Genomic DNA, 57,671 nt, shown 5'->3' on the forward strand with positions numbered 1-57,671 from the left:
TCACGCAGAAAGATCATGGCATATTCTGAATCCTCTATTTCGCCACGTATGACCACATTACGGACCCATCGTTCTTCTCCATTCAGAGTAATTCTGCACTCCAAAGATAATTCGGTTTCAAGACCTTTCAGTTTTTCCGCAACATAATCACGATCATAAAAAGTGGATACTGCCTTCTTATCTGTCTCGACAACATAGGAATCCACAAAATGCCGGATCAGTTCATCCCATGTATGACTCTGTTCAAAGACTGTCATCAAGGACGGCTCAACCTTAAAGGTATCAAAAGTGTTCTCTTCCAGATTCACATAATACTCGCACAAATCCGTTTTTGTAAAAGCCCGGTGGAAAGCAGCACATTTTTGTGCCTGCATGATTTCTTTTTTCTCCGCATCAATGTTAATAAAAATCCCGGCAATCCTGCTGGCAGAACCATCCAGCCGGCGTATCACTTCTGCCGATGCCCGAAACCACTGGTACTGATGATCTTTCATTCTCATACGATACTATATTTTGTCTTCATAATTTCCCATTTTATAAAAATCCTCTTTCTGTCTTATGCCTGCTTTATCCTGCTTCTATCTTTATACAGAGAACCTGTCCCTGCCGGTTTTCGTACTCATTTTGGCATATAAAAAGGACACCTGCCAAAATATGCCAGTGTCCCTACTATATTTCTTCAAAATCACACATCTATATAGTATAAAAGTTATCGAAATCTCTTCCGTTTTCACATTTTTTCCATATATGATATGGAAACAGTGGCAACCGGCTGACCTGGTCAAACTTTCTGACTTTAGCCCCTTCTGGCTTTGCGTCCCTGCCTTTCAGCAGGTTTGCCTTTAAAATAATTTCCATTTTTTCAAAAATAAAATAGCATGTAGTTTTCTGCATGTCAATAATGTTCTTGAAAAAATCCACATATATTTTACTTCTGATTTTGAATATCTCTCTATAAAAAATAGTAGAATTTTTCTCTCTCGCACAAGATGAATAGAAGCCCGTTAAGGGATAGGAAAACGCCGAAAACCCGCATGAACACTACGTTTTTGTGAGTTGTCGGCGTTTCTTTTACCCTCTGTTTTCATGGTGCTTTTTCCGTAAATGGTGCCCAAATGGTGCCCAAATTCCACGCGGGCATATAAAAGGTTGTAAAGAGCAGTAAAGAGATACAGCGGTTAAAGGTCTATTTCGCTGTGTTTTTTCTTTGCTGCCCGTTTTCCTTTTTTCGGCTCGGCTTCCTTTGGTTTCTCCGGGGCTGCTTTTTCCACCGCGCTATGGTAAGCGTCCAAAACTTCTTTTTTTCGTTCAAGCCGCACGTCCACATAACGGGCGGTAACAGCTTCAAAGTTCATGGAAAGCCCAAGCGACGCGCCGATACCCGCAAGCGTATGCCCCAAGACTTCGCCAACCGTATAGAAGTCGCCTGTCAGTTGGTGCATATTGGTCGCTGCCGTATGTCGTAAATCGTGAAAACGAATGTGCGGCATATCCAAATCTTCAAGCAGCTTTCCAAATTGAGAGGACACCCACGACGCGGCGATAGGTGCGCCGTCCGGCTTTGCTACAACAAGGTCATTGTCATAGTAAGGCTTTCCGTCTTTTGCTGCCTGTTCTTTCTGTACTTCCTGCATGGCAAGCTGTTTGAGGAAGAACGGGCGGGCAAGCTCCGTAATGGGTAGCTTTCTGCCGTTGGATTTCGGCGGTGCCATTTCTTCAATGACTTTTGTTTTTGGCGGTACCTTGAAAGGTAGCTGCTCGGTAACATCAAAGGTGTTGTTCTCCAAATCCACATTGCGCCAACGCAAGCCTAAGATTTCAGAACGGCGCATACCGTAAAGCCCGCCCAAGATAACAGGCATTTCCCAAACAGTACCCTCGACGCGCTGCATTAAGGCTTTCACCTGTTGTCCGTCTGTACTGTATCGTGCTGCGCGACGTATTGAACATCTTTCCGATTTCCACGTCGGTCATGCCCTCGAAATAGTACAGCAGGATAGCAGTCCTTTTTTCCTCCGGCAAAGTGCGGATTGCTTCAAGCAGCAGTTTCGGGGTTATCTCTTTTCCTGCCATTTGATAACGCGGTTCAGCTTCTTCGTCTTGAAAATACTTGTCAACGGTGTAAAGCTGCCGTTCCTCATGCAAGGCAAGGTCGCAAAACGATACTTCCCGTTTCCTGCGTCGCCGGATTTCGTCGTGGGCGTTGCACGCTTCGTTGTGCAGCACCCGTTTACAGAAACTTTGAAAGGCACATTGCTTTTGAAATTCTCTGCGATTAGGTTCCATGTTCTCACCTCCTTTCTGTCGAAAGGTGGTAGTACCTCCCCTTTTCGCGTGATAATACAGACGACTTTTTCAAACGCCGGACGAAAGCAAAAATTTCTTTGAAAAAAGTTCTGTAAAATGCAAAATGCGCCCATCTGCAAGGCGCAGACAGACGCAAAGGAAACATAAAAAGTATTTAGATGATGTGATTGTTCATCTTTATGCCCGAAATACCCCGTTGCAGGGGATAGACTTTTTTTGATAATTGGGGGAATGTCGATTTGTGTCGATAAGTTGATAAGTGCATGGCGGCTACCTCCTAAAGCCGCCATGCCTTTACATGGTAGAGGGTCGTCGTTGGAATTTAGATGGATAAAAAGAAACGGCGGCTCTGATAATCAAAGCCGCCGAAATAGAGTAGGCGCGTGAAAATGTGTCTGCTCTGCGACGGCTTTTTTTCTTTTGCCGTCGTCCGGCAGATGAAATCATTTAGTTAAATAGTCAGATTCATCTATTGTTTTAAGAATATAATTCACATCATCATATCTTGAAGAATCCGATTGAGAGCCTAAACTACATATTAAAAATTCCTTTCCATGTTGTTGATAAAGAACAACTAAATTATAGTCATTAGATGTCTTGTAGAGAAGAGACAGACGCTACTGGAGCAACTGTTATCTCTTCCAGCATGGAAAAGGTAACAGCCACAAAATGATCAGTATTGTAAATTTCTCGAAAAAAATTCTCCATTTTAATGGTATCTTGAAAATCTGATCCTGTAATTGAAAAAGAATATGTAGGACTCCATCCATACATCTGTGCATTGACAGAAATCAAATATTCTTTACCAAGCGTTCCCACCAAGACAGAACTAATCATTGCAATAATTCCTACAAACATCGATATACCTGTTAAGATATTTCTTAGAGGAGAAATACGAAGGTCTTTAAGAATCATATTTAACACATTGAAGCCTCCCTCCGTCCATTTCAAAAATTGTATTACAAGTCTTTGCAATATCGAGGTCATGAGTTACTATTAAAAGCATAATGCCATTTTTAAGCACAACTTGATGTAAAAGGTCCATAATTTGTTTTCCGGTTTTTTTATCTAAAGCACCAGTAGGTTCATCACATAAAATGGCTTCCGGCGATACTGCAAGTGCGCGGGCAATCGCCACTCTTTGTTGTTCGCCTCCTGATAAATTAGATGGATAATCATTTTCTTTTCCTTCTAATCCAACACTTTGCAAAAGATTTCGTATTGCTTCTTTCCGCTGTCTTGTATTCATTTTCTTTTTGGAATAAAGTAAAGGAAGCTCAATATTTTCCCAAACTCTTAAATGTTTAATTAAAGAATAGTTTTGAAAAACAAAACCGATATTACTTGCTCGAAGCATAGATAGCTGGCTATCTGTTAAAGTGGAAACAGACATACCATTATAAAGAAATTCGCCTTGATATGAGTGGTTGAGTAAACCTATAATTGATATAAGGCTTGTTTTTCCTGAACCCGATTTGCCTACAATAGCATATCAGGTAGTAATGTTCCACATATCTATCCAGTACCCAAGTAAGTCCCATATCTAACGAAACCGTACACACTAAGATAATTCCCGAACAAATTACACTCTGTAAGATATAACTTTTAAACAGGATTGTAAGCAGATAATTTTGTTCATTTTTATTCAATTTCATAACCTACCCCCCAAACTGTTTTGATAAATTTTGGATTTTTGGCGGGTTCATTTAATTTTTCTCTAAGCCGCCCTATATGTGCCATTACGGTGTTGTTATTATCTAAATATTTTTCTTTCCAGATATTTTCAAATAGTTCCTCAGTTGAAACAACTTTGCCTTGATGTTCACATAAATACCAAAGGATTGAAAACTCGATAGGAGTTAAAGATATTTCTTTTCCGAACAAAAAGCATTTATGCGTGTCCTTATTGATAATCAATCCTCTAATGTCATATTCACTTTTTGGAAAAAACTGCTTTTTTGTTGGATTGTTGTACTTCTGATAGCGTCTTAACTGTGTTTTCACTCTTGCAATGACTTCAAGGGGATTAAAAGGTTTTGTTATATAATCATCGGCACCTATTGTTAGCCCCATTATTTTATCGCCATCATCAATTTTAGCTGTAAGCATAATAACAGGGAAATAATAATTTTCTCTAATTTTTTGGCAAATACGGAATCCGTCTATATCAGGAAGCATAACGTCCAATATCGCCAAATCAATTTCCGTTTTCTGAATACATTCCAATGCTTCAATTCCATTGTAATATTTGTGTACTATATAATTATCGTTTTTAAGATAAACTTCAAGTAAATCTGCTATCTCTTTTTCATCATCTACAACTAAAATTTTTTCATTCATTGTCTACACTCCTTTTTATCCTTTTATCAAATGGTTTTACTGCGCTCTTGGGTATCAACCACATATAACCGATTTTTGAAACACCAGGTATTCGATTTTCTTTACAAAGTATCTGCACACGCCGTTCAGAAATACCCCATTTTTCCGCTGCTTCGGGACAAGACATATATTCCATATCGTAACCGTCCTTTCTTCAAACATTATCAATATAATTATACTCGGATAACCGAATAATAGCAAGTACATGATATGCTCTATTTCTATCCATACTATGATGTGTGTAATCATATCTTGAAAGAGAGATGAAATATACAATGTAGTTGGGTGAAATGATTATGAAGCAGAGCAAAGAAAAGTTTGATTTTAAGGCTTTCGGACAGGCTATCAAAGCGGCAAGAAAAGCAAAGGGAATTTCCCGCAACCAGTTAGCGGATAAGCTGAACATTGCGCCGCGATATATCGCGTCCATTGAAAACAGCGGGCAGCACCCAAGTTTGCAGATTTTGTATGAGCTTGTAACCCTGCTTGACGTATCGGTAGACCAGTTCTTTTTCCCGGAACGGGAACAGGAAAAGTCCACACGCCGCCGTCAGCTTGATACCATGCTCAACGGCATGAGCGAAAAGGATTTGAAAATCCTGTCAGCTACCGCAAAAGGGATTGAGGAAGCCAACAACGAAATAACGGGGGAATAAAGTTCCCTCGTTTCTTCATAGAAAAAGCAGTTTGAAACGTCGCAGTTTGCGGCGTTTTTCTTTTGTCCTGCTTTGGCAAAATCAGATTTTCCATGTAGTAGGGATAAAGGGAGAAAGTTTCTTAGCAAGCATAGGAAAGGGGTACCCTTTCCGTATTTTCGCCCTCCTGCGCTGCGGCGCGTCGGTTGAAAATTGCTTGTTGGGAAGTGTCCCAAACCCTCGGAATGGAAAGGAGTGTGAGCCGATGAACGGCAGGAAACGGACAGTACAAATTAAATTCAGAGTAACAGAGGAAGAACGGGCGTTCATTGAACAGAAAATGCAGCTCGTCCCTACCCGGAACATGGAAGCCTACTTGCGGAAAATGGCAATCGACGGGTATATCATTCAGATAGACCATGCCGACATAAAAGCTATGACAGCGGAGATACAGAAAATCGGGGTCAATGTCAATCAGATTGCAAAGCGCGTCAATGCGACGGGCAGCGTCTACCAAGAGGATATAGAAGAAATCAAGGAGGTGCTTGCGGAGATATGGCGGTTACAAAGATTAAGCCTATTAAAAGCACGTTAAAAAAAGCCCTTGACTATATCCAAAACCCGGACAAGACGGACGGGAAAATGCTGGTGTCCTCGTTCGGGTGCAGCTATGAAACGGCAGATATTGAGTTCGGATTTACATTGTCGCAAGCTCTTGACAGAGGAAACAACCTCGCACACCATTTGATACAATCTTTTGAGCCGGGGGAAGTCGATTATGAGAAAGCCCATGAAATCGGAAAACAGCTTGCCGACGCGGTAACAAAGGGGCAATATGAATACGTCCTTACCACTCACATAGATAAAGGGCATATCCATAACCACATCATTTTTTGTGCGGTAAACTTTGTAGACTACCACAAGTATGTTTCCAACAAGCGCACCTATTACGGAATACGCAACATCAGCGACAGGCTGTGCCGGGAAAACGGCTTGTCCGTCCTTGTGCCGGAGAAAGGCGGCAAGGGAAAGAATTATGCGGTGTATAAGAAAGAGAAAACCGCCAAAGCAAAATTGAAACTTGCCGTCGATACCCTTATCCCCCAAGTGTCCGACTTTGAAGAATTGCTCGCGCGGTTACAGGCAGAAGGCTTCACAATCAAACGGGGAAAATATGTGTCCTGTTTGGTTCCGGGACAGGAACGGTTTACCCGTTTGAAAACCCTCGGCGCAGATTATACAGAGGAAGCAATCCGGGAACGGATAGAGGGCAAGCGTACCCGCACCGCCAAAGCTCCCAAGACAGAACGCGGCGTGTCCCTGCTCATTGATATTGAAAACAGTATCAAGGCGGCGCAGAGCCGGGGTTATGAACAATGGGCGAAAATCCACAATCTGAAACAGGCAGCTAAGACCATGAATTTTATTACGGAACACAAGATTGAACAATACACCGACTTGACCGCAAAAATCGCAGAGATACAGACAGAGAGCGAACAGGCGGCAGACGCATTAAAGAGCGCGGAAAAACGGCTTGCAGATATGGCGGTGCTTATCAAGAATGTTTCCACGTTCCAAAAGACAAAACCCGCCTATGACGCATACCGCAAAGCAAGAAATAAGGACAGTTACCGGGCAGCCCATGAGCGCGAAATCATCTTGCATGAAGCAGCGGCAAAGGCATTAAAGGCGGCGGGCGTTTCCAAGCTCCCGAACCTCACCGCGCTGCAATCGGAATATGAAAAGCTCCAGGAACAGAAAGAAGCCCTTTACGCCGACTATGGCAGACTGAAAAAACAGGTCAAAGAGTACGACGTTATCAAACAGAACATAGACAGCATTTTACGGCAGCCAAGAGAACCGGAACGGGAAAAAGGAAAAGAACGTGGGGAGTAGCTTTGTTCATACTTGTATGATATAATAGTTCCTATCAAAAACAGTAGTTACATACCAAAGTGATACATTTTCAGCAAAGGAAGTGTCAGAGAATGGAACAGGAAATGCCGGACTATGAAACGATACGCGCCGCCGTTGTGAGCGAAAAATGGGCGTTGGAAAAAGTGCTTGCTTGTTACGGTGACGAAATCAACCGCCTTGCAATGGTAAAAAAGCGTCAGCCGGACGGAAGCGTAAAAGAGGAAATCGACGACGATTTACGGCAAACGCTCATACTGAAACTGTTAGAAGCTATCCCACAATTCCCAATAGAAAAGGAGTGATACCATGACACGCGGGGAAATTTGGAAAGACTTTTTTAAGAGAACCGTTTTGCCCGCCGTTATCGCATTGTTTTTATTCTTCATGTTTAAGAACGTCTTTACAGAGGACGGGCAGACCAATTACTTTTATGTGTGGCTGTGCTGCGGTATTCCCTTTGGTATTCGCCGTATGTTCGTATGGCTTGTACCGCATGGGTATGACATAGCCGGAACGGTGGGTATCATTGCCCTCAACTTCATTTTGGGCGGCATTATCGGTGGGGTCATTTTGATATGGCGGCTCGTCGTGGCTGCATGGTATATCCCCCTTACGATATACCGTTTACTTACCACAGATAAGGGCGCAACCCCTCAAATCAACATGGAAAAATAGCAAAGGAAAAACCGGGACGCAGACAGTCAGTAAAGACTATCCGCGCCCCGGTTTTCTTATGGGTGCAGTTCTGAAATGTTACGCAGTAGAACGCCGTTTTTAAGGGAAAAGGTATAAAGCCCTTGCCCTATGAGGAAACGGTTGTCAGAAGCCTGTAAAACAAGGCTTTTTCGCCCTTACCGCGTAACAAGAGCGCGCCGTTTTCTCATGCGCTCGGCTGCCTGTCTGCGGGTAATCCGCTTCCGACAGTCCGGGCAGTATTTGACGCTGTTAGAGGTGGACGCAAAGAACGCGCCGCACACGGTACATTTCTTTCTGTCCTCGGTCTGATAGAGTTCCGCATAGAGCAGCTTATCAAGAGGAAGTACGGCAATCCGAAACCACTTACAGAGCAGGGAATAGGAAATGAGCTGCGGGCATACGCAAGTGTCCCCGTCGTCCAGTAAAATACAGTTGCCATTCTCGCAGTTGCAGCACTCCTTTTTCACAAGGGTGTTTACCTTGCGGCTTTGTCGCGGCGACAGCCGCTTAATCCCGGTCATACTTCATCAGCAGGATAAACGGAAAGTTCTTTGTACTCGGCGTCGGTCAGCGCGTTCACTTTGGAAAGGGTGCGCTTTGCAAGCTCCCGTAATCCCGCGTCCATGTAAGGCAGCGCAGCGGTCATGTTCTCTATAAGCTGCGCCTTGCTTCCCTCATGGTAAATGCTCAAAAGGTTTGTTTCCTCAACAGTAAATCTATTCATGCTCATACCTCCAAATCGTGATTTTTTCTTTTTGCCGCTGCCTTTTTCGGGGCGGTTGTTTTCTTGTCTGCGGTAAGCTGCGCCCGGACAGAGGGGCGCGCTTTTCGGATATTCCGGCTTCTGTCCTCGCTTTTGTCTAAAAATGCAAAAGTGCCATGCCTGCCCTCAATCTTACTCTGTGTGGTTCTCATAGCCTCTGACTCCGTTCAGCATTGCACCGTCTGTCAAATATCCGTTTGGAGCTTCACTCTCAACGATACGGAATTTTCCATAAGGTAAAAGGTCAGCGGAAGTAGAAGCGACACCCTCAATATCCGTATGGATTGTTTTTACCACTTCATTTTTCTTGTATAGCTTGCCCTCAACCAATACCTCATTATCATTTAAGGAAATGATGTCAAAGGCAGTATCTTTCAAGGTGGCACTTCCTTGTGGTTTGGTATCGCCCGTTTCTAAATCTCGTTTCTGGATTTTCACACCGCCACGAATGACTTTATCTGATACAGAAAATTGGTTACTTCCAGATAGTACGGCAAGGTCGCCGTCCTCTCTAATCTGTGTTACATATAAGCCCTTAATCTGTTCAGATTTATCGCCAGCCTGCATATATGCACCATCCAGCAAGTAGCCGTTTGGAGCTTTTGTTTCTTCAACAGTGAGTGTCCCAAGTGGAAGAACCGCCTTACCGTCCTGCATATAGAAGCTGTCGCCAGATACCTTGTATGCGTCCGCTAATTTTGTGATATAGTGGGTTGTCCCGTCGCTGTCAGTTTCAGCGATTGTCTTTGTAACCCATGTACGAGTAGCTTCGGCAGGAAGATTTTCTTTATTATAGAAGCCAGCATAATACTTCCATGTAAATTCCGCACCTGCTAAAGAAGCGTTCCCCTGCGGATTGTCTTTCTGTATTTCCATATCAATCTTGAATAGCTCAATCAAAGTGTCTGTTACCTTTGGTGTATCTGATACTTTCAAGGTTGCTGTTTCGCCAGCTTTGATTGTCAATGGATAGACTGTTTTATCCACTTTATATCCTGCTGGTGCAGATAATTCCTTGATATAAACTGTGCCAGCCGTTACCTCTGCAACATCTGTATTTCCGTTTTCATCAGTCTTAAGGGTGGCAAGCTGTTTTGTGCAGTCCTTATCAGCAAAGACACCGTATGTTGCACCAGCGATAGAGTAATTCCCGTTACCGTCTGTAATACTGGCACTACTGGAAGTCTTTTGCAGTTTCGCATTTCCGACATTTAATTTCGCCCAGAATTGCCCTAATTCCTGCCCCTCGCCAGAGTAGATATAACCGCCACATTCATAGCGTCCTTTATTTTCTTTGACAAAGACTTTTGCACCAGAGAAAACTTCGTCCTGCGTCGCCTTTGGTATTTCATCATAAGAAGCTCGCACGTTATCACATTGCCAGCCAAGATGTACGCTCAATCTCTGCCAGACAACGCATTGTTCCAACAGATAAACTTGTTTGTAGTTCAGTCCCTTGTGAGTTTCTCTATACTGTTTGACATACTCTAAGGATAACGCCACATCTGAAATCTGGTCGGCACTCATGCGTGAGCTTGCGTCAGCTCTGGTCTTGTAGCCATTCTTAAAATCTGTATTGATGTCAATACAATAGGCAGTTTCGCCCTCAACTTTCATCATGCCCTCATTGAATGTAGAACTGATAGAACCGTCATTCATCACTTTTTCAATGATACCGACACGCTCTGCACTTTCCGTCCAGTATTGTTTACTTTCTGCCTGGACGGGTGTAGTCGGTAAAACAGTAACGACAGTCGCAAGAGCTAAGAAGCCCATACACAATCGTTTTAACATCTTTTTCATAAATCTAATGCTCCTTTCATTTTGGGTATAAAAATAGACGCTCATTTCTGAACGCCTTACATTGAAAAGGGATACTTTTTTAACAAGTACCCCTAAAGTTTAGTATTTAATTGTTTGTGTTCCCACACTCTATATCAACTACTACCGAAACATTGATATAGTTTTTTATCTCTTTATTTCTGATTTTATCGCCCTCGCTCGTAAAGACGATATGCTTGAAAAAGTGCCTAAAATTAAGGATTTCTACATAGTTCGTCTTTGTAGCAACACACAAGTCTCGACATGTTCTGTCGCCGGGAACATATCAAATGGTACAGCGGTTCTTACACGATAGCCATACCTGGTAAGATATTTGAGATCTCGTGCAAGTGTAGTTGGTTCGCAGGAAACGTACACGATCCGTTTCGGACGTAACGTCACTACAGAGGACAAAAACTTCTCGTCACTTCCGCTGCGTGGCGGATCCATGAATACAACATCCACACTTTCGCCTTCATTTGCCATCTGGCGCATAAACACACTTGCATCATTACGGTAGAATCGCACATTTTTGATTCCGTTTTGTTTTGCATTGACAATTGCGTCTTTGACTGCATCCGGATTCAGTTCCACACTGACGACCTCTTTTGCCTTGTCGCTGGCAATCAGACCGATCGTACCGATTCCACAGTATGCATCGATCACCCGTTCTTTTCCTGTCAGTCCGGCAAGCTCGATTGCTTTTGCATAAAGCTTCTCTGTCTGAACCGGATTGACCTGATAAAAAGATTTTGAAGAAATGCGAAAGGTATGTCCACAAAGCTCATCTTCAATGTACCCTTTACCGTACAGTACAGTTTCTTTTTCGCCAAGAACCATACTTGTCTTCTGATCATTGACATTCAAAATAATCGTCGTAATCTCCGGATGAAGTTTACGAAGTGCTTTTACAAAATTGTTTTTGGATGGCAGAATCGGGGAGCCAAGTACAAGAACCACCATCACCTGTCCACTGTGATAACCAGTGCGTACCAGTACATGGCGAAACAATCCGTATCCGGTGTCCTCATTATAGGTCTTTATCTTAAATGATTTCAGAAGTCCGCGAATATCGCAGATGATCGCATCTGCTCTCTTATCTTCAATCAGACATTCATCAACGGGTACGATAAAATGCGTTCCCTGCTGGTATGTTCCTGAAATCACGGTACCGTCCTTTCGATGACCGAATACAGCATGTACTTTGTTTCTGTAATGGAATGGGTTCTCCATTCCGACAATCTTCTCTGTCTTACAGTATGGCTGAAGAAGCTTGCTCACATGATTCTGTTTCTTTTTCAGTTGTTTCTCATAAGGCATGTCCAGGAGCTGACATCCACCGCATTTTCCATGTACCGGACAGAGTGATTTTTCTGTTTTCTTTGATGTCACTTTTTTCTGCTCAGATTTTTCATCTGTTATCTGCTGTTGCTTTTTCACTGGTTCTTTATAAGTTTTCTTTTTCGTATATGTATTGTCTTTTGTCTTCTTTTTTTCTCTATTAAACTCTCGTTTCTGTCCAAATTTCTTCTCAGCCATTTATACTCCCTCTCCGTCAAATTCCGGTATAAAACTGTCTTTTGCAGTTTCGCCTTCCTGAATAAATCCATTATTCAGCCCCAGCGAAATCGCATAATCAATTAGTCTCTCATATTCTCTGTCTGTTACTTTTCGCGATAACTGCGGATCATCTTTCATCGCCGGCATCGGTGTGTACTGACTCATCATGCTTATATAGATTTTATCTCCGTAAGTTTCATACAGATACTTTAATACATTTTTTGAATTTTTTACATGTCCCGGCAATAACAGATGTCGAACGATCACACCGCGCTTCATCATCCCACGGCTGTCAAATTCCGGCATTCCCACCTGTCGAACCATCTCCTCCAGTGCCAGCTTCGCCACCTGCGGATAATCTTTCGCATGAGAATACTTCCCTGCAAGTTCTGGATCCATATACTTAAAATCCGGCAGATAAATATCCACCAGGCCATCGAGCATGTTAAGCATCTCTGTTTTCTCATAGCCACTGCTGTTATATACGACCGGGATATGCAGTCCCCGTGCCTTTGCTCTTTTCAGCGCTTCCGCCACCTGTGGCAGAAACTGTCCTGCCGTCACCAGATTAATATTATTTGCCTTCTGTTCCTGCAGATTCAAAAAAATATCCACAAGGTGTTCGATCGTAATCTGCTTCCCGCTCTGTCCTCTTGATATGCGTCTGTTCTGGCAAAATCCACATCCCAGCGAACAGCCTGAAAAAAACACAGCCCCCGATCCTTCTCTTCCGGAAATGCAGGGTTCCTCCCACATATGGAGAGCAGCCCTTGCAACCATCACTTTTGCATCTACGCCACAGAATCCCTTCTTTCCTTCCAACCGATTCACGCCACACTCTCTCGGGCAGAGGCAGCATGCTTCCATCAAGTGCCGGATCCTATCAGTTTCGTTCATTTGATTTTTATCTCCAAATATTACTTTATATGTATTCCGTTACTGCTTATTCCATCCACAGTAATCTACGTTCTTTCTATTTTATCAGAAATTGTGAACATTGACAAATATAGTCTCTTATTTTATAATTATCTCCATAGTTGTACCGTGGATTTTTGCTCCTGAGTGTTTTATATGCTTAGGATTTTTTATAGACTTTAAAGCGAATTTGTCCGCTTTATGTCACAGAAGGAGGTAGTCTATTGAGACAGATTTCAGGAAATAAATTACTGGTAAAAGCCTTAAAAGAAGAAGGCGTAACCACCTTATTCGGTTACCCGGGCGCATGCACCATCGATATCAGTGATGAATTATATCGTCAGAGCGGCATTGACATCATTCTGCCGCGTCATGAACAGGCACTTGTCCATGAAGCAGATGCTTACGCAAGAACTACAGGAAAGGTCGGTGTCTGTCTGGTAACCAGCGGTCCGGGCGCAACCAACCTTGTCACCGGACTTGCTACTGCCAATTACGACAGTGTACCGCTTGTCTGTTTTACCGGACAGGTTGCACGTCATCTGATCGGAAATGATGCTTTTCAGGAAGTCGACATTGTCGGCATTACACGTAGCATTACAAAATACGGAGTCACTGTCCGCAACCGTGAAGATCTCGGCCGCATCATTAAAGAAGCTTTTTATATCGCAAGAACCGGCCGCCCCGGCCCTGTCCTGATCGACCTTCCAAAAGATGTCATGGCAGAACTCGGCAGTGCAGAATATCCAAAGAACGTCAATATCCGTGGTTATAAACCAAATACCAGCGTACATATGGGACAGCTAAAGAAAGCTCTGAAGATGCTTCAAAAAGCAAAAAAGCCTCTGTTCCTCGCCGGCGGCGGTGTTAACATTGCCAATGCAAATGATATTTTTACCTCCGTTGTAGAAAAAACTCAGATTCCGGTTGTTACAACCGTTATGGGCCGCGGTGCTATCTCCACGAAACATCCTCTCTTTATCGGAAATCTCGGCATGCATGGTGCTTATGCTGCAAATATGGCTGTTACCAACTGTGATCTTCTTTTTTCCATCGGTACACGTTTTAACGATCGTATCACCGGTAAACTCCACGAGTTTGCCCCGAATGCCCAGATCGTTCATATCGATATCGACACAGCATCTATTTCCAGAAATATCCATGTAGATGTCCCGATCGTTGCCGATGCTAAAGAAGCCATCACAAAAATGGCTGAATATGTTACTGAATGTAATACGAAAAAATGGCGTGCGGAAATTGATGCATGGAAAAACGAACATCCGCTTACTATGAAGAACCGTCCGCTGATGGGACCTCTGGATATTTTCACTGAGATCAATAAACAGTTTGACAAAGCGATCATCGTAACCGATGTCGGACAGCATCAGATGTTGACCTCCCAGTTCGTAGATATCACTGAGAACCGTAAGCTTGTCATGTCCGGCGGACTCGGAACCATGGGATACGGACTTCCGGGAGCAATCGGTGCACAGATTGGTAATCCGGGTACTCCTGTCATCTCCATTTCCGGTGATGGCGGTATGCAGATGAACATTCAGGAACTGGCAACTGCTGTTCTTGAAGAATTGCCGATCATCAACTGCATCTTCAATAATACTTACCTTGGTATGGTACGTCAGTGGCAGAAACTTTTCTACGGAAAACGTTACTCCATGACTAATTTAAGATCCGGTGCACTTTCCCGCAGAACAGACGGACAGGAATATCCCAAATATACTCCGGATTTTATCAAGCTTGCCGAAAGTTATGGTGCAAAGGGAATCCGCGTAACTTCACGTGAAGAAATTACAGCTGCATTTGAAGAAGCGCGTAAGAGCACAAAGGTACCTACCGTGATCGAATTTATCATTGATCCGGAAGAAATGGTTTATCCGATGGTCAAACCAGGCGGAACACTGGCTGATCTGATTATGGATTGTTAGGAGGAATCAAGAATGGATAAAGGAATGAAAACTAGATGGATCTCTCTATACGTTGAAAATCAGGTCGGTGTACTTTCCAAAATCTCCGGACTTTTTTCCGGGAAGTCCTATAACCTGGACAGTCTTACTGTAGGTACTACAGAAGATCCGACCGTCTCCAGAATGACAATTGCGACAGTCAGTGACGATGAAACATTTGAGCAGATCAAAAAGCAGCTCAACCGCATGGTAGAAGTCATTAAAGTCATCGACTTCACCGATGTGTTTGTCCGCATGAAAGAAATTTTATATATAAAAGTACGGAAATGTTCTCCTGCTGATAAAGTAGAACTGTTTCAGATTGCAGAAACCTTCAAAGCCAGAGTCATCGACTATGGCAAAGACAGCCTGCTTCTCGAATTTGTACAGACAGCAACCAAAAATGACGCGGTTGTCAAACTGATCAAAGAAGAATTCAAAAATATAGAAGTGGTACGCGGAGGCAGTGTGGGTATCGAATCCATCAGTATGATGGAACGCTGATACCCCACCGGTCCGCTTTTATCAGTCGATCAGATCGTTCTGAAATCTCGAAAGATGTTCATATGGAAGGATCAGGCGGCCGCGGTACAATCCACAGCCGTCATTGATCAGACTGTTATTTACTGCCGAAAACATATTCACATCCAATTCGGACAGCTCCAGTCCGAGAAGCTTCATCCCCCGCTCATAAGCTTCATCAAAATAAATGCACTCCCCTTTCGGAATGGCATCTCTTCTGACTCTTTCACTCTCCTGCTTTTTCTCATATCCGAGATGATTGGCAGGTCCGATTTCCGCTATGTCATCCATTGTCTTTGTACGAAGCTGCACCTCCATATAAGACCTTGAACTGTTATCATAAAATGTAATATGTAAAGACTGATATTCATCCGGCTCTGTCCCGCAGATATAATCCCTGTAGTATGGTCGTACATCTTCATTTAAAAGTGAAGATGTACTTTCTTTTACACCATTTGCCGGTTCCGCCGTAAATCCTCTTTCCTCAAGAAATCCCGGCAGTACATTGGCAATTTCATATAAATATTTTAATTCTTCCGACTCGCGGTCTTCCTCACATTTCAGATGACACCTCGGCATAGCGATCACAATTCGATAGGCAATAAAATCCCGGAAACAGCTGAGTCTGTTCTTCAGCTCCGTAAGCGACGGATATTCCCCGTGTTCTGTATAATAATTATAAATATACTCTACAACATAACCATTAAACTTTTCTTCCGCACGTATCAGCGATTTAATCCGCCCCCGAAATGTAAACGCAAGAAACGGATATTCTTTTGCCATATATTTATAAAATTCTCTGATCTGCTGAGACTGCGCAGTAAGGAAATCATTATGTTCCAGAAGTTCTCTGATCAGGATCAGAAAATTACAGTGGATCATATCGATTTCATTATGTGTTTTCTTTGCATCTTTTCTGAGATCATGAATATAATTATGCAAAATACGAAGGATCGTATCTCCTGAATAAAGGTAATCATTTAGCGTAATCATGACTGTCGCCTCCTTTCTCCTCATTTTACCAGAAACTGTCACTTTATCAAGCTTTATGTTTCATTTCCCCTTCCTGATTCTATTATTGACATTTTCCTTCCCTAAAAGCTAAAATAGGCAATAACAGACAGGACTGACAGAAAGGAGTTTTGAGACATGGATGGTTTCCAGTTTGAACATCGCTGCGCAGAATTATTACGTTACCGTGGATTTCACAAAGTTACCGTAACCAAGGGAAGCGGTGACCAGGGCGTTGACATTCTTGCGCAGAAAAACGGATTGAAGTATGGAATCCAGTGCAAATATTACTCTCATCCCGTTGGCAACAAAGCCATTCAGGAAGCCTATGCCGGTGCAGATTTCTATGACTGTGATGCCGCCATGGTCATGACAAACAATACCTTTACCAGAGCAGCAAGAGAACTCGCAGAAAAGCTCGAAGTCGAACTCTGGGAATACTGCTCGCCAAATGGCAGTTCACCTTTTGTAACACGCCTGATGCGCATTTTTAATGTTTTTTTTCTGCTGACCGGTGTTGCCATGAGTATTTCCGCAGGTCTGCTTGATTTTCCGCAAAATACTCTTACAAATTATATGGCATTTCTCATGCTGATTCTTGCCGCATTGTCCGGCCTGATCGGCTGGAATCATTTCCTGCCATGTATACTGTCCGGAATGTTGTACTTTTGTTTTTTTCTGGCCTTTGTGCTTCCACTGATACTTCTGTCCGATTCCAACTGGTACGGAATCCTGATGTTGCTTCCGTCTCTGATCACCGTCGTTCACGCAATGTACGCAAGATTTCGGAACCGCGAACCGGTTCAGTAACAAAGTTCCTGCATCAGATCATGCACGGTTGTCATCTCATGAATACGGTCCACATTTTCTCCGCAGAAAATGAGACCGTTCTTTATGTCTCCTCTGACTGCATCGATCAGTGCTTTCGTGATACAATACGGCACTGACCGCGGATCACATTTCTCGAGACAATTATAACATTTTGTGATCGGTTTTCTGGCATTTTCCAGACCTTTGATAAATTCATTTCGAAGAGCTCTTCCTGGCATTCCGACCGGACTCTGAATAATCTGGATATCTTCTTTCTTTGCATTTATATAAGCCTGTTTATATTCTTCAGCAGCGTCACATTCCGCTGTTGTCACAAACCGGCTGGCAATCTGCACCCCATCAGCCCCTAATTCCAGTGCATGATCAATGTCACTTCTGTCAAAAATCCCCCCTGCCACAATCACCGGAATCTTTGTATGAAATTTTTCTTCATATACTTTTTTACATTCAATAATTTCTTTAATCTCCTGATCATAATCAAGTGCTTCCACATCCTTTAACTGCTCTCGTGAAAACCCCAGATGACCTCCGGCCTTCGGTCCTTCAATCACAAGAAAATCGGCTGTACGCTCATAACGGTGCGCCCACATTTTCAAAATCAGCTGCGCAGCTCTTTTGGAAGAAACGATTGGTGCAATTTTTGTTACACTGTCTCCGACCAGTTTGGGCAAATCCATTGGAAGTCCGGCTCCGCTGATGATTACGTCTGCACCAGCCTTCACCGCTTCCTGCACATGCTCTTTGTAATGTTTCAGTGCCACCATGATATTGACACCAACCAGCCCTCTGCCGCCGGCGATCTCTTTTGCCCGACGGATGTGTTTACTTATGGCAAGGCGGTTACATCCTGCCTGATCCCGTTCAAACCCTTCCTCGTCATATCCAATCTGTGCCGTCGAAATAATTCCGATGCCTCCCTCTGCCGCCACTGCGCCTGCAAGAGAGCTCCGGCTGACACCAACTCCCATACCGCCCTGAATGATTGGTTTCTCTGCTGTCAGTTCTCCTATCTGAAGTGGCTTTAATGATGTATTGTCTGTATGCATAGTATCTCCTTTTTCTTTCTGATATTTATTTTGATTATCAAACTATTTGTTAGTATAAATCTTTTCACTATGTATGTCAACGTTTTATTGTTTTATTTTCTTTGTGATATAGTTTTTATTACTACGTTTATGTGTAAAAAAGGAAAGACCTCATCAGTCTTTCCCGTTCGTCCCAAATACTTTTTTCAAATGTACATTCATAATGAAGAAATACATTACGATCAACAGCGCCGCCGCCAGCGACCATGCGGCCGGTCCTGCCAGACAGACTCCTGTATAACTGCGCATTTCTCCGGCGATCACTGCCACAACTCCACGTCCGATCAGCTCTGCCACACCGGCCATCATCGGCAGAAGTCCATAACCAAGTCCCTGAATTCCGTTTCGATAAATGTTTACGATTGCCAGCGGAATGAAGAAAATTCCGATACATTTCAGATAAACATCAACAGAACTCATGATCACATTTACATCTTCTGATACAAACAGATAGGTCATAAATTTTCCCACCGTCATAATGAACGCTGCGGCTGCAACAGAATACACGGCACCGATGATCGTGCATGCTCGGAATCCTTCACGGATACGCTTTACAGAACCGGCGCCCATATTCTGCGCACCATAAGTCGCCATAGTTGTTCCCATAGCTACATATGCCTGTGTAACAACCTGTTCGATTTTTCCTGCTGCAGTATATGCCGCAACCAGTGTAGATCCCAGAATGTTCAATGAGGACTGTACCATCATCGTTCCGATAGCTGTGATCGAATACTGCAGTGCCATCGGAATTCCTATACGGAGCTGATTTTTGTAAATACCACTTTCTACATAGAAATCTTCCCTTTTCAGATGAAGCACCGGTACCTTCGCAATAATATAAAACAGACAAAGCACCCCGGATGTTCCCTGTGCAATCACGGTCGCTACTGCCGCTCCTTTTGCGCCCATGTGGAATCCTACGATAAACACCAGATCCAGCACAATATTCAAAAGTGCACTGATAATCAGAAAATACAGTGGAAGTTTACTGTTTCCCAGTGCACGCAGAATACTGGACAATAAATTATACAGCATCTGAGCAAGGATTCCGCCGCTGACGATCATGATATATGCATACGCATCCGCAAAAATATCAGACGGTGTATTCATCAAAGTCAGAAGAGGTTTCATAAATACCATAAACAATACTGTAAGCAGAGCACCCACAATAAAGGATAACACCCCTGCTCCTACTACTGTCTTGCGCATACTTTTCATATCTCCGGCTCCGAATTTCTGTGCCGTAAGTACGGTAAATCCCGCAGTCATGCCGACAACAAACCCATAGATCAGAAACATGATCGTCCCCGTACTTCCGACTGCCGCCAGTGCTTTATTGCCGACAAATTTACCTACGATTACGGCATCGGCCATATTGTAAAACTGCTGAAATACATTTCCAATAAAAATCGGAAGCGTAAAGCTTAAAATGATCTTCATTGGATTTCCAACAGTCATGTCATTTTGCATTGATTTCATCTTTAATTATTACCTTCCATTTATCTTTTTGTCTGCATACAATCCGTAAATCATAGCACTACAACCTTGTTTTTCTTTGCTATGATACATTACACTGTCAGCATTTTTGTACAGCTGATCAAAAGAAACTTCCTCCGTTCCCTCATAAAAACATGTTCCCATACTTATTTCTATACTTTTTCCCTGCATTTCCTCAATATCGATCCGTCTGATATTCTCAAAAAGTATTTCGAAAAGTTTCTCCGCTGCCTTTTGCTCCACAATGCCCGGCATAAATATTGCAAACTCATCGCCTCCAAGGCGAAAAGCCACATTCTTATCATGGCATAATTTCTGTAAAGTTTCTGCAATGGCTATGATAACCTTGTCCCCTACAGCGTGACCATATGTATCATTTATGGATTTAAATTTATCACAGTCGATCAGGCAGAGCAATCCTGCTTTTCTTTCAATGTTAATTATCCTCTGATGAATATAGCTATAATCATTCAGTTTTTCCGTATTAAATGACCTGTACCTGAATAACGTTCTTCTCATACGTATCCTCTCCCTTTACTCTCGAACAAGCTTTATTATATTACACTAATTATAATAAAGCAGCCGCTTACCCATTCAATAAGCAAGCGGCTTTGTCATTAAATCATCTCAAAATGTTTCAAGGCATCCTTTATTGCTTCCACTTTCTCGGCTGTCGGATATTTTCTAGGATGTTTCAATTCTTCTACTGCATTAGGAGCGTCATACATTGGCAAGCCCAAACTTCTCTTCACCTCTGCTATATACGCAGTATGTACTTTGAAGCCATATTTAGCTTCTATATATTCCTTTATCATCTTGTATATAACTCGCTCTTTCGGCTTGTATGCCTCAACTCTTTTAGCGACATTATCCAACGGTACTTTTCCCTCACCCTCGCCAAACTCAACTTTTACGTTGATATGTCCGTCTGGCTTTTTGTGGGAAAGCAGTACTATAGTCTCCACATGCGTTGCTTTCATCTTACATTCCTTCCTGTCTCGTCCATCTTATCCAACAGTTTTTTATAAATATGTGCTACAAACCAAGGTTCCGAAGATTTTTTTAATGCTTCTTCCGGAGCGAACCAAGCTACTCCACTGTTCTCATCTTCTTTTATTGAAACAGCTTCTTCAGAATCCGCTTCAAGAAGATAGGTTATATTAAGATGCAAATGACTGGAAATATAGCTGCCATTTTTAATATGACCATCTACTGTAAGTGATTCTAGAGAAAAAATATCCTCTGTTACAGGACAGACTTTTTTAATTCCTGTCTCTTCTTTGACTTCGCGCATGGCAACTGCCAGAAGATCTGTTTCTCCATCTGCATGTCCGCCAACCCATGACCATGAATCATAAATATTATGATATACCATAAGGACTTTGCTTCTGTCTTTGTTTACCACCCAACCAGTTGCTGTAATATGAGCAATTTTATTTTCTCTTGAAAATGCATCCTCATTGTCTATGATCCACTCTAAAAGAAGATATTTATCTTTTTCTTCCTGTTCATTAAAAGCTTTATACTTTTTTATCTGACTTATCAATTCGAATCTGTTCATTCTGTCATCTCCCTATGTAGTCTATATTGCTATTTCTCCGGCCATACAAAATGCACATTTCCAGCCTCAAGTCCATCAATCAAGATGTTCTGTCCTGTACAAAAAAGGTTTGTTACAGTCATAAAATATGCCCACTTGCAGAACCCATCATCAGTACTGCCTTTATCCCTGGATGAATTTCATATTTCTCTCCTGCCATCTGAAAGGATGAACCAGAGTAGCTATTTCTTAATCTGGTTGCTGCCCATCGTGTGCCAGCCACTGACATTTCGTCAGCTGCATATTCTTAAATATTGCTTTAAAGGATGACTCTTCCGGTGAGCAGGCATAAACTCCAAACCGAATTTGATTTCCACCTTCATGAAGATGACAGACACGCATCTGGGAAAACTTAATCCCATCTGCTGAACACTCTATACAATAATCATCTTCCCTTCTGCTTAAACGATACCACATTTTCTTTACATCTGCACGAATTTCTGTAGTTGCCCAATCTGAATAACCATGATTGGTTACCACACTTCCAAGATGTTGAAATTTTTTATTTTCATATTCGATAGAACCTTTTAACCAATTCTCACTATCCAGATAAAGTACAATTCCACACTGATCAAATCTCGTATGACTATCCACAAAATCGGTCTCAACTACAAAACTGAAATATTTTTCATTCGTTTCCATCTGCAGAACAGGCGCATTATCATTCCTAAAATGATAATACGTTCTCTGCCATAAATCTGTATGAGGTTCTGTGACAATCTCAATCTCATTTTCCGTAATTTTATATTCTTTCGGTTCACGAATCCATTTGAAATTCTTAATATCAATTTTCATCCATCATATCCCCCATAAACTTTATTGAAAAAAATTTTTGCCTTGCAAAAATAAAAAGCATGATTAATAAAATAACCGGGAACAAAAGTCCAACTCCCATACCTGCACGAATATTGTCTCCTGCACTTTGTGTAACACGTCCAACAATCCCCGGACCTATGCTTCCACCCAGATCCCCCGCCATAGCAAGCAAAGCAAACATAGCCGTTCCACCTGCCGGAAATCTTTCTGATGAAATACTGATTGTGCCGGGCCACATAATCCCAACAGAAAAGCCACAGATAATACATCCAATCAAACCTGATATCGGATTCGACGATACAGAAGCAAGCAGGTAGCATATCACGCATAAAATTCCAGATCCGATCATAAATTTCATCAGATCTATTTTATCACCATACTTTCCGAAAATTATACGACTGATTCCCATTGTAACAGCAAACATGCAGGGACCGGCCAGGTCGCCAACTGTCTTTGACAGCCCCAGAGCAGCCTCCGCATAAGCAGATGCCCATTGTGCCATAGCCAGTTCTGATGCACCGGAGCAGATCATTAAACATATGGAAATCCAGAAAAGAGGTTTTCGAAACAGTTCTTTTATTCCCATTCCTTCCCCCTCATCTACCAAATGCTCGATCGGACAGGTTGCAAAATTATAGATATTTATGGCCGGAACAAGTGCCCATAAGACAGCCAGCCATTTCCAGCTGTCCATGCCAAACACCGCAAAAAACAGTGTGGAAATCACAATCGTTCCCACTGCTCCCCAACAATAAAAAGAGTGAAGCAGACTCATCGTTGCCTCTTTGTTATCAAATGGGCACGCCTCCACTATCGGGCTGCAAAGTACTTCAATAAGACCACTTCCGACTGCATATACTATCACACTCAGGATAATTCCAACAAGCGGTTCCGGCAAAAGATCCGGCAAAAAAGCCAGACCAACCAATCCTGCTGCGGAACACACCTCAGAAATAACAATACAGATACGATACCCTATTTTGTCCACAAACTTAGCACAAAACAGGTCTACCAACAACTGTGTAAGGAAAAAGCAGGTAGAAATCAATGCGATTTTTCCAAGTGCAATCTGATAATCATTATGAAATTTTAAAAATAACAATGGGGCAAAATTAGCTGCAATTGCCTGTGTAATAAATCCCATATAACAGGCTCTTTTTGTTTTCTGATAATTTGACATGGTCATCACTCCTTTTGTTTTCTACAACATATTTTAATCACATTTCCATCCTCACACAGAAAGCATCCTTCATAATTTCCCGATATATAACGAGGCTCATAATTAACGGTAAATCCCGCTTCTATCAGATTGATCATTAATTTATTTACCTTCCTCTTATTGTCAACATACAGAGAAAGACTCTTTCCTGATATGGAATTTTCTATTTTCACCATTATTTTCATAAGATATTAGGAATCACCACTCCTTTTTTTCAGCTCTGATATTTTTTACTGTCCTTCTCTCAATAGACAAATTTTCATATACACGTTCCCCCCATCCCTGTAGGAGCAAATATTTCAATTTTATCCCCCTCCATCATTATTTCACTTTCATTTAACCATTTAAATATCATGTTCTTTCACCTCGTTTTTTATTGAATTATATAACATAATATTTTTGTTTTCATTGATTTATTTCCGAAATTTATTGTATAATATCGTAAAGTATGGTTCAAAGAAGGAAGTTTCTATGAATATAAATACAACCTATACTAAAATCATTACAGATGAAGATTTGATGGAAACAATTCAGCACGGAAGCAATCTCTATCCTTTCCAGTTTTATTATGAAGATCTGTCAGTTTTTGATTTCAACTGTGTCGAATGGCACTGGCATACAGAATTGGAGTTTATTTATATTGAATCCGGAACCGTTACTTTGTGGATTGGAGAAGACCAATTTAATTTAACCGAAGGAAATGGTATATTCATTAATACAAAGGTAATCCATCGCCTTTATTCTTCCTCAAAAGCCCTCATTCCCAATTTTGTATTTATGCCTTCTTTTATTGCCCCTTGCGACAGCCTGATTTATCAGAAATATATTCTGCCGATCATTTCTTACCCATTGCCATTTCTCATATTTCATAAAGAAGTATGCTGGCAAGCAAAGGTTTTATCTATCATGCGGCAAATTATTTCTGCACAGGATTCCGTTTCGTCCAAAGAACTCCTTACCAGTTCTCTCCTTCAGAATCTCTGGCTGGAAATATTTGAAAACACAGACATTTCATACCAGGAAGAGCACAAGGAGCATTCAACCGCTTCTCAAGCCCGGTTACAGCTCATGATGCAATTTATCCATCTAAATTACTCACGGAGTATCTCATTGGATGACATTGCAGAACAGGCAATGGTCAGTAAGAGTACCGCTTTGAATCTGTTTCGGAAATATTTACATATAACGCCGGTTAACTATCTCATTAACTACCGTTTAAAACAGGCCGGTCAGTTGCTTTCAAAAACTGAGAAAAAAGTCAGTCTCATTTCTTCTGAGACAGGATTTCATAACGTCGACTATTTTTGCAGATTATTCAAAAAACGCTACAAATTAACCCCAACGGAGTACCGGAAACAGAAGCACTTTCTGTAAACCTGTTTACCATATTTCCTGAAAAAAAGGCTGTATTTTATTATCCATAACCAGAAAAAGCGGGTGCACTGCACTCCACATTCATCGTGAAACGCAGCACGCCCGCCAAAATATATGTATTGATTTCCTTTTCTGTTTTTAGATATGCTGTAGGAAATTCTGACATCCATCCCTGTCTGTCATACAGGAATGGCTCCGGTGCAAAACCAGATTTCTATGTCGGAAATACAATCTGTGCATTTACACATGTCATAATCGTAACAATTACTGCATTAATGATTCCTCCAAGGTACGGATTTTTTGTTTTCCTGTAGATTGCCCTTGTAATAAACGGCGTGATAAACAACAATAGTAATGGCGGCACCATCCAGTCTGAAATCTGGTTATTTGTTCCATAAAAGCTATTTACTCCTGTAGCAAGAAAATATCCATACCCCAACGCTGCTAAGATGAATGGAGACAAAATATTCAGCAATGATAAAACCACAATATTTTTCTTCTCAGTCTTGCCAAATGATGTATTAAAATTCAGACAATTAATAAATACAGAAGCCGTTACATATGCCACCATGAACAACGGCAGAAGCTTCAATGATTCCAGCAGACGTCTGGCATTAAACGGACGTACTGCCCAGTACAGGATGCGAAAATCCGTATTAAAGAAAAACTTTACAACAAACAATAATGTTAAAGCAAGGCCCGTCACTGTCAGGGCTGTCGCCACTGTTTTTCCCAGATGAGCCGCAGAAATCTTTAAATCAATCGAATCCAGACTGATTCCATTCTTTTTGGCATAACATTGATACCAGACTACTGTCGTTAAAATTACAAACAGGGCATTCACGGTACCCCAAACTCCATAAAACAACGGCATGCCCTGCATAAAGAAACCATTCACCACTTTGTCTACTTTAAAGTGGAACAATATAAGAGCGCTGAGTAAGGGAAATACAGTATTTGCCAGCAGACAGCCTCCAAGCCACAGCTTTCCCTCTTTCTGGTCGCCCGCCTGACGCATGACTGCGTTTTCACCTGCACTGGCACCCGAAAACGGCTCGTACTGCACAAGCAGGAGTGCCATGCAGGCAAGGAACATGAAAAATCCTACAAACCCCATTAAATTTCCTACTGTTTTTAACGGATAAATATGCGCACCTGCCGTCAATAATGTGCTTTCAGTACCAAAAACAGGAAAGAAGCAATAAAGAAAAATGTAATATGATGAGGTAGAATATGGCTTCACATAAAGAGTATTTGAATTTTATATTAGAACAGATATCCGAACTGGAAGAAATAACATATAGAGCAATGATGAGGGAGTACATCATCTATTATCGTGGAAAAATTGTTGGTGGTATATATGATGACAGACTGCTTGTAAAGCCTGTTAAATCTGCCATTTCACTTATGCCAGACGCAAATTATGAATTACCTTATGAAGGTGCAAAAGAAATGCTGTTGGTTAATCTGAGTGGCATGTCATTATCAAAGGCTGCTACGGAAGCTGGGATACCAACCTATCACGAAACAGCAAAACGATTGATGGAAACTGCCCATTATCTTGGTGATAGTTTCTACCATGCCATCCTCGATTAAGTAATCGAGTAGGAGGGAGTGATTAGCTCCCGTCCTCTCACACCACCGTGCGTACCGTTCGGTACACGGCGGTTTCAATAGTTATTATCTTACACTTATAATAAGTTGAAATCCACATAATTTCACTATCACTTATGCTAGTAAATGAATTTTGATGCCAAAAAAGAAACTCAATCTATTTGCCAGTAAATGCAATTATCACCGCCTCATAAGGACGCAATATATTTCCTTCTCTGTCGTCCTCATAATTCCGGATCCAGACTTCCCCGGCTTTCCACTCATCAAGCAATGGGCAGCTAACTTCCTCATCCGTAAAGTTTGTACATACCAGCATCTTTGTATGCTCATCTGTTCTCGTATAGGCGAAAATTCTCTCATCTTCCGGCAGAAGAAGTTCAAATTTTCCATTCACGAATACTGGATTTTCTTTTCTTAAACGAATCAGCTTCTGATAATAGTAAAATACCGAATTTTCATCTTCCAGTGCCTCTTTGGCATTGATTCTGGTATAATTTGGATTCACGGCAAACCATGGTTCTCCTGTTGTGAATCCTCCGTTCTCATCCCCGCTCCACTGCATCGGAGTACGGGCATTATCACGGCTTCTTGCGTAGATAGACTGCATGATTTCTTCTGGCTGATATCCTTTTTCCAGACGCTCTTTGTACATATTCAATGTCTCAATATCTTCATATTCCTCAATGCTGTCAAACTGCACATTCGTCATTCCCAGCTCTTCTCCCTGGTAAATGTAAGGAGTTCCCTGCATTCCATGAAGCATTGTCGCCAGCATTGTTGCCGACTCTTTTCTGTATTTTCCGTCATTTCCCCAACGCGACACGATTCTAGGAAGATCATGGTTATTCATGAACAGACTGTTCCATCCTGTCTGATATAAAGTATTCTGCCACTTTGCAAGGCATTTTTTCAGCTTAACCAGATTCAATGGAATCGTATCCCATTTTTCTTTTCCTTCTTCCTGATCAAGCATAATGTGCTCAAACTGAAAAACCATAGAAAATTCACTGCCATCTGGATTACTATATTTCTTTGCAATTTCCGGTGTTGCTCCCCAGGCTTCTCCAACAGTGATCATATCCCCCTTCTGAAATGTTTCTCTGCTTAGTTCACGCAGAAATTCATGCAGCTTTGGTCCATTATTTGTGATCTTAAGATCTGGCTCTTTTGCAATCTGATCGATTACATCCAGACGAAATCCACCTGCTCCTTTTTCCATCCACCAGAGAATCATATCATAGAGCTCTCTTCTCACTTTCGGATTCTCCCAGTTCAGATCTGGCTGTTTCACTGAAAACTGATGAAAATAATACTGTCCCAGTTCTGGAACCCACTCCCATGCCGGTCCTCCGAACACAGAATTCATATCATTTGGGTAAATACCTTCTTCTCCGTCACGCCACACATAATAATCATGATACGGATTGTCTTTGCTTTTCTTTGCCTCCAAAAACCATCTGTGTTCATCTGAAGTATGATTCAGCACAAGATCCATCATAATTCGGATTCCGCGTTTCTTTGCCTCCGCAAATAACTGTTCCATATCTTCCATTGTTCCGAACATCGGCTCAATATCCTGATAATCTGAAATATCGTATCCATTGTCATCCTGTGGCGAACGATACACCGGTGAGAGCCAGATTGCATCTATTCCAAGTTTTTTCAAATAATCCAATCTGTTGATAATTCCTGGAATATCACCGATTCCATCTCCATCCGAATCTTGAAAGCTTTTCGGATAAATCTGATATACAACTGCATTTTTCCACCATTTATTCTTATTTCCCATACTCATTCTCGATATCTCTCCGGCAGATTTTCTGATTCTACCGGGATATCCTCTCCTTTCTAATCATATACCTGGCTTATTTTTTTCTATATTTTAACGGAGAAACTCCATATGTTTTTCTGAAGCTTCTGATAAAATAGCTTACATTCTGATATCCACTCTGCATTGCAATCTCTGTAACAGGAATATCCGTATCTTGTAACAGCTGTTTTGCATGCTCTAACCTTAAATGTGTTATATATTGCGAAAGGGTAATATGAAAATGTTCCTTAAAATATCGCGATATATATTTTTCCGAAAGATGAAACTGCTCACTAAATTCTTTTAATGATATCTTTTCCATAAAATTCTGCTGTATATATGAAATCATTTCTTTTTCTATCGTATTTCTCCCGCTTTTATCATTTTCGATTACAAAGCCCTTCTCCCACATTTCAAGAATAAACTGTAAAAGAATTATTTTTGTCTTTATCTGAGCAGTTATTTGGGGCTCAGTAATCCACTGTACCAGTCTGTGAACCCATGAAATGCAGATTACCCGGCGACACTACAAAAGCATCCCCGGGGGTTCCAACATAATTTTCTCCTGATATACTTACAGTCAAAAACCACTTTTTACATATATAATTTCCAGTTCATCATGCCAATGAACCGGTATCTGAAATGATCGTCCTTCATTTTTTATATGATATGTACTAAACGGATCATCCTTTGTACCATGTGGTTTATTTTCCTTTAATTCAAAGTACATACTCTCTCCTATACTTCTACAAGACCTTTACTCTTCCATTTTCCACTCTTCCATCTAAGTACCATTCCCACTGCTCTCGCACATTCGTCACCTGCCATAGCAATATATGCTCCTACAGCCAGAAGTCCCATGTGTATTCCAAGAAAATAGGTTCCGCCAACTGCAAACAAATACATAAATATCGCACCTAATATAACCGGAAAAAATGCGTCTCCGCTCGTTTTTAACGCCTGCCCATATACAAGGTTTGTTACCCTTCCAAGTTCAAGAAATATATCTACTATTAACAACTTTACCACAAGATTTATCATCTGTGTATCATCCGTAAATATATGCACGATAAAATGTCCGGCAAATGCAAAGGTCACGGAAAAGCATGTCGCTGTGATGATACCATATATCGCAGCTTTTCTCGTCCCCCTGTTACATTCCTCAAACTCTTTTGCTCCAATTCTCCAGCCGGTCATAATTGCATTTGCCTGAGCAAGGGCAGCTCCCACGCAATACGAGAAATTTGCAATCTGTATCGCATATGAACGCGCTGTAACATTCATTCCATCCACATCCATCTGATTCATAAAACGCACTATAAATGTCATTGCGATGTTGTAAAGTGCTGTTTCAAGCGCAGAAGGAAAACCAATCTTAACAATCTGTGCAAATATCTTTCTTGATGTAATTCGCTCAGGACTCTGCTTTGCTTTTATAAGTACAGCCCCCATGCCGGCTACAATAATAAGATTTACAACTCTCGAAATAACCGTGGCAACAGCAACTCCCATCACACCCCAGTTGAATGCAAATAAAAATACTGAATTAAGTATTATATTGAGAACATTTCCAACAACAGTTCCTATCAAAGAATGTTTTGTATATCCAAACACTCTCAAATAACTGGAGAAAATAGGAATCAGTGCATTTAAAAAACATGCGCCGCCAACAATTCTAAGATATATTTCAGCCGGCTCAAGCAAAGCCGGAGCAATACTTACGATTCTAAATATCCCACCAGAAAAAGTAGCAAGAACGACAGACATTACGATACCTATCAATGCGTTGAATATAAGTCCAAGTTGCCTTGCCTGATATGCTATCCCCGGTCTTCCAGCTCCGATATTTTGTGACATAACGGCTATCATACCCGATGATATTACTCCAAACATAATAATAAAAACACCTATATATGTATTTGCTGTTCCCACTGCTCCTACAGCCTGATCACTTACAGATGATAGCATAAGCGTATCAACCATACCTGAAAGCATATAAAATAAAGTTTCTAAGCATATTGGCACAGATAGCTGTGTTAATGTTTTTCTTTCCGCTGCCATAGTTTTTCTCCTCACATACAATTCAAGAATACCATATCAATAATACGATATATTTCTATGTAATTCTTGTATAATATCATGTGAAAATTGCACTATTTCTACTTTATCTTAAAGAGCACTGGGTGCGAGCTATATGGAATAAAAGAAAAAGACTACATTTTATATTCTGTTCAATCCATTTAGTCGGCGTCATAACAATTGATTACTCATGCTTACAAGGATTTGCAAATCAGGATAACTTTTTCCGTTTTCCCAATTTGAAACAGTTTGCCTGGTAACATGAAATAATTTACCAAACTCCTCTTGTGTTAATTGATTGTCTTTATTCTTTTAACACCAGTTCTTTTTCTTATTTTCTATGCAGTTTTCCAGTCTTCTACACTAAGGATTGCTTCATGTTCGCGTCCACCTGCATGGCAGTAGATACTCTCATATATATGTAATGTTGCAAATGCACTGTAGTACATGGCATTTACCTGATAATACAGATTCTTTTGTCCATGTAAATTTTTGACCATGCCTCCGCGGGATACAATCCGGTCAATTAACGACTGGATCTCCTCTTTTGGAAGCAGTCCCTTTAAATCCAGAAGCGGGATGCCGTCGTGACAGCCGAGCATGTTGACCGTGGAGATCTTCTTTTCCACAATCTCCTTCGCCCATGCCGCAAGGTGCGTTCCCCGCCGGTTCTCAATCGCATCAATGACCAGTCCCGGCAGGAAAAGTCATAGGTTGCATAGCCTTTTTCTGCAAGTGTCTCATATATTTTTTCATCATACGCTGCGTGGATCTCCGGCAAAAGCGTAAGTCCCAAAGGTTCTGCCAGCGCATGGATCTTCTGTAAAAGTTCCCACGTTTCCGGATCATTGAGAAAGTTTTTTCCCCGGTGTCTTCGGCGCATAGGCAAAAGCATCCAGCCGCACAATCGCCGCGCCGTAAGAGGCTATTTTTTCCAGTGTTTCACGATAAAACTCCCACACTTTTGGTGACTGGATGTTTACATCCATCTGTCTGAGATACTGTCTGCCATGCCCTTCCCAGAAATGGTTCCAATCGATGAAACAATCGCGGTATGCAGAAGCCTCCCCTTTTTCCACAAGATCCCGAAACTGTGGGGACTGTGCGGAAGCATGGTTTAAAATAAAATCGAGTTTCAGATTGATTCCCATATTCTTTAACTGGTCAAGGTCTTCCCGGTCGGCAAGCTGCTCATTCAGGTCATAGTCGATCACGGAAAATCCCCGGTCGAGATCGGAATGGTACAGGCTCGGCAGAATGTAAAAAGAAGAAAATACATCCTGCATTTTTGCGCTGCACTTCGAGTTTTTCCTGTTCCAGTTCCACCACACGGCAGATAAACGGACTTGCGGCATTCTCGTCGCGGTTTCTGCGGATGCGCCGCTCCTTTGTCTCCTCCGGGGAACTTTCCAGAAAGACGGATAGATCCACACCATGTAAATCGTCACTGCCTCCGTGCGTCCACTCCAGAAGCAATACAGATATTCCGGAAAAATCGGTTTCTTCCGATGAAATCTCGCCATCTTTCCGTTCCAAATGCCGCAACGTGATCGTATCTTTTCCCTCATGAAATGCCGCAAGCACTTCATTGATCCGGGCGAAATCAATCTCTTTCTTTGTTCCGAGATATCCTCGCAGTCCGTCTTCCCCGGCTTCTTTATACACACGCAGCTGTTCTTCATCGTTGCGTTTTGGGATCCGGTGTGGATAATCATCGTCCGAGAGCAGGTAACAGCCCCTGCCGTCATTAAAAAAATACTGCTGCAATGCCGTGGCAAGTGTTGTTTTTCCGGAACCGGAGCCACCGTAAATGCTGATGACCATGCGATTTTTGGTATTCCTCTCACACCATTTCTATACTTTTTCGTATAATGCTCCAGCCTCTTTCAGCTCTGTAAAAACAAACTGATACGCCTCATATTCTCTGGTAAACGGCGGAAGCGGAATTCCCGCATGCATCAGTGCTGCACCGGAATACTGTCTACCGCTCTGTTCTTCCAGATACACGGCATCCGGTTTTAACCCACGCAGGCGGACATAAACGGCTGCCTGATTTGCCTCTACCCTAAGACGCACTGCGCTGACTAATGCATGATCCTGTTCCTCTGACACCGTCATCCATGCCGCAATTTCATCCATAAACGGATCGGACAGCCGCCAGTAGGTTCCCTCGTTAATGAGCGTTTCATACTTCTTGTATGTTTTAATCTGTTCCCGGATCTGCTGTTTTTCCTCATCGGATAAAAGCGCCGGGTTTAATTCGTAACCGAAGGTTCCAGCCATCGCCGTCACCCCTCGGGTGTGGAAACTTGTCACCCGTCCGGTCTGGTGGTTCGGCACCGCTGAAACGTGCGCCCCCATTACGGAAACCGGATAGAAAAACGACGTTCCGTACTGGATCCTTGTGCGGTTGATTGCATCGGTATTATCACTACACCAGATCTGTGGGGAATAATAAAGCATTCCTGCGTCAAATCTGCCGCCGCCACCGCTGCATCCCTCAAGCAGAAGATCCGGATACCGGCTGCACAGGCGCTCCATAAAATTATAAACACCAAGCACGTAATCATAGGAAAGATTTCCGGCATAGACATCTGCCATACTGCGGTTCATATCCCACTTGACATAATCAATTTTTCCCTGATCCAGCACGGCACAAATCTGATCAAATACACAGTCGCGCACTTCTTTTCTGGAAAAATCAAGCAGTAACTGGTTTCTCGAGCGCACCGGCTTTTTCCCCGGAATCTGAATTGCCCAGTCCGGATGTGCCCGGTAAAGGTCGCTGTCTTCATTGACCATCTCCGGCTCAATCCAAATGCCAAATTTCACCCCCTGATTATGCACACGGGTAATAAGCTCTGCCAGGCTTCCCCCCAGTTTCTTTTCATTGACCTGCCAATCCCCTAGGGAAGAATTATCATCGTTTCTTTTCCCAAACCAGCCGTCATCCATCACTACCATATCAATTCCAAGGGAAGCAGCTTCTTTTGCCAGATCCACGATCGTATCTCCCGTAAAATCGAAATATGCTGCCTCCCAGCTGTTGATCAGCACCGGGCGCTGCATATGGACATATTTGCTGCGGCACACATGGTTGCGGATGCAGTTATGATATTGCTGCGACAGTGCAGACAATCCGTCTGCCGAATAAGACAAAATGACTTCCGGTACCGTAAAGGTTTCTCCTTTCGCAAGCGGATAGGAAAACAGTTCTTCATTTAAACCGAGAAGCAGGCGCGTCTGGTTGAACTGATCTTTTTCTGCCTCACAGGAGAAATTTCCGCTGTATACAAACAGCATTCCATAGCAGATGCCTGCGGTCTCTGTTGTTCCTTTTTCTGCCAAAATCACTGCCGGATTATACTGATGGCTGGACGTTCCCCTGCGGCTGCCAAACGCAATGGTTCCATGCCCCAGCGACGTACGCTCCAGATTGCGCTCCATGGCATGCTTTCCATAAAACCGCAGGACATCAAAATCTCCCTGTACAAAATCCAGACAGGCTGCCGCTGCCTTTTCGATCGTAATCTGCCCAGTTCCCGTATTTTTAATCTGGACGCTCCTTGTAATGACATCGTTTTCTTCCAAAACACCATACAGCAGATGAACTTCAACCTGTGCGTTTTCGTCTGCAAGGACAATTTCCAGTGTCTGTGCTTCCTCTTTGTCTGCCCAGACAGCCGGAAGTCCCTGTAACTGGTACTTGCCGCTTCGGATCTCATAACTTTTAAAAAGCAGATCTGCGCTTTCCACCCCTTTTTCATTTTTGATATTCAGCGCAATATTGCGGTAATCCCCAGTTCCAATGGAAGGATACTCCTGTGGCAGCGCATCCAGCGAATAGGTGCGGTCCATGCCCGCTGCATAAGGATTTCCGGAAAATCCACGGTCTGCATAGGTTAAAACATAATCCATGGGGCTGTTTGTTTTATCTCCATAGTACAGATGCAGCAGATATCCCAGTGGATCGACCTGCATCTGATAAGTTGTATGCGCTGTATGCAGGGTAAAGATTTTTTTATTTGGATGATATATAATTGCCATAGAAGCCACCTCGTTTTATTTTTTATCCTTTGACTGCGCCGTTTGCCACACCATTCAAAATCTGTTTCTGACAGATCATATAAAAGATCATGATCGGGATCAGTGCCAGAATATAGGAGGCAAACGCCAGATTGTAATTGGTTCCAAACTGTGTCTGGAAGTTAAGCTGTGCAAGCGGCAGCGTATTCTGTCCGGTTCCGGACATGATCACAAGCGGTGTCATAACATCGTTCCATGTTCCAAGGGCTGTCAGAATCGCAACCGTCGCATGCATCGGTTTCATCATCGGGAATACCACTCTCCAGTAAGTCGTCCAGGTACTTGCCCCATCAATATCTGCTGCTTCTTCGAGTGCTTCCGGAATATTTTTTAAATATCCACTGTAAAGCAGGACATTCATTGGCATGTAAAATACCAGATACAACACGATGACACCGGCACGGTTTCCAAGTCCCATGTGTGCCGTCTGTTTTACCAGAGGCATCATTAAGATGGAAAATGGAACAAACATACCACTGACAATATACAGATAGATAAAACGGAAACTTTTTCTTCTTGCCATGCCCCGCCCGATCACATAGCCTGCAATCGAGTGGATCAGAATTGCCAGTACGATCGTTACCAGAGTGATCAGTAAACTGTTTCCAAGAGAACGCCAGAAATCGGTCACTTCCATTGCCTGACGGAAGTTTTCAAAACTCCATTGTTTCGGGAAAGAAAGTGCACCCGCCACATCGTTTGTCATCTCACTCGGTTTCTTAAATGCAATAATCACTGCCATATACAGTGGGAAAAATACAGTTAATGTCCCCAGAATCAGAACAATTGTAAGTACTAAGTTTGTTTTCTGCTTTTTTTTCATCATAACTGCTCCTCCTTCTTATTCATAACTGTCATCTGGAAAAGTGAAATCGCCACGATCACAATAAAGAATATAACTGCATTTGCACTCTGGAATCCAAACTGTCCGCCATCCATACCGTTTTTATATATCAGATAAGAAATGGATTCCGTGCTCTGTGCCGGACCTCCCTTGGTCAATGACATAATCTGATCGAATACCATGAGGAAATTCTTTGTGCTCAGCACCAGATTGATCGTTACAAACGGCATAACCAGTGGAAAGGTTACTTTCCAGAACTGTTTCCATTTACTTGCTCCATCAAGCATACTCGCCTCGTAAACTTCCTCCGGGACGGTCTGCAGACCTGAAATATAAATAATGGTATTCATGGCAACTGCCTGCCATACACCAACAATCAGCACACCAATCCATGCGTATTTTTCACTTGCAAGAATACTGTTCTGTAAAAATCCAATATGGAACACATTTCCCACAGTTGGAAGAATATAAGTAAAAATAAAACTAAAAATATAACCGATGACAAGTCCTCCTAAAATATTCGGCACAAAATAAATACCGCGCAGTGCACTTTTAAAACGGATTGCACTGTTTAATCCAACGGCCATGATCAGACTTAGCACATTTACCAGTATCGTTCCTGCCAGTGCATATTTAAACGTAAACAAATAGCTTTTTCCCACGCGGGAATCCGTAAACAGATCTGCATAGTTCCGGAACCCGACATAATCGTAAGTTCCGTATCCTTTATAATTGGTAAAACTATAAATCACACCTTTGATCATTGGAAGTGTATTGAATGCAAAAAATAAGATTACAACCGGTATGATAACCGCCCAGAATGTTTTGTCCCTGTTTGACATTTTCTTTTTCATTGTGCATCCTCCTGTTCTTTCTGATAATCCTGTACTTTCCGAATCAGATCCCGGTTATAGCGCTTCCAGTCGGAATCAAATTTTTTCAAAAACTTTTCCTGTGCATTATCGCTTGTATCCAGCAGGAACGTCTGGATCATGGCATCCACACTCATCTCACTCGGATAATGGTGATCCTGATAATCTGCCATGCGGTTGTTTTCAATGTAAGGACGCATATCCTTGAGTGTTTCCGGAATTGCAAAATCCCCGTCTTTGCAGGCAATTCCGCCCTGATCATCCAGATAAATCTGAATGGTCTCATCGTCATACAGATATTTTAAAACTTCATATGCAGCCTCTTTATTTTTGCATGCTTTCATTACGGAAAACTGCAGATCAATTCCTGAATTTAATACATTGTCTGATTCGTTATCATTTGCAGGAAATGTAAAAGAGCCGATATTCATGTCCGGGTTGACCGATTTAATCTGCGGAATTGCATAGCTTCCGATCGGATACATGGCAGCTTCCCCACGGGCAAATGCTGTACAGGCATCGTTATAACCGTATGCATACGGATTTTTTTCGGCGTAATCCAAAAGCGCACGCATCTTTTCTGCTACCGGTCCATACGTATCGGAAAATGTGGTATTTCCCATATTTACCTGATTGCAGGTGTCCGAATCGGTAAGTCCGACCGCCAGCGCATTCCACGGAGCCAGACAGGTCCAGGTATCTTTAAATCCCAGATACAGCGGAAGTGTTCCGCTCTGTTTTATTTCATCACACAGTGTGGTAAATTCCTGCCAGGTGGTCGAAACTTTCCAGCCATTTTCCTCAAACAGATCTTTGTTATATAAAATTCCTGCCGCGTTTGCCACATATGGAAGTGCATACGTGCCATCCTTTGGAATAAACTCCAGTTCCTTATCCATATCCAGATATGCCTGTTTTACGGTCTGGACTTCATCCAGATCGGAAATATCATCAAACAGATCTGCATCTAAAAAGTTGGAATAGTTGATGTCTCCTCCGATTGCGATGATATCTGGATAATCCTCCCGGATAAAACGTGTTTTTAAAATGGTCATTGCTTCATTTGGAGATGAAATCGTCAAATGAATATCATCATGTGTTTCATTGAACCGCTTTTCAATTTTTTCAAATGCCTTAACTGCTTCTGGTTTGTAGGAAACCACTTCAATCTCCGTTTTTCCATCCGCCCTTTTTTCGCTTCCGCATCCAGCAAGTCCTGTCATACACATACCAAGTGCAAGCACAGCCGCAAGACCACGGAAAATATTCCTTTTTGCCATATTCCTCTCTCCTTTTCTTAAATATATACGCCTGCCTTTTTGATAATCTAATTATAACATACCTTTATGCGTCCTTAAATACCCATATTTTTTTAATTTTATACCTAAATGCAATATTTTGTGCTATAATAGATACTAATATCGCATTTTGGTATATAAGGAGTGTTTTATGAGTAATACATTTTTTAATATTTTTCCAAATGAAAATTTTATTGATCTGTGCATGTATCAGTTTGGATACGAACAGTGTGATCCCGGTCATTCTTTCGGACCTGCAACACGCAACCACTACCTGTTTCACTACATTCTTTCCGGAACCGGAACACTCATGGCAGACAATTCCAAAGGAGAAACACGGACCTATTCTGTAAAAAGCGGACAGGGGTTTATGATTTTCCCGGGGCAGATCAATACTTACATTGCCGATGAACAGCTTCCATGGGAATATATGTGGATCGAATTTGACGGCTTACGTGTAAAAGAGGCTTTAAGTGTCACAGATTTGTGCAAAGACGCGCCCGTTTATCATTCCCATTCCAAAGAATTACGGGAAAAACTTGCCGATGAAATGCTTTATATCGTCAATCATCCGCAGGAATCCTCCTTCCATCTGATCGGGCATCTGTATCTGTTTTTGGATTATCTGCTGCAGTCGGCAAAGTCAGCAACGCTGATCTCCAGTGGGCGCATGAGTGATTATTATATAAAAGAAGCGATCAATTATATGGAACAGAATTTTCAGAATAATATCTCGATCGAAGATATCGCTGCGGTATGTGGCATCAACCGGAGTTATTTCGGAAAAATCTTCCGCAACTCTATTGGCCGCTCTCCGCAGGAATTTCTTATGAACTACCGCATGGTAAAGGCTACCGAATTGTTAAAGCTGACATCCTTATCTATTGCGGACATCGGTTCCGCTGTCGGATACGAAAATCAGCTTCATTTTTCCCGTGCATTTAAAAATATTTATGGTGTCTCCCCACGGGAATGGAGAAATCAGAACAAGTAACAATAGATAAGATAGATATCATTCCTATCAGTCTTAATATCTCTCAGTATCATTACCTTGTCCATTGAACACTTCCATATCAGCAAAAAGGACATCCCCTGACCTGTAAAATCTACAGTTCTGGAATGTCCTTTTTACCCATACTTCACCATATTTTTAACACATGATGCTGTTTATCCACAACCTATATGATTCCAAAATGCCTAAACGCCTGCATAATTGCATATTCCTTTTCTGGTGTACACTTAGGCTACCTTGCATTCTCTGATTTAGCTAGATTAAAGTTCTCACCGACATCCAATCCACACTTCTTCTTAATCTGTGCGATATACAGTGATGAAACCTTAAGTCCCGTCTGCTCCAGTACATATGCCTTTATCTGCTCATATGTCGCTTTTCCTTTAAATTCAGATAAATCCATATCCTCCTGAGAGAAGTCCACCTTCACTTTTCTGCTGTCGACCATTCTCCGTTCCACTTCGGTCCGCGCTGAACAAAGGTCCACCGGACCTTTAGCGCCCTTGGAAAGTAAGAACAACCGTCTCACAGAACATATTTTATCGCAAAGCTTTTAAAAATGGAATAAATTTTACCAAACGACAGTTTTCAAAAAACTTATCTGTCAAAAATTAATTTCTCCCACGGTTCATATCCTGTCATGTAGCCGAATTCTTCCTCATTTCTGAATCCTTCAAGAAGTTTTTCTTTTACACCATCTAATATAGCTTCATCAATATCTCTGAACTTCATATGCTTATATAAACCGGACTTTCTAAAATACTGTTTAGATTTATCATACATACAAAATGGAAGTTATCTATTTCTCCTCTTCGTTAAGACCTAGTTCATTACATATTACTTGCTATCCCTGATACCTTATTCTTTCTACCAGCGTTTCCTTTTTCAGATTACTGCTTAAAACGCAGGAAAGCACAATCTGCAAAAGACCGACCAGCAAAATCATAGCAAGAATTGGTGTAATCGGAACATGATAGACATTCATTCCAAATATTCCATTATGTTTTGCATAGGAAAAAAGTGCATAGCCGAGCGGCAGACCAATGATCAAAGCTACGCATATGGTGCCAACCGTAAAAATCAGTCCCTGTAACTGCAGGCATAAATTTAATTGTTTATTTGTCATACCCACAGCCTGCAATACACCATATTCCTGCTTTTTTGTCGTAATATTCATAATCATGGTGTTTGCCATATTCATAAAACCGATGAGTCCTACAACCGCCATAAACAGATAACAGCCAAGCTTCATCATGCGGGCTGCGACTTCTGCATATTGTAACTGCGCATGATAGGTATCCATTTTTATATGCGAAGTATTAGAAATCAAAGTATTCAGACTTTGTTCTACAGATGCCACATCTTTTTTATCACAGTCCACCCACAGATAGCCATAGGCTGTTCCTCTCGGATTCATGGAACGGTATACACCTTCCGGAATGACAAGATAAGTGTCCGCACTTGCAAAGGATCCTGCAATCTTTCCCTGATAGGTATAGGTTCCACTTCCATTCTCAAAGTCAAATGCAATGGATTCACCCGGAGCATATCCATCTTGTTCCATCCACGTTGACCAGCCAAAGAAAATTTCACCATTCTTTACCGCCTGATCATAGTCCATAGAGCCAATATCCCCGTCCTGGCGCATAAAATCAAAATCCTTTTTACTCACAATAGCAGCCGGAAATCTTGTTCCGTTCAGATTTACAGAGACAATCTCTCTCGTCATGACATCTGTCACGCCCGGAATGCTTTTGATTTCTTCAATCAGCGAATCATTCAATGGATTATCCGTCAGAATCGTATCCAGATTATTCTCCGGATATCTTTCATCGTACTCAGCAGAATAGTCAAGCTGCAGTTCAAATTGTCCATGATTAACGGAAAGACGTGCTTCATGCTCCGTATCAATATTTCCTACATAATTAGAGATAATCACAAACAATGCGCAGGAAAGCCCCAGTGTGAGGATGGTACCAATGGTTCTTTTTAGATTACCCGTTATATTTGCCATTGCCATAGAAAACACGGTGACATTTTTTCTGCCATTTCGTTTTCCTTTTTTGTGTGTTTCTGCATTTTCTAAATACCGTGTTGCTTCGATAGGTGAAATCCGTGAAACAATTTTCATTGGTTTGCGCAGTGCCAAAGCAACGGTAAGAAATGATACGAAAATACAGAGAAGTATAACAGGCAGGGAAAACAGTGGCACCTGCTGATTTTGGACTCCCATAGAGCCAGTTTGGGTTGATACAAGGTTTCCCTGTTCTACCAGCCAGTTAAAACCGCATTTTGCAATCAGAAAACCAAGAAGCAACCCAACCGGTATGGAAGAAATTGTCAAAAACATACCCTCTCTGAAGATCAGTTGTTTCATCTGCTTTTTTGTCGCTCCCAGAGCCTTGATTTTTCCATACTCCTGTATCTTGTTGACAATACCGACCTGAAAAATATTATAAATGACCACAACAGAGAAAAGTACAATTGCAAGAATCAGAATTCCACATACCGCAATCGTTTCATAACTCGGCTGCAAGATCCATTGCAAATAGAGATCATTGACTATAACGTTTTTTTCTTCGATTCCACAAGATGCTGCAATCTGCTTTATAACCGGTTCAATATTATTCATAGATACATTTGCAGAATCGTTTAACGTAAAATAGATATTATACTGTCTGTCATTCTCTGCGACGTGCTCATCATAAAACTCCTGTGACCCGAAAGCAACATAAGATGCCTCGATGGTATACTCATCCCGGTCATATAGGATTCCGCTGACAACAAATTCTTCCGGCTTATATTCTGACTGCATCCCTGCGCGGTAATCCAGTGTAACCGTATCTCCGACCTTTACATCACCATACCCCATTGCACGAAAAAATGCTCTTCCTGCGGCAATTTCCTGCATTTTTTCCGGATACTTTCCTTCCTTCAACTCATATTCTTTATTATAGGGAAGCATTTTTCTTGCAGTCTCATCCATGCAGACAAACCCGCCTTTTTCATTGCCTTTTATGATACCTTCTGTACACATAATTCCTATTGCATCTATTTCTGCACGGCGGCTTACTTCCTTTAACTGCGAGGCATCTGCTGAGACAAACAGACCATAATTGCTTCCATATGAACCTGCCGCCTGACTTTTCTGTAAACGGATCATTCCATTTCCCACAGTACTGATAATCACAAGCAGCATCGTGGTCAGACATATGGACATCATAATCAGTATACTTCTTGTCTTGTTCTTTTTGTCATTGCTATATGCAATCCTGCTTATTGTCTTCATCTGAAATCCACCACCTGTCCGTCCTCAATCACCAGAATACGGTCAGCGACCTGTGCAATTTCGTCATCATGGGTAATCATTACAATTGTCTGTCCATATTTTTTTGCTGTCATCTTAAGCAGGGCGATTACCTCATCACTGGTCTTAGAATCAAGATTTCCTGTCGGCTCATCTGCAAATATAATTTCCGGACGATTCACCAGTGCTCTTGCAATTGCTACTCTCTGCTGCTGTCCTCCAGATAACTGATTTGGGAGATTATAAATCCGGTTTTCAATCCCCAGAGTTGCAATAATATCATTTACATACGCTTCATCCACTTTTCTTCCATCCAGCCCCAGTGGCAGTACAATATTTTCCCAGACATTAACAGATGAAACCAGATTAAATGCCTGAAAAACAAATCCGATTTTTCTTCTGCGGAAAACAGCAAGGGCATCTTCCTTCATCCTGTATAAATCTTTCCCTGCTAAAGTAACACTGCCTTTTGTCGGGGTGTCTAGCCCTCCAAGCATATGAAGTAATGTACTTTTACCGGAACCTGACTTTCCAACAATTGCGACAAATTCTCCCTGCTCAATCTGAATGTCCACCTGATTGACCGCTTTGACCTGATTCTCACCTGCGCCATAAAACTTACAAAGCTGCTTGGTTTCTAATATCACACTCATGTGTTGCCTCCTTTTCATCCTACATCCAAATTGTATCAGGGCAATCTTTCATTTCACTTTCAAAAAACGAGCAGAAGTCTTACAGAATTGTAAGATTTCTGCCCACTTAAAATTTAACCAACATATGGTAATTGAATCACAAACGTGCTTCCTTTTTTCTTTTTGCCGGAGGTTACCGTAATCGTACCTGCGTGTTTTTCGATAATTTCTCTCGATAGAAAAAGTCCGATTCCTGTACCACTCTTTTCCATGACCTCCCTGGAACCTCCTCTGTAAAATCGTTGAAAAATTTTGTGATACTCATTCTGCGGAATACCAATTCCCTGATCCTCAATTTCCATTCTTACAAGATCGTTTCTTTTTTGTAACCGGATAAATATTTTTGAACCATCCGGGCTGTACTTGATTGCATTATCCAAAACGTTGATCACAGCTTCACCAAGCCATCTTTTATCCTGCATAACCATGCATGTTTCCAGCTCTTTTGCATAGTCAAAAACGAATTCCATTTCTTTCTCATCCGCTTTTGGATAAGTACAGTTCACAGCAGATATGACAGTATCCATAAGCGGAAGTTTTTTCTTATTAATCTGAATCAGTCCAGTTTCCATCTTGGATATTTCAAGAAGCGACTGCAATAATGTCTCCAGCCCATCCAGAGCACTCCGACAACGGATACGAAACTCCTCCTGTTCTGTGGCACTTAAGTCATTCTGCATCAGCACACTAAAACATGTATCCAAAGCTGCAACCGGTGTCTTTAACTGGTGAGAGATATCAGAAACCATTTCTTTCGTGTTCTCTTTTTCTTCCCGTGCTTCTTCCTTTAGCAACTGAATATGATGTCCGATTGCTTCAAGCTGGTCATTCAATTTTTCCAGTTCTGCTGGATTTTCCGTTTTCAGTAAAGCATCAAATTTATTTTCACGGAATCTGATCAGAATTTCTTCCAACTGGTCTAAAATTTTCTGATGACACGCATCTTCTTTTTTCTTCCAATAAAGTAAAAAAGTCAAAAGAAGCACGCATATCACAGTGCTTACAGCACCGGTCACCATAACCTGATGCCGGAATTGCGAATAAAATGCATTCCCTTTATTCCCCCAGTATCCATATTGCTCCAATAATCGCCTTCCCTGTTCGTTGGTTTCAATATCCTTATCCTTAAGCAATTCCGAAGCAGCATCCAGCCCTGAAAATTCTTCCTTTGCAACAATGTCTGTCATAAGATTCATTTTATATTTATAATCTTCATAAAACACATACGTGGTAAAGCAATTTAATATTGCAAACAATACTATGACAGGCAAAACCAAGGAGAGCACTGCTGTGATCTTCTTGCGATATCTCTTTGTCACTGCCTTACCTCCTGATTCCATATATACCCAAGACCTCTGATATTCTTTATATAGACCGGTGCAGCCGGATTATCTTCAATTTTCTCACGGAGTCTTCTGATATTGACAGCGATTGTATTTTCATCCACAAAATCCCCTTCCAGATCAAACACATTTTCCAATATTTGTGTTTTTGAAAGAATCTTTTTCGGATTCTGCAGAAAAAAAGTCAGCATTTTCAACTCCGTTTTTGTCAGACTGATTTCACGACTCTTTATCAGGACTTTCATTTCTCCTGCGATAAATACGATATCTCCCGAAATCATCTTTCCGGCTTCCGTTTTCTCCTGTCTGCGGCGGAAATGTGCTTCTATTTTCAAAAGAAGTACCGAAAGACTAAACGGCTTTGTAATATAATCATCTGCCCCTGCTTCATATCCCATAACCTGATCCATCTCCTGATCTAGTGCTGTAAGGCAAATAATGTATGTATTATAATTGCATCTCATCCACCTTACAAATTCCAGTCCATTTCCATCCGGAAGATTCACATCACAAATGGTAACATCCACATTATGATCACTTGCAATTCTTTTCGCTTTTTTCACTGATTCTGCTGAAAAAACCTCATATCCGGATTTTTTCAGTGAGAATGTAATTCCACGATTTAAATTTTCATCATCTTCAACCACGAGTATATCTGGCATAGCATATGCACCTCTCTTTATTAACTATCCATCTTAAAATGCTTCAATGCCTCCACAATTGCACTCTCTTTATCTTCTGGACACTGCGGTTGCCTGCTATCTTCATTTTTAGGTAAATTAGGACTTGGAACAAGTTCCAAGTCTGTCGCGGCAGTCGTCGAATTGCCCTGCAAGTAGTCCATTCTCCTCGTTGCAACGCGCAAATTCTTTCCAACCTCAATTCCGCATTTTCTCTTTACCTGTGAGATATACAGATTGGAAACCTTCATACCGGCATTATGTTCAGCCACATACTTCTTTATCTCATCATATGTAGCCTTAGTCTCTGCAGATGTTATATCCATATCATCAAGTTCAATCGTGACATTAATGTAATCATCCGGCTTTTGTTTCAGTTGGGACAAAAGAACTACCGTCTCAACGTGCACCGTCTGAGGAAACTGATCAACTCCGCAGACTTTTTTTAACTCATATCCATTGTCACATAAAAATCTCAGATCCCTCGCCAGTGTTGCGCTGTCGCAGCTTACATATACCACACGTTTCGGCTGCATTTTCAGGATCGTCTTAAGAAGCATTTCATCGCATCCCTTTCGTGGTGGATCGACTACGATCACATCTGCATACACGCCATTTTTCTCATATTCACGCGGCAACACTTCTTCTGCCTTTCCGACAAAGAACTCTACATTGTCAATTTCGTTAAGATGTGCATTTCTTCTGGCATCTTCAATAGCCGCCGGAACGATTTCCACACCACGGACAAATTTGGCCTTCTGCGCAAGGAAAAGCGAAATGGTTCCGATTCCACAGTAAAGATCCCATACTGTTTCCTCTCCATGGAGATCCGCATATTCCAGTGCTTTGGAATACAGCTTCCATGTCTGATGCGGATTTACCTGAAAGAAGGACAACGGCGAAATTTCATAAGAAATATCTCCGATCTTATCTGTAATGTATTCTTTTCCCCAGATTGTTTTAACCTTGTCACCGAGAATTACATTATTTCGTTTTTTATTGATATTCAGGGAAATACTTGTCATGCCCGGAATTTCGCCAAGCTTTTCCACCAGTTCTTTCTGTTGCGGAAGATCCTGCCCATTGATGATCAGACAGACCATCAGCTCTCCGGTAAAAAATCCGTAACGGACAAAAATATGGCGAACCAGACCCTTTCCGGTCATTTCATCATAAGGAGCAATGTTATACTTTTCCATATGTGCGATCACACGATCCAGAACTTCTTTATTCTGCGGAATCCCGAGTGCACAGTCACGATTCTCAATAATGGCATGTGTACGGCCTGCATAAAAACCGGTCACGATCCTGCCTTCTTTATTTCTTCCGACCGGAAACTGAGCTTTATTACGGTAGTGATACGGCTCGTCCATTCCGATCAGCGGCTCCATCGGAAGCTCCTTAAATCCACCAATCCGTTCCAGATGTCCGCGAAGCTTTTTCTCCTTAAAAGCTTTCTGCTCTTCATAGGAAACAGCCTGCAGCTGGCAGCCACCACACTGACGGGCAGACGGACAAATCGGATCTACACGATATGGAGATGGTTTCAGAATCTCCATCAGGCGACCGTAACCGTAGTTCTTTTTTGCTTTCATGATTTTGGCTGTAACTGTATCTCCAATGACTGCGTCCTTTACAAAAACAGTGAAGCCATCAGCTTTGCCAATGCCTTCACCGTCTGTTCCGCAATCCACAATTTCTAACGTAACAATGTCATTTTTACGATATTCCATGAGGATCAAACGTCTCCTGTTCTTCTCAGATTTGATTCAAAAAGTCTGTTATATCCAAGCCATTCCTTCTTGCCCTTGTCTGCTGCAAAAATCTCTGTCAGCGTCTCCATCCGGGCGTCTGTATTATCCGCAAGGTTCAGCGCAACTGCTTCTGCAAGTGCAGGTTTTTTCGGTGAACCATACTCCAGTTCTCCATGATGCGCCAGAATGCAATGCACAAGCTGATTTTCCAGTGTTTCAGGGAAATTCGGAATGTCTTTTGCCAGATCATGGATCATCTGTGCACCGATGATAATATGTCCAAGAAGCTGGCCTTCATCTGTATAGTCATTTAAAGGAAAAGAAGAAAGTTCTTTTGTCTTGCCGACATCATGAAGAAGTGCAGCAGTGATCAGCAGATCTCTTTTGAGCAGTGGATAAGCATTTGCCATGTAATCACAAAGCTTCGTAACACTTAAAGTATGCTCCATTAATCCACCGATAAATCCATGATGAACCGTCTTTGCAGCAGAATGTTCCTGAAAAGATTTCAGAAATTCTTTATCTTCCACAAAGAGTTTATTCAAAAGTGCGGACAGGTATTCATTTTTTACTGTTTTGATCATGTTTAAAATCTGTCCGTACATGTCATCTGTACTGTTTTCGCTGACCGGAAGATAATCAGCCGGATTATACTCTCCTTCGGAAGCTTTGCGGACTCTTTTGATATTCAACTGCATTGCTCCTGCAAAAGTCGTAACATCTCCAACTACATCAATATAATCCAGTGTGTCAAAATCATCAATTCCGAGAGAATTCGGATCCCAGATTTTACCATCCAGTACACCTGTCTTGTCCTGCAGGATCACATTATCGTACGGCTTGCCGTTTTTTGTCATTGCTGACTGTTTCTGCTTGCAGAGGTAAATTCCGCTGACACGGTCTCCCTCATGTAATTCATTGATAAAACGCATATATTTTTGCCTTTCTATTTTGCCTTTCTATTTTGCCTTTCTATTTTTCCTTTATTATTACATTCAATTCTACGTTCACATATGTACCATAAGAATTTCTACGATAGATCTCAAGTTTGACTTTTGAGCCTCTGTTCAGACTCTGAAGCATCGAAGAGTAGTCGTCCATAGACCGGATTTCCTGTCCGTCAAGTGTATGTACAATATCTCCGCTTTGAACACCGGCTGTCATTGCCGGAGAATCAGATTCAACTGAATCCACATAGATGCCCTCCGGAAGTTCCAGATTTTCTACCTGATATTCTGAAATCGTTGCTCCGTGGATTCCGATATAACAGATATCGTCTCCATTCGCCATGCCCTCCAGAAGCGAACGAAGCTGCGTTGCCTCGACTGCACGAATCACACTGTTGTTCTCATCTTCCTGTCCGCCGCAGATGATCCCGACTACCTCTCCTGACATATTTAGAAGAAGGCCGCCTCCGTCTTCACTTCCTACCATATTTGTCGTCAGCATTCCATATTCTTCATCTGCCACTTTCATAGTGCCCGTAACAGAAGTAATCATCCCACTGACAAGAGAATCATAATCTCCTGTCGGACTTCCCACTGCGATCACAGCATCCATCTGTTCGATGTCATCGTCTCCGGCAAGTGCTACCTGCGGAATATCTTTTGCCGTTGCCTCTTTTACATCAGTAAAAGGAACCTGGAATACCAGGAAACCGGTGCGGCTGTCACTCTTGCAAAGCGTAGCATCTGCCATATCTCCATTCGAAAATGTCACCTGAAATTTTCCGGCATCATCCATATTGTCAGAATACGTCATGATATAAAACGCCTTATCATTTTTGAGGAAAACAAAACCCTCTTCTTCACCGTATTTCAAAAACGAATCATCCAGAAGATCCGCATCATTTCCCAATGCCAGAATTCGCACCAGTGCCTTACGTGGTACTTCTGCAACATTTCGCACCAACTCTGCCCATGCATCATCTGCTGCCGTGTCCTTAACAGCTATGTCTTCTGCTGTGGACGACTGAGCTTCATTCTGACCGGATGCCTTCGTATTAGCCATCCCTTCTCCTGTTTCTGTCTGCTCCTGTTCTTTCAGATCAGCCGGTGCTTCCGTAACAGCCGGTATCAGGGTGACTTCTGTATGATGATCTGTCGAATCTTCAATCGTTTCAATCACTCCCGGCAGAAATAATGCTACAGTTCCAACCGTACAGCCGCCAAAAATCACACCACATACAGCCGCTGTCAGAAATTTCTTTACAGGGCTTTTTCTGTCTGTCGGACGTTCCTTAATTGTCTCTTTTATAAAAGAATAATTCTCCGAGGATGGTTTCTTATCACTCCGCTTAACCATAAGAATCCTCCTATAAGTTCAAACCTGATAATTCATAAATTATTTTAGCAAAATTTTATGAAGTTTTTATGAACAATTCTTTTCGATTTTTATCATGTTTCATCAAGTGCATTTTTCCTTATATTTACGGACTGTTCGGTACTTTAAAATCGTATTTTCAAAGAGAGCCCTCGGAGTTGCACCTCCGGGGGCTTTTGCCTGTATTTCTGTGTCTGCGGATACTGGCTGTCGCTTTTAAAAAAGCTATTGCCTTATAACTTCCGCTAACATCGACAGCAACTTATCAACCTGGATCGGCTTTGCGATATGACCATTCATTCCGGCTGCAATAGCCTCTCTCTTATCTTCTTCAAATGCATTTGCTGTCATTGCAATGATCGGTATGCACGCTTTATCCTTATCTGGCAGGTTTCTGATTGCCTGCGTTGCTTTATAACCGTCCATTTGGGGCATCTGGATATCCATAAGAATCATATCATATGTTCCTGTTGGCATTTCCATTATTCTGTTTACGCACTGAATACCATTCTCCACACGCTCTGTCTTAAGGCCGGCACGCTCAAGGATTGCCTCTGCAATCTCCGCATTCAGATCATTATCCTCCGCCAGAAGGATATTCCTGCCTTCAAGGATTTCACTTCCTGTTCCGGACTCTTCAATGTACTCTTTTACATAATAGCTTTCATCCGCTATCCTGTGCTTTAATGTAACTGTAAAAGTGCTGCCCTTTCCAAGTTCACTCTCTACATTTATTGTTCCTCCCAACAGATCAACATATTTTTTGACGATTGACATCCCAAGTCCGGTTCCTGCGATTTTGCTCTTTGTGGTGTTCTGCTCACGTGTAAATGCTTCGAAAATCTTTGTCTGATAATCCTGACTCATACCGATTCCGGTATCACTGACACTAATCCTCACTATCATGTATCCAGACTCATCACAAGATAATTCATCTACATCTACCATAACAGAACCACCGGCCGGAGTATATTTTATGGCATTGCTGAGGATATTGACGAATATTTCTTTTACCTTGGTAACATCTGTCAGTACATGCTCATGTTCTACATTCATCGCGTAATGAAGCACAATATTCTTTTTCATTGCTTTCTCATCAAACACTGCAAACAAAGACTTCCAGACATCTTCAATCCGGCAGTAATTCTCATCAAGCTCCATCCTTCCACTCTCAATTCTGGCCATATCCAGTACATTATTTATGATTGACAGGAGAAGAGTTCCTGACTGCTGTAGTTTTTCCAAATGCTCTGAAGTTTCAGGCAGCCCTTTTCCTTTCAGCTCATCCTCCATAAGCTGTGCATAACCAAGAATTGCATTCATAGGAGTACGGATGTCATGTGACATATTGTTAAGAAAACGGGTCTTTGACAGACTGGCATCCTCTGCTTTTTTCAAAGCGATTTCCAGTTTGTCATTGAGCTTTTGTGTATCATTTGCCGCAAGCTTTGCAACAGCTTCTGCTTTCCTTGCCTTCCGTAAAAGTACGAAGATAATACTAATGATGCTGAGTGAAAAAAATCCTATGGCGACAAAAAATGCAAACATATTGTCTTTTACAAAGTCCCAAAAAGTCACCTTGTCTTCTGTACTGTCATAGATAGCAAGTGCGCTTGTAAGCATGTCAGACGGCATGGCCTTTAAGGTTTTATTTAATATCGATAAGAGGGTTCCTTCTCCACCTCTTACTGCAAAACACGCTTCCATTGTTTTGGTAAGTGGAACACTCTTGAAATCTCGATTGTTATCATACTTCAGTGCCTGACTGGTTCCTATGAGAAAACAGTCTGCTTTTTCATTCATGACCATATCTGCGGCATCCTCAAGCGAATCATAATCTACCAGCTTCCATTGCGGATAACCGAAAGCAATATGCTGTTTTAAGGCGTCTTTTTCCTTTGGTACAGCTACTGTATACACCCTGTTCTCATCAAACTTTCCCTCATCCGTTACCGCCATCAGGCTGTAGGTCCAGGCTGTGTTTGTAAGTGCATACCCGTTTTTTTCTGCGAAATCAGGATTTCTGCCGGCATAAAAAACCATATCAATCTCACAATTCTGCAGAGCCTGCGTCATTTCGTCATAGCTGTCATATTCCTGCATATAAAATTTCAGTGCCCGATTCCCCAGACAGTCTTTGGCATAAGAGGTATATTCTGCCAGCATACCCGTAAGTTTTTCAGTTGCTTCGTCCCTGTAAAAAATTGCCGGATCATTGTTCAAAAATCCTATACGGATGTCACCATGCTCTTCCAGCCATGACTTTTCTCCGCCTGTAAGGCTCTGGTTATAATCAAGCGTAAAATACTTCTTATACAGGTCTGCCTTAAAAAAAGGACTATCCTGTTCCAGCTGACGCATAGCATAATCCAGCTCTGTCTTGATGTCGCTGCGCTCTTTATTTATTGCAAAATATATGCCTGATTTGCCGATCGTGGTAACGGATGCTATTCCCTGTTCAGACCAGATGGATTCTTCCAGAGATACAAAACAATCAATCTCATGATTTGCTAATTTCTTTTCGACATCATCATTATTGTACACATTTACATGCTCTGTATGTATGCCATTCTTATTTTCCCATTCTGTCAGCATGATTTCAGGTTCTGTATCTATGAGCACACCTACACGTTTACCATCCATAAACTTGAAATCAGACGTCCCAATATCCATATCCGATAAATCAGCATAAAGGATATATTTTTCCTCACCCATCGGTTCATCCGAGAAAAGCATCTTTTTTGCACGTTCCTCGGTGTAAGAGATATCACCCATGATATCAATCTCACCATTTTCAAGCTTATCAAAACAGTCAGACCAGTCGCATTTCACATACTCAAATTCCCATCCGGTATAACCTGCCAGAGCCTGCATGAGTTCGTAGCCATAACCTCGTCTGACACCGTTTTTGTCGACATAATCAAAGGTATCTTCAAATGAACCGACACGTATGATCTGTGACTGCTTTTCATCGTTATCCGTCTCAGCAGCCTGGCAAGGTACTGTCAATATTATCCATATTACTAAAACCACAAATATACCTGCACATAGTACGGTTGATTTTTTTCTATTATTATCCATATTTTTTGTTTCCTTTATTTGTGGGGGCTAATACTCTGGACAGCTAATTCAGGTTTCTCTGCAGGGTGCTGATCAATTCCTCTATGACAATTGGTTTGGACAGGAACCCATCCATACCGTATTCCAGTGCTTTCTTTCTGTCTTCATCAAAGGCATTGGCAGTCATGGCAAGGATAGTGATTCCCGACAGTGCAGGATCATCCAACGCACGGATCTGCTTTGTAGCTTCATATCCGTTCATTACCGGCATCTGCACATCCATCAGCACCAGATCATACTTACCTGATGTTGAATTTTTAACTTTCTCCACTGCCTCTGCTCCATTTTCTGCGGTATCAACCAGGAATCCATATTCATTAAGGATCTCCACCGCAATTTCTCTGTTCAGTTCATTATCTTCCACAAGCAGTATACATCTGCCTCTGAAATCTGAACCTGCTGCCGGAAGAACCGAATCTTCTGGTTCAGACTGACTCTGGCCGATGGCAGTCATCAAAGTTTCTCTGATATCCGACATGAACAGAGGTTTCGCACAGAATGCAGTCACTCCTGCTGCCCTGGCCTCTGCTTCGATATCAGACCAGTCATAAGCAGTCAGGATAATGATCGGTGTATCATCACCTAAGCTTCGGATCTGACGGGTGACCTCTATCCCATTCATATCCGGCAGACGCCAGTCGATGATATAAGCGTGGAATGCATCTCCAAGTTCCATAGACTGTCGTGCACGTAGAACAGCTTCCTTGCCGGAAAGTGTCCATTCCGAACGCATTCCAACCCTCACAAGCATTTTTGTCACGCTGTCACAGGTATTAAAATCGTCGTCTACAACCAGCGCCTTAAGGCCCTCCAGTTCAGCAATCTTCTCTATACGTTGGTGCTCAGACTGAATCCGGAATGGCAGACGAACAATAAATTCGGTGCCTTTGCCCTGTTCTGTCTGAACCTCAATGGTTCCGCCCATCATATCCACAATGTTCTTAGTGATGGCCATGCCAAGTCCTGTGCCCTGGGTCCTGCTGACTGTGGAAGTACGCTCCCTCTCAAAAGGAGCAAAGATCTTCTGTACAAATTCCTGGCTCATGCCGATTCCGTTATCCTTTACCCGGATCTCGTACAGCTCACTGCCTTTCTGTGTTCCAGAACGCTGTCTGATCCGGACAGAAACGGTTCCTCCTGCAGGTGTAAATTTAACTGCATTTGACAAAAGATTCAGCAACACCTGGTTCAGACGCGTCTTGTCACAATAGACATCCTCATTCGTAATATCCATTGCATCCATATAAAGTTCCAGCTGCTTCGCATGAATCTGCCCACTGATGATCGTCTTCAGGTCATGAAGTACATCCGACAGACTGACTTCTGTTTCTTCCAGATGGATCTTTCCACTCTCAATCCGGCTCATATCCAGTATATCGTTGATCAGTGAGAGCAGATGGTTACTGGACGAAAGAATTTTCCCAAGATAATCCCGTACTCTTTCCTTATCATCAATATTACTTACAGCCAGTGTAGTAAAACCGATGATTGCATTCATTGGTGTCCGGATATCGTGAGACATATTGGAAAGGAAAGTACTCTTTGCCTTGTTTGCTGTCTCTGCAGCACGTACTGCCTCAGAAAGTGCCTGATTCATATTCCTGTCAGAGGTACGGTCCGACATAACCAGAATATATTTCTTCTTCCGATTCACCTCACTGCCCATTGCCACAATATGAAACCAGCGTCGTTCTCCTGTTTTCTGATGAAGATATTCAAAATCCCATTCCTGCTGTTCCGAAGTCTGGATTCCCTCCAGATAATTCTTCTTCGAATTCTCAGAATCCCATGGATGCAGTTTTCCCAGAATATAAATATCCTTCCGGATCTGTTCTACCGTAAATCCCATCAGTTTTTCCACATTCGGGCTGACATAATCTGCCTGATATGTTTTGGCGTCCAGCATCAGGAAAACATCATCCACATTCATTGACAGCTTTTGAAACAGCTCATCCCTGTACAGGATCTCTGTATCTTTTCTCCTGAGACTTGCCCTGCTTTTTTGAATAATAAAGCTGATAAGTAAAGCGGCAATACAGAGCACAACCACACTGACAAGAAGCATTGTACTGCGCTGCAGACTGTTCATACTGGCGTTGACGATATCCTCCCTTACAAGTCCCAGAAACATCCAGTCCTGGATATCCGATTTTTCATAGACCAGATAGTAATTCTCTTTATCCAGATTCACCAGCATCGCATCGGTACATCCTGCTTTAAACTTTTCCGAAAGCTCATTGATTTCTTTTTCGGACATGTCTGAATGTTCTCTCAGAACGCCAAAGAAGTTATACACGTTCCCCCATGACTCAGAAGAATGATCGACCACAACACGGCCATCCGGATGAACAGTAAAACTCTGAGCATCTCCATTGAAGGCAGAAATATCCAGCACATCTACAATATCAGAATTTTCATACGCAATGGCAATTGCATCATATTCAAATCCCTGATAGATTCCATGCGCCCTGGGAGTGGCAAAAACAAGCAGCTGAGATTTTCCGGGAACTGTTGCATTCGCAATAACATCATTTCCCCGCCGGATCTCCTCTTCAGTATTTCCCTGTAATCCAAGGTACCCGTTTTCCCCTGTTGCCGTCTTATAGTTCCCGTCAGCTGACAGAAAAAAGAATTCCAAAAAGCCGGCATCTTCCTGCGCTTTCTTAATATAATCATGAATTTCATCTTCGCTGGAAATATTCTGCAGATTCTCCCCCCACATATGAAGATAGGTCAGGTTCTTATCTGTCAGTTCCCTCAGCATGTTATCAGACTGATGAAAAACTTCCGTCAGATGAGAAACACTTTCCTCATAAATAGTTTTCGACACAAATCTGGAATACCGGAAAACCAACAGAACAATTCCCAGTAAAACAGCTGTAAAGACAGCTATCCGGAATCGTTTTCCCATGACAGGTTTCTTTCTACCTTTATTATGATTCTTAATATCCATTCTTCTCACCTCAGAGTCATGTAGTCTTCAGGCTCTGCAAGAATGGCATCACCATCTGAAATATGTCCTGTCCAGGTATCTTTCACAGTGGTATCTCCTCCCTCAAACACAATATTCTCATCTGCAGGATAAGCTTCCATATGTTTTGGTGTAGCAAGGCAGGTTACCGTAAAAGTATCCTCGTCCTGAACTTTTTTTCCATCTTTTGTAACTTTGCTCAATGTGTAACCATCATCTGTTTCTTTGACTTCCACGGAAATGCCACTGACCACAGGCAGAGAGCCCCGGTTAAACGGAGTAAATCCGCCCTCATAGCCTTCTACAAAATTTTTAACTGTCTCTTTCAGTTCGGCTCCGCTCATCTTGCTGCTGTAAGCCGAAAGACCATTTGGCATGATCATGTCTCCCGCCATTTTTTCTGTATAGCCGGCTTTCAGCACATTTCCCGTAAAGCTGTTTCCGGTTGCGATCAGCACATCCGTCCCATAAATGCCACGCAGAGTGTTTGCCATAACAGAATATGCCGTGTTCCCGCCGCTACTATGAAAACGGTTGGAATAAGATTTCTGTGAATCCAGCACGATATCCTCAGAAGCAGATTCTTCTTCAAGAAGCTGCGTGTTAAATGACTCATAGGCCTGCCCTGCATCATATTCTCCTGAGATCATCTTAGACACCACATCCCTGGAAACGGAGAAAAAGTCATTTGATGCAATGCGGATATACATATGGTTTTCTTCGATCACAGGTTTCACATCCTTCAGGTATTCTGTAAGCTTAAGATCCACATCCTGACTGTAGCTTAACAGATCCTGTCCATCATAAACAATCCTGTTCTGCGCATCCGCTGAAAGCATTGTGTTCAGCACCTTCATTGCTTTCTTTCTGCGTGTTTCATCTTTTGTCAGATCACGGTTTAAAGCCATCTGGAAATATGGCGTAGTCATAATCCACTTTTCACCGTTCTCCTGAAAGAATGGAAGAAATGTCGTGTTTATGCCCTGATCCTGAAACATTTTTACACCGGCAGAACTGCCAAAGTACATGGCAAGCTTGCCGCTTTGATACATCTCAACTATATCGTCATAATTCATATCCAGATCATCCTGGCTAAGCCCTGTATCCTGGATGAACTGCTCCATACGTTCAAAAGCCTTCGGCCAGACAGTACTGTCCAGTCCTTCTCTCTTTGTATTATCCGGGTCACTGTAGGCAGTACGCCACTTACGTCCTTCTACAGAAGACAACTCTGATGCTGACAACCCCTGCAGTGTCTCCATACAGGTATAATCATAATAATAGTCTGCAGTAAAGCCACGAATACCCACTTGTTCAAATGCCTGGCAGGCAGAGACAAAGCTTTCATAATCTGCCGGAAGAGGAATATCATACTTTTCAAAAAGGTCTTTGTTCACTACAAAACCATGCGCATCCGCACACACCGGGAGCCAGTTTACGCTTCCATCCTCATTCATAAAATTGCTAAGATAGGTATCATAGACAGCACCTGCCTCATTGGTTGTGGAAAGATCCATCAGACTGTCTTTCATCGGGCTTGCATCATGCAGCGAAAAACGACAACAGGTTATAATATCCGGTAATCCACCATTTTCCTTAAGGAACTTATAGAAATCCAGATCATTATTCCCGACTACAAATTCAACGTTGATATCCGGAAGCTGTTCCTGGATATATGGTGCATATTTTTCATACAGATTTGTGCTCCATAAGTACACCGTGATTGTTTCTGCATCTTCTTTTTCCGCACTTTTACTGCCACATGCTGACAGAAGTGATACGGCTGTCACCATTGCCAGAAGTGCAGCCAAAACTCTGTTCCATTTTTTCTTTTTCATTACGAGTCCTCCTTAATTTATTTTGCACTGTCAATATATCCAATAATTCCTATATAGCCATCTTTCTTTAATGGAGACCACAACGTATGCAATTTCAGATTATACAGCTGACGGTTATTTTCCAGCTTCGCTTCTATCTGCACAGAGATTTCTTTATCCTGCACAGATGTATGAGCCAGTAACCCCTTGATATGTTGAACATCTTCTTCACTTACTTCAAACTCTTTGAATACATCAAATTTTGGATCATCTCTCTGATATAGTGTCTGCTGATTTTCATTTATTATAGTCAGCTGACCTGAAACTGCATTGTAATCAACAGAGTTCCTGCCACTGTTTTTCTTAAAGAAATCTATCTTTTCCTGCATGACTTTGATGAGATGCTGGGAATAGTTTTTGCGCGGTAAAGATTTTTCACTGAGAATTTCATTAGAGAGCCTCTGTGCTTCATAATACTGTTTACTATCATCCGTCTCGTTACTGAATATTTTGAAAATCCGGGGGCTTAGCTCTTTCAAACACTTAAGAAGGATTGGATTAAACTGGCCGCACTGTCCATCCAGAATCATTTTGATTGCTGTATCATGATCGAATGCTTTCTTGTAACATCTTTCACTGGTAAGTGCATCATAAACATCAGCAATCGATACAACCTGCGCAGAAATCGGTATCTCTTCACCTTTCAGTCCATCCGGATATCCCTTTCCATCCCATCTTTCATGATGCCACCTGCAGATTTCCCATGCAGTATGCACCAGCGGCTTTTCTTGTGGTAAGTGTATATCCTGGATTATATCTGCTCCAAGCTTACTATGAGTTTTCATGATCTTAAATTCTTCATCCGTCAGTCTTCCTGGTTTATTCAGTATTTCTTCCGGGATATAGATTTTACCGATATCATGAAGTGAAGATGCAGTTGTGATCAAAGCAATATCTGCTTCTGTCAGATGATAGACGTCCGTTATTTTTATCAGTTGTCTCAGCATCATTTCCGTTGCTGTTTTAATATGCAGGATGTGTTCCCTGCTCTCACTGTTACGGGATCCCAGAATACTACTTAGAATTCTGATCATAATATTATTATTTTCTTCTTTTTCATAAATCTGGTCTACAACCACAT

The 57,671-nt window shown here is 41.9% G+C and carries 54 protein-coding genes, 3 pseudogenes and 1 riboswitch (1 of these 58 running past the window's edge); of the genes and pseudogenes, 11 read left to right on the plus strand and 46 right to left on the minus strand.

All coding sequences use genetic code 11. The features are described from left to right. The 7 genes and pseudogenes from DWW86_RS12920 to DWW86_RS12955 all read right to left on the minus strand — a co-directional run. Window positions 1–494 (minus strand): annotated as a pseudogene (locus tag DWW86_RS12920) (PAS domain-containing sensor histidine kinase); the annotation flags it as partial. Between the two features lie 266 nt (window positions 495–760). Beyond that, a riboswitch (cyclic di-GMP riboswitch) is annotated at window positions 761–851 on the minus strand. A 327-nt stretch (window positions 852–1,178) separates the two neighbouring features. Continuing rightward, a complete protein-coding gene (locus tag DWW86_RS12925) occupies window positions 1,179–1,892 on the minus strand; it encodes a site-specific integrase (RefSeq protein ID WP_243100321.1) in 714 nt (237 codons plus the stop codon). Then, on the minus strand, window positions 1,819–2,286 hold the full coding sequence (locus DWW86_RS12930) for an RNA polymerase sigma factor (RefSeq protein ID WP_286187726.1): 468 nt from the start codon (window positions 2,284–2,286) through the stop codon (window positions 1,819–1,821). The genes DWW86_RS12925 and DWW86_RS12930 overlap by 74 nt, the downstream gene beginning before the upstream one ends. Window positions 2,287–2,895: 609 nt before the next feature. After that, window positions 2,896–3,231, minus strand: a complete 336-nt coding sequence (locus DWW86_RS12940; protein WP_286187727.1) for a hypothetical protein — start codon at window positions 3,229–3,231, stop codon at window positions 2,896–2,898. Next, entirely contained in the window at window positions 3,212–3,793 is a 582-nt protein-coding gene (locus DWW86_RS12945; protein ID WP_353652717.1) for an ABC transporter ATP-binding protein, read from the minus strand. The genes DWW86_RS12940 and DWW86_RS12945 overlap by 20 nt, the downstream gene beginning before the upstream one ends. Before the next feature lie 155 nt (window positions 3,794–3,948). Further along, a complete protein-coding gene (gene vanR, locus DWW86_RS12950; RefSeq protein ID WP_005422951.1) occupies window positions 3,949–4,647 on the minus strand; it encodes a VanR-ABDEGLN family response regulator transcription factor in 699 nt (232 codons plus the stop codon). Next, window positions 4,640–4,822 (minus strand): helix-turn-helix domain-containing protein, encoded by a 183-nt coding sequence (locus DWW86_RS12955; RefSeq protein ID WP_005422953.1) that lies wholly within the window; start codon window positions 4,820–4,822, stop codon window positions 4,640–4,642. Before DWW86_RS12955 ends, vanR begins: the two co-directional genes overlap by 8 nt. Window positions 4,823–4,979: 157 nt before the next feature. Between DWW86_RS12955 and DWW86_RS12960 the strand changes: the two genes are divergently transcribed. From DWW86_RS12960 to DWW86_RS12980, 5 genes are all read left to right on the plus strand, one after another. Continuing rightward, complete coding sequence (locus tag DWW86_RS12960) at window positions 4,980–5,342, plus strand: helix-turn-helix domain-containing protein (protein WP_455493793.1); 363 nt, start codon at window positions 4,980–4,982, stop codon at window positions 5,340–5,342. Window positions 5,343–5,586: 244 nt separating this feature from the next. After that, window positions 5,587–5,916, plus strand: a complete 330-nt coding sequence (locus tag DWW86_RS12965; RefSeq protein WP_005422959.1) for a plasmid mobilization protein — start codon at window positions 5,587–5,589, stop codon at window positions 5,914–5,916. Further along, a complete protein-coding gene (locus DWW86_RS12970; protein ID WP_117688306.1) occupies window positions 5,877–7,217 on the plus strand; it encodes a relaxase/mobilization nuclease domain-containing protein in 1,341 nt (446 codons plus the stop codon). Before DWW86_RS12965 ends, DWW86_RS12970 begins: the two co-directional genes overlap by 40 nt. A gap of 92 nt (window positions 7,218–7,309) precedes the next feature. Continuing rightward, on the plus strand, window positions 7,310–7,540 hold the full coding sequence (locus tag DWW86_RS12975) for a helix-turn-helix domain-containing protein (protein ID WP_117688307.1): 231 nt from the start codon (window positions 7,310–7,312) through the stop codon (window positions 7,538–7,540). Window positions 7,541–7,544: 4 nt separating this feature from the next. Beyond that, window positions 7,545–7,913, plus strand: coding sequence for a DUF6050 family protein (locus tag DWW86_RS12980; protein ID WP_005928622.1), 369 nt, complete (start codon window positions 7,545–7,547; stop codon window positions 7,911–7,913). Window positions 7,914–8,089: 176 nt separating this feature from the next. On the opposite strand, the gene DWW86_RS12985 is transcribed toward DWW86_RS12980, so the two are convergent. The 6 genes and pseudogenes from DWW86_RS12985 to DWW86_RS13010 all read right to left on the minus strand — a co-directional run bounded on the left by DWW86_RS12985 (window position 8,090) and on the right by DWW86_RS13010 (window position 12,975). Further along, window positions 8,090–8,401 carry a cysteine-rich VLP protein gene (locus tag DWW86_RS12985; RefSeq protein ID WP_502696644.1) on the minus strand — a complete coding sequence of 104 codons (312 nt, stop codon included), beginning with the start codon at window positions 8,399–8,401 and terminating at the stop codon, window positions 8,090–8,092. 50 nt (window positions 8,402–8,451) lie between these two features. Continuing rightward, window positions 8,452–8,658: a transposon-transfer assisting family protein gene (locus DWW86_RS12990; protein WP_178105368.1), complete on the minus strand. Its 207-nt coding sequence runs from the start codon at window positions 8,656–8,658 to the stop codon at window positions 8,452–8,454. Between the two features lie 2 nt (window positions 8,659–8,660). Continuing rightward, window positions 8,661–8,849 carry a hypothetical protein gene (locus DWW86_RS12995; RefSeq protein WP_502696645.1) on the minus strand — a complete coding sequence of 63 codons (189 nt, stop codon included), beginning with the start codon at window positions 8,847–8,849 and terminating at the stop codon, window positions 8,661–8,663. Window positions 8,850–8,871: 22 nt separating this feature from the next. Further along, window positions 8,872–10,500 (minus strand): annotated as a pseudogene (locus tag DWW86_RS13000) (SrtB-anchored collagen-binding adhesin); the annotation flags it as partial. Between the two features lie 243 nt (window positions 10,501–10,743). Then, on the minus strand, window positions 10,744–12,057 hold the full coding sequence (gene rlmD, locus DWW86_RS13005; RefSeq protein WP_117943601.1) for a 23S rRNA (uracil(1939)-C(5))-methyltransferase RlmD: 1,314 nt from the start codon (window positions 12,055–12,057) through the stop codon (window positions 10,744–10,746). Next, entirely contained in the window at window positions 12,058–12,975 is a 918-nt protein-coding gene (locus DWW86_RS13010; protein WP_117943603.1) for a radical SAM protein, read from the minus strand. It lies immediately after the preceding gene. Window positions 12,976–13,217: 242 nt separating this feature from the next. Here DWW86_RS13010 and ilvB point away from each other — a divergent pair, with 242 nt between their 5' ends. Together ilvB and ilvN are read left to right on the plus strand one after the other, a co-directional pair. After that, a complete protein-coding gene (ilvB, locus tag DWW86_RS13015; RefSeq protein ID WP_117943604.1) occupies window positions 13,218–14,936 on the plus strand; it encodes a biosynthetic-type acetolactate synthase large subunit in 1,719 nt (572 codons plus the stop codon). A 24-nt stretch (window positions 14,937–14,960) separates the two neighbouring features. Further along, entirely contained in the window at window positions 14,961–15,458 is a 498-nt protein-coding gene (gene ilvN, locus DWW86_RS13020; protein WP_502696646.1) for an acetolactate synthase small subunit, read from the plus strand. Between the two features lie 21 nt (window positions 15,459–15,479). On the opposite strand, the gene DWW86_RS13025 is transcribed toward ilvN, so the two are convergent. Next, entirely contained in the window at window positions 15,480–16,469 is a 990-nt protein-coding gene (locus DWW86_RS13025; protein WP_117943609.1) for a RelA/SpoT-related domain-containing protein, read from the minus strand. Between the two features lie 156 nt (window positions 16,470–16,625). Here DWW86_RS13025 and DWW86_RS13030 point away from each other — a divergent pair, with 156 nt between their 5' ends. Continuing rightward, a complete protein-coding gene (locus DWW86_RS13030) occupies window positions 16,626–17,297 on the plus strand; it encodes a restriction endonuclease (RefSeq protein ID WP_117943611.1) in 672 nt (223 codons plus the stop codon). On the opposite strand, the gene DWW86_RS13035 is transcribed toward DWW86_RS13030, so the two are convergent. The 7 genes from DWW86_RS13035 to DWW86_RS13070 all read right to left on the minus strand — a co-directional run bounded on the left by DWW86_RS13035 (window position 17,291) and on the right by DWW86_RS13070 (window position 23,496). Next, complete coding sequence (locus DWW86_RS13035) at window positions 17,291–18,364, minus strand: NAD(P)H-dependent flavin oxidoreductase (protein WP_072521404.1); 1,074 nt, start codon at window positions 18,362–18,364, stop codon at window positions 17,291–17,293. The genes DWW86_RS13030 and DWW86_RS13035 overlap by 7 nt on opposite strands. A 153-nt stretch (window positions 18,365–18,517) precedes the next feature. After that, entirely contained in the window at window positions 18,518–19,882 is a 1,365-nt protein-coding gene (locus tag DWW86_RS13040; protein ID WP_117943613.1) for an MATE family efflux transporter, read from the minus strand. 9 nt (window positions 19,883–19,891) lie between these two features. Then, window positions 19,892–20,419 (minus strand): GGDEF domain-containing protein, encoded by a 528-nt coding sequence (locus DWW86_RS13045; RefSeq protein WP_286187728.1) that lies wholly within the window; start codon window positions 20,417–20,419, stop codon window positions 19,892–19,894. Window positions 20,420–20,517: 98 nt separating this feature from the next. Continuing rightward, window positions 20,518–20,880 carry an RNA methyltransferase gene (locus DWW86_RS13050; RefSeq protein WP_117943615.1) on the minus strand — a complete coding sequence of 121 codons (363 nt, stop codon included), beginning with the start codon at window positions 20,878–20,880 and terminating at the stop codon, window positions 20,518–20,520. Then, entirely contained in the window at window positions 20,877–21,461 is a 585-nt protein-coding gene (locus DWW86_RS13055) for an NUDIX hydrolase (RefSeq protein WP_117943617.1), read from the minus strand. The genes DWW86_RS13050 and DWW86_RS13055 overlap by 4 nt, the downstream gene beginning before the upstream one ends. A 228-nt stretch (window positions 21,462–21,689) precedes the next feature. Further along, window positions 21,690–22,295 carry a DUF1349 domain-containing protein gene (locus DWW86_RS13065; RefSeq protein WP_353652714.1) on the minus strand — a complete coding sequence of 202 codons (606 nt, stop codon included), beginning with the start codon at window positions 22,293–22,295 and terminating at the stop codon, window positions 21,690–21,692. Then, entirely contained in the window at window positions 22,285–23,496 is a 1,212-nt protein-coding gene (locus tag DWW86_RS13070) for an MFS transporter (protein WP_117943619.1), read from the minus strand. Before DWW86_RS13070 ends, DWW86_RS13065 begins: the two co-directional genes overlap by 11 nt. Window positions 23,497–24,006: 510 nt before the next feature. Between DWW86_RS13070 and DWW86_RS13080 the strand changes: the two genes are divergently transcribed. Next, on the plus strand, window positions 24,007–24,909 hold the full coding sequence (locus tag DWW86_RS13080; protein WP_117943623.1) for an AraC family transcriptional regulator: 903 nt from the start codon (window positions 24,007–24,009) through the stop codon (window positions 24,907–24,909). 214 nt (window positions 24,910–25,123) lie between these two features. Here DWW86_RS13080 and DWW86_RS13085 read toward each other — a convergent pair whose 3' ends face one another. Beyond that, a complete protein-coding gene (locus DWW86_RS13085; protein WP_117943625.1) occupies window positions 25,124–26,026 on the minus strand; it encodes a hypothetical protein in 903 nt (300 codons plus the stop codon). A gap of 116 nt (window positions 26,027–26,142) precedes the next feature. On the opposite strand from DWW86_RS13085, the gene DWW86_RS17690 reads away from it, so the two are divergent. Further along, entirely contained in the window at window positions 26,143–26,505 is a 363-nt protein-coding gene (locus DWW86_RS17690) for a TfoX/Sxy family protein (RefSeq protein ID WP_117943627.1), read from the plus strand. A 175-nt stretch (window positions 26,506–26,680) separates the two neighbouring features. Here the strand turns inward: DWW86_RS17690 and DWW86_RS13095 are convergent, their stop codons facing one another. From DWW86_RS13095 to DWW86_RS13140, 11 genes and pseudogenes are all read right to left on the minus strand, one after another. Further along, on the minus strand, window positions 26,681–28,318 hold the full coding sequence (locus tag DWW86_RS13095) for a glycoside hydrolase family 13 protein (RefSeq protein ID WP_330607610.1): 1,638 nt from the start codon (window positions 28,316–28,318) through the stop codon (window positions 26,681–26,683). Window positions 28,319–28,388: 70 nt separating this feature from the next. Next, window positions 28,389–28,655: a helix-turn-helix transcriptional regulator gene (locus DWW86_RS17580; RefSeq protein ID WP_330607609.1), complete on the minus strand. Its 267-nt coding sequence runs from the start codon at window positions 28,653–28,655 to the stop codon at window positions 28,389–28,391. Window positions 28,656–29,071: 416 nt separating this feature from the next. After that, complete coding sequence (locus tag DWW86_RS13105; RefSeq protein WP_117943629.1) at window positions 29,072–30,394, minus strand: MATE family efflux transporter; 1,323 nt, start codon at window positions 30,392–30,394, stop codon at window positions 29,072–29,074. 189 nt (window positions 30,395–30,583) lie between these two features. Continuing rightward, window positions 30,584–30,697, minus strand: a pseudogene (locus DWW86_RS13110) (helix-turn-helix transcriptional regulator); the annotation flags it as partial. A gap of 53 nt (window positions 30,698–30,750) precedes the next feature. Next, window positions 30,751–31,041 (minus strand): hypothetical protein, encoded by a 291-nt coding sequence (locus DWW86_RS17585; protein ID WP_353652715.1) that lies wholly within the window; start codon window positions 31,039–31,041, stop codon window positions 30,751–30,753. 216 nt (window positions 31,042–31,257) lie between these two features. Next, window positions 31,258–31,626 carry an alpha-amylase family protein gene (locus DWW86_RS17590; protein ID WP_330607607.1) on the minus strand — a complete coding sequence of 123 codons (369 nt, stop codon included), beginning with the start codon at window positions 31,624–31,626 and terminating at the stop codon, window positions 31,258–31,260. Continuing rightward, the gene (locus DWW86_RS13120) at window positions 31,613–32,236 is read right to left on the minus strand and encodes a uridine kinase family protein (RefSeq protein ID WP_117943630.1); all 624 of its coding nucleotides are present in this window, start codon (window positions 32,234–32,236) and stop codon (window positions 31,613–31,615) included. The genes DWW86_RS17590 and DWW86_RS13120 overlap by 14 nt, the downstream gene beginning before the upstream one ends. A gap of 30 nt (window positions 32,237–32,266) precedes the next feature. Continuing rightward, a complete protein-coding gene (locus tag DWW86_RS13125; protein ID WP_117943631.1) occupies window positions 32,267–34,459 on the minus strand; it encodes an alpha-galactosidase in 2,193 nt (730 codons plus the stop codon). Window positions 34,460–34,481: 22 nt separating this feature from the next. Beyond that, window positions 34,482–35,324, minus strand: coding sequence for a carbohydrate ABC transporter permease (locus tag DWW86_RS13130; protein ID WP_072521425.1), 843 nt, complete (start codon window positions 35,322–35,324; stop codon window positions 34,482–34,484). After that, complete coding sequence (locus DWW86_RS13135; RefSeq protein ID WP_502696647.1) at window positions 35,321–36,184, minus strand: carbohydrate ABC transporter permease; 864 nt, start codon at window positions 36,182–36,184, stop codon at window positions 35,321–35,323. The genes DWW86_RS13130 and DWW86_RS13135 overlap by 4 nt, the downstream gene beginning before the upstream one ends. An 8-nt stretch (window positions 36,185–36,192) precedes the next feature. Continuing rightward, the gene (locus tag DWW86_RS13140) at window positions 36,193–37,494 is read right to left on the minus strand and encodes an ABC transporter substrate-binding protein (RefSeq protein WP_117943633.1); all 1,302 of its coding nucleotides are present in this window, start codon (window positions 37,492–37,494) and stop codon (window positions 36,193–36,195) included. Between the two features lie 169 nt (window positions 37,495–37,663). On the opposite strand from DWW86_RS13140, the gene DWW86_RS13145 reads away from it, so the two are divergent. Continuing rightward, window positions 37,664–38,506: an AraC family transcriptional regulator gene (locus tag DWW86_RS13145; RefSeq protein ID WP_117943635.1), complete on the plus strand. Its 843-nt coding sequence runs from the start codon at window positions 37,664–37,666 to the stop codon at window positions 38,504–38,506. Between the two features lie 250 nt (window positions 38,507–38,756). On the opposite strand, the gene DWW86_RS13150 is transcribed toward DWW86_RS13145, so the two are convergent. The 13 genes from DWW86_RS13150 to DWW86_RS13210 form a co-directional block, all read right to left on the minus strand. After that, complete coding sequence (locus DWW86_RS13150) at window positions 38,757–38,972, minus strand: hypothetical protein (protein ID WP_353652716.1); 216 nt, start codon at window positions 38,970–38,972, stop codon at window positions 38,757–38,759. Between the two features lie 149 nt (window positions 38,973–39,121). Beyond that, window positions 39,122–39,256: a hypothetical protein gene (locus DWW86_RS13155; protein ID WP_286187729.1), complete on the minus strand. Its 135-nt coding sequence runs from the start codon at window positions 39,254–39,256 to the stop codon at window positions 39,122–39,124. A gap of 112 nt (window positions 39,257–39,368) precedes the next feature. Next, a complete protein-coding gene (locus tag DWW86_RS13160; RefSeq protein ID WP_117943637.1) occupies window positions 39,369–41,813 on the minus strand; it encodes an ABC transporter permease in 2,445 nt (814 codons plus the stop codon). After that, window positions 41,810–42,484: an ABC transporter ATP-binding protein gene (locus tag DWW86_RS13165; protein ID WP_006426335.1), complete on the minus strand. Its 675-nt coding sequence runs from the start codon at window positions 42,482–42,484 to the stop codon at window positions 41,810–41,812. The genes DWW86_RS13160 and DWW86_RS13165 overlap by 4 nt, the downstream gene beginning before the upstream one ends. 113 nt (window positions 42,485–42,597) lie before the next feature. Next, window positions 42,598–43,863, minus strand: a complete 1,266-nt coding sequence (locus DWW86_RS13170) for a sensor histidine kinase (RefSeq protein ID WP_117943639.1) — start codon at window positions 43,861–43,863, stop codon at window positions 42,598–42,600. Continuing rightward, window positions 43,839–44,528 (minus strand): response regulator transcription factor, encoded by a 690-nt coding sequence (locus DWW86_RS13175; protein WP_055260753.1) that lies wholly within the window; start codon window positions 44,526–44,528, stop codon window positions 43,839–43,841. Before DWW86_RS13175 ends, DWW86_RS13170 begins: the two co-directional genes overlap by 25 nt. Before the next feature lie 20 nt (window positions 44,529–44,548). Further along, complete coding sequence (rlmD, locus tag DWW86_RS13180; protein ID WP_117943641.1) at window positions 44,549–46,279, minus strand: 23S rRNA (uracil(1939)-C(5))-methyltransferase RlmD; 1,731 nt, start codon at window positions 46,277–46,279, stop codon at window positions 44,549–44,551. 5 nt (window positions 46,280–46,284) lie between these two features. Next, a complete protein-coding gene (locus tag DWW86_RS13185; RefSeq protein WP_072521462.1) occupies window positions 46,285–47,232 on the minus strand; it encodes a 3'-5' exoribonuclease YhaM family protein in 948 nt (315 codons plus the stop codon). Window positions 47,233–47,272: 40 nt separating this feature from the next. Continuing rightward, on the minus strand, window positions 47,273–48,604 hold the full coding sequence (locus DWW86_RS13190) for a S1C family serine protease (protein WP_117943643.1): 1,332 nt from the start codon (window positions 48,602–48,604) through the stop codon (window positions 47,273–47,275). A gap of 243 nt (window positions 48,605–48,847) precedes the next feature. Next, window positions 48,848–51,655 (minus strand): ATP-binding protein, encoded by a 2,808-nt coding sequence (locus tag DWW86_RS13195; protein ID WP_286187730.1) that lies wholly within the window; start codon window positions 51,653–51,655, stop codon window positions 48,848–48,850. A gap of 91 nt (window positions 51,656–51,746) precedes the next feature. After that, window positions 51,747–54,695 carry a hybrid sensor histidine kinase/response regulator gene (locus tag DWW86_RS13200; RefSeq protein WP_117943647.1) on the minus strand — a complete coding sequence of 983 codons (2,949 nt, stop codon included), beginning with the start codon at window positions 54,693–54,695 and terminating at the stop codon, window positions 51,747–51,749. A 5-nt stretch (window positions 54,696–54,700) separates the two neighbouring features. Then, the gene (locus DWW86_RS13205) at window positions 54,701–56,551 is read right to left on the minus strand and encodes an ABC transporter substrate-binding protein (RefSeq protein WP_015540878.1); all 1,851 of its coding nucleotides are present in this window, start codon (window positions 56,549–56,551) and stop codon (window positions 54,701–54,703) included. A 17-nt stretch (window positions 56,552–56,568) separates the two neighbouring features. Beyond that, window positions 56,569–57,671, minus strand: partial view of a response regulator gene (locus DWW86_RS13210; protein WP_072521468.1) — the 3' portion only. 397 nt of this gene lie beyond the right edge of the window; the window shows 1,103 of its 1,500 coding nt (coding positions 398–1,500); its start codon lies beyond the right edge, outside the window — the gene reads right to left on this strand; it ends in the stop codon at window positions 56,569–56,571.

The sequence above is a fragment of the Ruminococcus sp. AF17-22AC genome (assembly GCF_003460065.1).
Classification (GTDB): Bacteria; Bacillota; Clostridia; order Lachnospirales; family Lachnospiraceae; genus Blautia_A.

Bases quoted from the DNA above. Each gene is read 5' to 3' on its own strand.
- DWW86_RS12925 (WP_243100321.1), bottom strand. From the start codon at position 1,892: ATGCAGCGCGTCGAGGGTACTGTTTGGGAAATGCCTGTTATCTTGGGC.
- DWW86_RS12995 (WP_502696645.1), bottom strand. From the start codon at position 8,849: ATGAGAACCACACAGAGTAAGATTGAGGGCAGGCATGGCACTTTTGCA.
- DWW86_RS12980 (WP_005928622.1), top strand. From the start codon at position 7,545: ATGACACGCGGGGAAATTTGGAAAGACTTTTTTAAGAGAACCGTTTTG.
- DWW86_RS13035 (WP_072521404.1), bottom strand. From the start codon at position 18,364: ATGCATACAGACAATACATCATTAAAGCCACTTCAGATAGGAGAACTG.
- DWW86_RS12975 (WP_117688307.1), top strand. From the start codon at position 7,310: ATGGAACAGGAAATGCCGGACTATGAAACGATACGCGCCGCCGTTGTG.
- DWW86_RS13055 (WP_117943617.1), bottom strand. From the start codon at position 21,461: ATGAACAGATTCGAATTGATAAGTCAGATAAAAAAGTATAAAGCTTTT.
- DWW86_RS13120 (WP_117943630.1), bottom strand. From the start codon at position 32,236: ATGGTCATCAGCATTTACGGTGGCTCCGGTTCCGGAAAAACAACACTT.
- DWW86_RS13170 (WP_117943639.1), bottom strand. From the start codon at position 43,863: ATGGAATCAGGAGGTAAGGCAGTGACAAAGAGATATCGCAAGAAGATC.
- DWW86_RS13165 (WP_006426335.1), bottom strand. From the start codon at position 42,484: ATGAGTGTGATATTAGAAACCAAGCAGCTTTGTAAGTTTTATGGCGCA.
- DWW86_RS13135 (WP_502696647.1), bottom strand. From the start codon at position 36,184: ATGTCAAACAGGGACAAAACATTCTGGGCGGTTATCATACCGGTTGTA.
- DWW86_RS13070 (WP_117943619.1), bottom strand. From the start codon at position 23,496: ATGTCAAATTATCAGAAAACAAAAAGAGCCTGTTATATGGGATTTATT.
- DWW86_RS13185 (WP_072521462.1), bottom strand. From the start codon at position 47,232: ATGCGTTTTATCAATGAATTACATGAGGGAGACCGTGTCAGCGGAATT.
- DWW86_RS13025 (WP_117943609.1), bottom strand. From the start codon at position 16,469: ATGATTACGCTAAATGATTACCTTTATTCAGGAGATACGATCCTTCGT.
- DWW86_RS13175 (WP_055260753.1), bottom strand. From the start codon at position 44,528: ATGCCAGATATACTCGTGGTTGAAGATGATGAAAATTTAAATCGTGGA.
- DWW86_RS13130 (WP_072521425.1), bottom strand. From the start codon at position 35,324: ATGATGAAAAAAAAGCAGAAAACAAACTTAGTACTTACAATTGTTCTG.
- DWW86_RS13125 (WP_117943631.1), bottom strand. From the start codon at position 34,459: ATGGCAATTATATATCATCCAAATAAAAAAATCTTTACCCTGCATACA.
- DWW86_RS13065 (WP_353652714.1), bottom strand. From the start codon at position 22,295: ATGAAAATTGATATTAAGAATTTCAAATGGATTCGTGAACCGAAAGAA.
- DWW86_RS13010 (WP_117943603.1), bottom strand. From the start codon at position 12,975: ATGAACGAAACTGATAGGATCCGGCACTTGATGGAAGCATGCTGCCTC.
- DWW86_RS13105 (WP_117943629.1), bottom strand. From the start codon at position 30,394: ATGGCAGCGGAAAGAAAAACATTAACACAGCTATCTGTGCCAATATGC.
- DWW86_RS13085 (WP_117943625.1), bottom strand. From the start codon at position 26,026: ATGGGGTTTGTAGGATTTTTCATGTTCCTTGCCTGCATGGCACTCCTG.
- DWW86_RS13190 (WP_117943643.1), bottom strand. From the start codon at position 48,604: ATGGTTAAGCGGAGTGATAAGAAACCATCCTCGGAGAATTATTCTTTT.
- rlmD (WP_117943641.1), bottom strand. From the start codon at position 46,279: ATGGAATATCGTAAAAATGACATTGTTACGTTAGAAATTGTGGATTGC.
- DWW86_RS13145 (WP_117943635.1), top strand. From the start codon at position 37,664: ATGAGTAATACATTTTTTAATATTTTTCCAAATGAAAATTTTATTGAT.
- DWW86_RS12965 (WP_005422959.1), top strand. From the start codon at position 5,587: ATGAACGGCAGGAAACGGACAGTACAAATTAAATTCAGAGTAACAGAG.
- DWW86_RS17580 (WP_330607609.1), bottom strand. From the start codon at position 28,655: ATGGAAAAGATATCATTAAAAGAATTTAGTGAGCAGTTTCATCTTTCG.
- DWW86_RS13030 (WP_117943611.1), top strand. From the start codon at position 16,626: ATGGATGGTTTCCAGTTTGAACATCGCTGCGCAGAATTATTACGTTAC.
- rlmD (WP_117943601.1), bottom strand. From the start codon at position 12,057: ATGGCTGAGAAGAAATTTGGACAGAAACGAGAGTTTAATAGAGAAAAA.
- vanR (WP_005422951.1), bottom strand. From the start codon at position 4,647: ATGAATGAAAAAATTTTAGTTGTAGATGATGAAAAAGAGATAGCAGAT.
- DWW86_RS13080 (WP_117943623.1), top strand. From the start codon at position 24,007: ATGAATATAAATACAACCTATACTAAAATCATTACAGATGAAGATTTG.
- DWW86_RS13050 (WP_117943615.1), bottom strand. From the start codon at position 20,880: ATGAAAGCAACGCATGTGGAGACTATAGTACTGCTTTCCCACAAAAAG.
- DWW86_RS13155 (WP_286187729.1), bottom strand. From the start codon at position 39,256: ATGAAGTTCAGAGATATTGATGAAGCTATATTAGATGGTGTAAAAGAA.
- DWW86_RS13045 (WP_286187728.1), bottom strand. From the start codon at position 20,419: ATGAGAAGAACGTTATTCAGGTACAGGTCATTTAATACGGAAAAACTG.
- DWW86_RS13205 (WP_015540878.1), bottom strand. From the start codon at position 56,551: ATGAAAAAGAAAAAATGGAACAGAGTTTTGGCTGCACTTCTGGCAATG.
- DWW86_RS13200 (WP_117943647.1), bottom strand. From the start codon at position 54,695: ATGGATATTAAGAATCATAATAAAGGTAGAAAGAAACCTGTCATGGGA.
- DWW86_RS12930 (WP_286187726.1), bottom strand. From the start codon at position 2,286: ATGGAACCTAATCGCAGAGAATTTCAAAAGCAATGTGCCTTTCAAAGT.
- ilvN (WP_502696646.1), top strand. From the start codon at position 14,961: ATGAAAACTAGATGGATCTCTCTATACGTTGAAAATCAGGTCGGTGTA.
- DWW86_RS13140 (WP_117943633.1), bottom strand. From the start codon at position 37,494: ATGGCAAAAAGGAATATTTTCCGTGGTCTTGCGGCTGTGCTTGCACTT.
- DWW86_RS12970 (WP_117688306.1), top strand. From the start codon at position 5,877: ATGGCGGTTACAAAGATTAAGCCTATTAAAAGCACGTTAAAAAAAGCC.
- DWW86_RS12955 (WP_005422953.1), bottom strand. From the start codon at position 4,822: ATGGAATATATGTCTTGTCCCGAAGCAGCGGAAAAATGGGGTATTTCT.
- DWW86_RS13040 (WP_117943613.1), bottom strand. From the start codon at position 19,882: ATGAAATCAATGCAAAATGACATGACTGTTGGAAATCCAATGAAGATC.
- DWW86_RS13150 (WP_353652716.1), bottom strand. From the start codon at position 38,972: ATGGTCGACAGCAGAAAAGTGAAGGTGGACTTCTCTCAGGAGGATATG.
- DWW86_RS12990 (WP_178105368.1), bottom strand. From the start codon at position 8,658: ATGAATAGATTTACTGTTGAGGAAACAAACCTTTTGAGCATTTACCAT.
- DWW86_RS13095 (WP_330607610.1), bottom strand. From the start codon at position 28,318: ATGAGTATGGGAAATAAGAATAAATGGTGGAAAAATGCAGTTGTATAT.
- DWW86_RS17690 (WP_117943627.1), top strand. From the start codon at position 26,143: ATGGCTTCACATAAAGAGTATTTGAATTTTATATTAGAACAGATATCC.
- DWW86_RS13160 (WP_117943637.1), bottom strand. From the start codon at position 41,813: ATGAAGACAATAAGCAGGATTGCATATAGCAATGACAAAAAGAACAAG.